General features: G+C 57.9%; 42 protein-coding genes and 1 pseudogene. 19 read left to right on the forward strand and 24 right to left on the reverse strand.

Annotated features, from left to right (window positions below; translation table 11 throughout):
* Window positions 1–633 precede the first annotated feature (633 nt).
* From mraZ to ACY692_RS07040, 16 genes are all read left to right on the forward strand, one after another.
* Window positions 634–1,089 carry a division/cell wall cluster transcriptional repressor MraZ gene (gene mraZ / locus ACY692_RS06965; RefSeq protein ID WP_462324630.1) on the forward strand — a complete coding sequence of 152 codons (456 nt, stop codon included), beginning with the start codon at window positions 634–636 and terminating at the stop codon, window positions 1,087–1,089.
* Window positions 1,089–2,042 (forward strand): 16S rRNA (cytosine(1402)-N(4))-methyltransferase RsmH, encoded by a 954-nt coding sequence (gene rsmH, locus ACY692_RS06970; RefSeq protein WP_462324631.1) that lies wholly within the window; start codon window positions 1,089–1,091, stop codon window positions 2,040–2,042. The genes mraZ and rsmH overlap by 1 nt, the downstream gene beginning before the upstream one ends.
* Before the next feature lie 15 nt (window positions 2,043–2,057).
* Window positions 2,058–2,357, forward strand: coding sequence for a hypothetical protein (locus tag ACY692_RS06975; RefSeq protein WP_462324632.1), 300 nt, complete (start codon window positions 2,058–2,060; stop codon window positions 2,355–2,357).
* Window positions 2,357–4,318: a penicillin-binding transpeptidase domain-containing protein gene (locus ACY692_RS06980; protein WP_462324633.1), complete on the forward strand. Its 1,962-nt coding sequence runs from the start codon at window positions 2,357–2,359 to the stop codon at window positions 4,316–4,318. The genes ACY692_RS06975 and ACY692_RS06980 overlap by 1 nt, the downstream gene beginning before the upstream one ends.
* A gap of 26 nt (window positions 4,319–4,344) precedes the next feature.
* Window positions 4,345–5,769 (forward strand): UDP-N-acetylmuramoyl-L-alanyl-D-glutamate--2,6-diaminopimelate ligase, encoded by a 1,425-nt coding sequence (locus ACY692_RS06985; RefSeq protein ID WP_462324634.1) that lies wholly within the window; start codon window positions 4,345–4,347, stop codon window positions 5,767–5,769.
* Window positions 5,770–5,808: 39 nt separating this feature from the next.
* A complete protein-coding gene (locus ACY692_RS06990) occupies window positions 5,809–7,176 on the forward strand; it encodes a UDP-N-acetylmuramoyl-tripeptide--D-alanyl-D-alanine ligase (RefSeq protein WP_462324635.1) in 1,368 nt (455 codons plus the stop codon).
* Window positions 7,173–8,249, forward strand: a complete 1,077-nt coding sequence (gene mraY / locus ACY692_RS06995) for a phospho-N-acetylmuramoyl-pentapeptide-transferase (protein ID WP_462324636.1) — start codon at window positions 7,173–7,175, stop codon at window positions 8,247–8,249. Before ACY692_RS06990 ends, mraY begins: the two co-directional genes overlap by 4 nt.
* 9 nt (window positions 8,250–8,258) lie before the next feature.
* Entirely contained in the window at window positions 8,259–9,584 is a 1,326-nt protein-coding gene (murD, locus tag ACY692_RS07000) for a UDP-N-acetylmuramoyl-L-alanine--D-glutamate ligase (protein ID WP_462324637.1), read from the forward strand.
* Window positions 9,544–10,665 carry a putative lipid II flippase FtsW gene (gene ftsW, locus ACY692_RS07005; protein WP_462324638.1) on the forward strand — a complete coding sequence of 374 codons (1,122 nt, stop codon included), beginning with the start codon at window positions 9,544–9,546 and terminating at the stop codon, window positions 10,663–10,665. Before murD ends, ftsW begins: the two co-directional genes overlap by 41 nt.
* A gap of 45 nt (window positions 10,666–10,710) precedes the next feature.
* Window positions 10,711–11,832: an undecaprenyldiphospho-muramoylpentapeptide beta-N-acetylglucosaminyltransferase gene (gene murG / locus ACY692_RS07010; RefSeq protein WP_462324639.1), complete on the forward strand. Its 1,122-nt coding sequence runs from the start codon at window positions 10,711–10,713 to the stop codon at window positions 11,830–11,832.
* A 28-nt stretch (window positions 11,833–11,860) separates the two neighbouring features.
* Window positions 11,861–13,225 carry a UDP-N-acetylmuramate--L-alanine ligase gene (gene murC / locus ACY692_RS07015; protein ID WP_462324640.1) on the forward strand — a complete coding sequence of 455 codons (1,365 nt, stop codon included), beginning with the start codon at window positions 11,861–11,863 and terminating at the stop codon, window positions 13,223–13,225.
* The gene (gene murB / locus ACY692_RS07020) at window positions 13,222–14,106 is read left to right on the forward strand and encodes a UDP-N-acetylmuramate dehydrogenase (RefSeq protein ID WP_462324641.1); all 885 of its coding nucleotides are present in this window, start codon (window positions 13,222–13,224) and stop codon (window positions 14,104–14,106) included. Before murC ends, murB begins: the two co-directional genes overlap by 4 nt.
* Window positions 14,097–14,918 carry a cell division protein FtsQ/DivIB gene (locus ACY692_RS07025; protein ID WP_462324642.1) on the forward strand — a complete coding sequence of 274 codons (822 nt, stop codon included), beginning with the start codon at window positions 14,097–14,099 and terminating at the stop codon, window positions 14,916–14,918. Before murB ends, ACY692_RS07025 begins: the two co-directional genes overlap by 10 nt.
* A 123-nt stretch (window positions 14,919–15,041) precedes the next feature.
* The gene (gene ftsA, locus ACY692_RS07030; RefSeq protein WP_462324643.1) at window positions 15,042–16,268 is read left to right on the forward strand and encodes a cell division protein FtsA; all 1,227 of its coding nucleotides are present in this window, start codon (window positions 15,042–15,044) and stop codon (window positions 16,266–16,268) included.
* Window positions 16,269–16,378: 110 nt separating this feature from the next.
* Window positions 16,379–17,644: a cell division protein FtsZ gene (gene ftsZ, locus ACY692_RS07035; protein ID WP_462324644.1), complete on the forward strand. Its 1,266-nt coding sequence runs from the start codon at window positions 16,379–16,381 to the stop codon at window positions 17,642–17,644.
* Window positions 17,645–17,738: 94 nt separating this feature from the next.
* Window positions 17,739–19,406: a radical SAM protein gene (locus tag ACY692_RS07040; protein ID WP_462324645.1), complete on the forward strand. Its 1,668-nt coding sequence runs from the start codon at window positions 17,739–17,741 to the stop codon at window positions 19,404–19,406.
* Window positions 19,407–19,565: 159 nt separating this feature from the next.
* Here ACY692_RS07040 and ACY692_RS07045 read toward each other — a convergent pair whose 3' ends face one another.
* From ACY692_RS07045 to ACY692_RS07075, 7 genes are all read right to left on the reverse strand, one after another.
* Window positions 19,566–20,459 (reverse strand): amino acid ABC transporter permease, encoded by an 894-nt coding sequence (locus ACY692_RS07045; protein WP_462324646.1) that lies wholly within the window; start codon window positions 20,457–20,459, stop codon window positions 19,566–19,568.
* Between the two features lie 159 nt (window positions 20,460–20,618).
* A complete protein-coding gene (locus tag ACY692_RS07050; protein ID WP_462324647.1) occupies window positions 20,619–21,455 on the reverse strand; it encodes a transporter substrate-binding domain-containing protein in 837 nt (278 codons plus the stop codon).
* Window positions 21,456–21,549: 94 nt separating this feature from the next.
* Complete coding sequence (locus tag ACY692_RS07055; protein ID WP_462324648.1) at window positions 21,550–22,359, reverse strand: amino acid ABC transporter permease; 810 nt, start codon at window positions 22,357–22,359, stop codon at window positions 21,550–21,552.
* Between the two features lie 99 nt (window positions 22,360–22,458).
* Complete coding sequence (locus ACY692_RS07060) at window positions 22,459–22,890, reverse strand: DUF3783 domain-containing protein (RefSeq protein WP_462324649.1); 432 nt, start codon at window positions 22,888–22,890, stop codon at window positions 22,459–22,461.
* Complete coding sequence (locus ACY692_RS07065; RefSeq protein WP_462324650.1) at window positions 22,887–23,132, reverse strand: hypothetical protein; 246 nt, start codon at window positions 23,130–23,132, stop codon at window positions 22,887–22,889. Before ACY692_RS07065 ends, ACY692_RS07060 begins: the two co-directional genes overlap by 4 nt.
* 3 nt (window positions 23,133–23,135) lie before the next feature.
* Window positions 23,136–23,978: an MBL fold metallo-hydrolase gene (locus ACY692_RS07070; RefSeq protein WP_462324651.1), complete on the reverse strand. Its 843-nt coding sequence runs from the start codon at window positions 23,976–23,978 to the stop codon at window positions 23,136–23,138.
* A gap of 34 nt (window positions 23,979–24,012) precedes the next feature.
* A complete protein-coding gene (locus ACY692_RS07075) occupies window positions 24,013–25,371 on the reverse strand; it encodes an SH3 domain-containing protein (protein WP_462324652.1) in 1,359 nt (452 codons plus the stop codon).
* Between the two features lie 116 nt (window positions 25,372–25,487).
* On the opposite strand from ACY692_RS07075, the gene ACY692_RS07080 reads away from it, so the two are divergent.
* Both ACY692_RS07080 and ACY692_RS07085 read left to right on the forward strand, forming a co-directional pair.
* A complete protein-coding gene (locus tag ACY692_RS07080) occupies window positions 25,488–25,715 on the forward strand; it encodes a hypothetical protein (RefSeq protein ID WP_462324653.1) in 228 nt (75 codons plus the stop codon).
* A gap of 455 nt (window positions 25,716–26,170) precedes the next feature.
* A pseudogene (locus tag ACY692_RS07085) lies at window positions 26,171–27,556 on the forward strand (methyl-accepting chemotaxis protein); the annotation flags it as partial.
* A gap of 134 nt (window positions 27,557–27,690) precedes the next feature.
* On the opposite strand, the gene ACY692_RS07090 reads toward ACY692_RS07085, so the two are convergent.
* The 4 genes from ACY692_RS07090 to ACY692_RS07105 all read right to left on the reverse strand — a co-directional run bounded on the left by ACY692_RS07090 (window position 27,691) and on the right by ACY692_RS07105 (window position 32,480).
* Window positions 27,691–29,292 (reverse strand): peptide chain release factor 3, encoded by a 1,602-nt coding sequence (locus ACY692_RS07090; RefSeq protein ID WP_462324654.1) that lies wholly within the window; start codon window positions 29,290–29,292, stop codon window positions 27,691–27,693.
* 505 nt (window positions 29,293–29,797) lie between these two features.
* Complete coding sequence (locus tag ACY692_RS07095) at window positions 29,798–30,580, reverse strand: sugar phosphate isomerase/epimerase family protein (RefSeq protein WP_462324655.1); 783 nt, start codon at window positions 30,578–30,580, stop codon at window positions 29,798–29,800.
* A 60-nt stretch (window positions 30,581–30,640) separates the two neighbouring features.
* Window positions 30,641–32,212: a sodium/solute symporter gene (locus tag ACY692_RS07100; protein WP_462324656.1), complete on the reverse strand. Its 1,572-nt coding sequence runs from the start codon at window positions 32,210–32,212 to the stop codon at window positions 30,641–30,643.
* Window positions 32,213–32,216: 4 nt separating this feature from the next.
* A complete protein-coding gene (locus ACY692_RS07105; RefSeq protein WP_462324657.1) occupies window positions 32,217–32,480 on the reverse strand; it encodes a DUF485 domain-containing protein in 264 nt (87 codons plus the stop codon).
* Window positions 32,481–32,769: 289 nt separating this feature from the next.
* Between ACY692_RS07105 and ACY692_RS07110 the strand changes: the two genes are divergently transcribed.
* A complete protein-coding gene (locus tag ACY692_RS07110; RefSeq protein WP_462324658.1) occupies window positions 32,770–33,810 on the forward strand; it encodes a putative nucleotidyltransferase substrate binding domain-containing protein in 1,041 nt (346 codons plus the stop codon).
* Here ACY692_RS07110 and ACY692_RS07115 read toward each other — a convergent pair.
* The 13 genes from ACY692_RS07115 to ACY692_RS07175 all read right to left on the reverse strand — a co-directional run bounded on the left by ACY692_RS07115 (window position 33,807) and on the right by ACY692_RS07175 (window position 49,202).
* Window positions 33,807–34,589, reverse strand: coding sequence for an RNA methyltransferase (locus ACY692_RS07115; protein WP_462324659.1), 783 nt, complete (start codon window positions 34,587–34,589; stop codon window positions 33,807–33,809). The two genes, ACY692_RS07110 and ACY692_RS07115, sit on opposite strands and share 4 nt — an antisense overlap.
* Before the next feature lie 136 nt (window positions 34,590–34,725).
* Window positions 34,726–35,430 carry a molybdopterin-guanine dinucleotide biosynthesis protein MobB gene (locus ACY692_RS07120; protein WP_462324660.1) on the reverse strand — a complete coding sequence of 235 codons (705 nt, stop codon included), beginning with the start codon at window positions 35,428–35,430 and terminating at the stop codon, window positions 34,726–34,728.
* Window positions 35,431–35,658: 228 nt separating this feature from the next.
* Entirely contained in the window at window positions 35,659–36,699 is a 1,041-nt protein-coding gene (locus tag ACY692_RS07125) for an ABC transporter ATP-binding protein (RefSeq protein ID WP_462324661.1), read from the reverse strand.
* Window positions 36,696–37,484 carry an ABC transporter permease gene (locus ACY692_RS07130; RefSeq protein ID WP_462324662.1) on the reverse strand — a complete coding sequence of 263 codons (789 nt, stop codon included), beginning with the start codon at window positions 37,482–37,484 and terminating at the stop codon, window positions 36,696–36,698. Before ACY692_RS07130 ends, ACY692_RS07125 begins: the two co-directional genes overlap by 4 nt.
* Before the next feature lie 113 nt (window positions 37,485–37,597).
* Window positions 37,598–38,569 (reverse strand): tungstate ABC transporter substrate-binding protein WtpA, encoded by a 972-nt coding sequence (gene wtpA / locus ACY692_RS07135; RefSeq protein ID WP_462324663.1) that lies wholly within the window; start codon window positions 38,567–38,569, stop codon window positions 37,598–37,600.
* Between the two features lie 515 nt (window positions 38,570–39,084).
* A complete protein-coding gene (locus ACY692_RS07140; RefSeq protein WP_462324664.1) occupies window positions 39,085–39,600 on the reverse strand; it encodes a MauE/DoxX family redox-associated membrane protein in 516 nt (171 codons plus the stop codon).
* Window positions 39,567–41,330, reverse strand: a complete 1,764-nt coding sequence (locus ACY692_RS07145; RefSeq protein WP_462324665.1) for a rhodanese-like domain-containing protein — start codon at window positions 41,328–41,330, stop codon at window positions 39,567–39,569. The genes ACY692_RS07140 and ACY692_RS07145 overlap by 34 nt, the downstream gene beginning before the upstream one ends.
* A gap of 10 nt (window positions 41,331–41,340) precedes the next feature.
* On the reverse strand, window positions 41,341–41,889 hold the full coding sequence (locus tag ACY692_RS07150) for a peroxiredoxin family protein (protein WP_462324666.1): 549 nt from the start codon (window positions 41,887–41,889) through the stop codon (window positions 41,341–41,343).
* Window positions 41,890–41,911: 22 nt separating this feature from the next.
* Window positions 41,912–42,625, reverse strand: coding sequence for an STAS domain-containing protein (locus ACY692_RS07155; RefSeq protein WP_462324667.1), 714 nt, complete (start codon window positions 42,623–42,625; stop codon window positions 41,912–41,914).
* Complete coding sequence (locus tag ACY692_RS07160; RefSeq protein WP_462324668.1) at window positions 42,622–44,676, reverse strand: ATP-binding protein; 2,055 nt, start codon at window positions 44,674–44,676, stop codon at window positions 42,622–42,624. The genes ACY692_RS07155 and ACY692_RS07160 overlap by 4 nt, the downstream gene beginning before the upstream one ends.
* Window positions 44,673–45,920 (reverse strand): ABC transporter substrate-binding protein, encoded by a 1,248-nt coding sequence (locus ACY692_RS07165; protein WP_462324669.1) that lies wholly within the window; start codon window positions 45,918–45,920, stop codon window positions 44,673–44,675. Before ACY692_RS07165 ends, ACY692_RS07160 begins: the two co-directional genes overlap by 4 nt.
* A gap of 18 nt (window positions 45,921–45,938) precedes the next feature.
* Complete coding sequence (locus tag ACY692_RS07170) at window positions 45,939–47,873, reverse strand: molybdopterin biosynthesis protein (protein WP_462324670.1); 1,935 nt, start codon at window positions 47,871–47,873, stop codon at window positions 45,939–45,941.
* 84 nt (window positions 47,874–47,957) lie between these two features.
* The gene (locus ACY692_RS07175; protein WP_462324671.1) at window positions 47,958–49,202 is read right to left on the reverse strand and encodes a molybdopterin molybdotransferase MoeA; all 1,245 of its coding nucleotides are present in this window, start codon (window positions 49,200–49,202) and stop codon (window positions 47,958–47,960) included.
* Between the last annotated feature and the right edge of the window lie 195 nt (window positions 49,203–49,397).

Raw genomic sequence — 49,397 nt, forward strand, 5'->3', positions numbered from 1 at the left:
CCGGGGATTGGATCCGTCGAGGCGTTGCTGGGTGGCCCCCCGTGCCAGGGGGGGGCGCCTGCAAGGCTTCCTTCCGGCTGGGTGACTATCCAGCTCCAGGATAGAATTGACAAGACGAATCGCCCTCCCGGGAACGCCGAGCCCCAGCTCGGCCTTCCGAGCAAGGTAAGAGGCCATACGCTCATGTCCCTTTTCAGGCGGTACCTGTCACTGTTGCCCGCCGTTCCGCAACCATGTTGCCCAGCTGGGGCTCGGCGTTCCCAGAAAATCACGGGTGTTCTTCCTGGATGATTGGCTGGATAGTTACCCGGCTGGTATGATAATGTACAATTGTACCGTCAAATCTGGGTGCTGACCAACAAATTTGGGAGATTTCCGGATTTAAGGAATGCGAGACCTACATGCTACCCACCTATAATCTCTCAAATTCCTAAAATTTTTAAAATCCGCAATTCTGATTCTTGGGAAATGTACCTGAGTTGTTACGATTTATTTTAAAATTTATCCAATAATAAAAAGGGGTTGAGAAAAGAAAAGACAGCAGGAAACAGGATATATTTTTTTGTTCTTGACATTTTACAGGGCGGCTGTGAAGGACTGTGGGAATAAGTGGTAAACAGTGGGGGATTTAGTTTGTTCCGTGGCCATGCCCATAGATCGCAGGACGCCAAAGGGCGGCTCATGCTTCCACCCGATTTTCGGGGGGAGGTGCTGCGTCAGTCGTCCGAAGGGGTCCTCATGTTGACCAATTTCGATGATTGTATCGCTGCCTATCCCTTGCCCGAGTGGGAGGAAATCGAAAAGAGTTTTTCGTCCTTGAACATGGCCGACCGACGGGTTCGCAATTTCCATCGTTTTTTTATCTCCGGTGCCATGGAGGTTGCGTTGGACAAACAGGGCAGGATTCTGATTCCTCCCCACCTCCGGAAGTATGCCCGACTCCAGAAAGAGATTGTTTTAGCAGGCGTTGGACGGAAGTTTGAGATCTGGGACCTGGAGCGGTTCGAGGCCCAGCGTCTGGAAGTGGAACAGGAGTTTGATCCGATGATGGATGCGTTGGCCGAAAGCGGTTTCGAGTTGAGGTTTTGATGGATGACTCTGTTCATATTCCGGTCATGGCCGACGAGGTGTGTGCATGGCTGCACCCGGTTGCCGGTGGGCGTTATTTCGATGGAACACTGGGACTGGGGGGGCACACCCTTCAATTGATCAAGCGGGCCGAAGGGAAAATAGAGGTTCTGGCTACGGACAAGGATACACGGGCCATCGAGGTCGCTACTTCCCGTCTGGAAGGGCGTGCCGATCAGGTTGCTATTGCCCATTGTTCGTTCAAGGATTTCGAGACGCCCATGCGTGAGTTGGGGTGGGATTTGTTCGATGGGGTCATTTTGGATCTCGGGGTCTCCTCGATGCAGGTCGACACTGTTGAGCGGGGGTTCAGCTTCCATCGTGACGGTCCGTTGGACATGCGGATGGACAAGGACTCCGGACGGCCCAGTGCAAAACACCTTCTCGCCCGGCTCCCCGTGCATGCGCTCAAGAAGATCATCCAGGACTATGGTGAAGAGCCCATGGCCGGCCGTATTGCTCGGGCCATTGTCAATGCCCGGGAGCATGCCGTTATCGAAACCACCGGTCAGCTTGCGGAGATCGTGGCCAAGGCATATCCGCCCAAACGGAGGGCCCTTGCACGGAACCATCCGGCAACAAAAACATTCCAGGCCATCCGTATTGCAGTGAATCAGGAGCTCGAGGATCTCCGTTTTTTTCTTGAGCGTATCCCGGCTTATCTTGCCCCGGGCGGACGTATCGCGGTTATTTCCTTCCATTCTCTGGAGGACCGGATCGTCAAACGGGTTTTTCGGAATGAGGCCAAAGGGTGCATCTGTCCAAGATATCAGCCCATTTGCGTCTGTGGCCATGTCCAGCGGTTGGAGGTTCTGACAAAGAAACCCGTGGTTCCATCGGAACAGGAGATGGCTACCAATCCACGGAGCAGGAGTGCGAAGCTGCGCGTAGCAGAAGGGGTTTTGGCACCATGACAAGGGGATTGCCCTGTGCGTCGAAACCGTGAAATCGTGGCTTTTCTGCTGATTTTTTGCTTTGCCGTTCTTTTGGGGATGGCTCTTGTCTGGGTGAATATCGAGCGTGTCGATTTGTCCTACGGCCTACAGAAGATGCAGGCTACTCTGTCCCAAAAAGAGGAGCTGTCCTCAAAGCTTGAAGTGGAACGGAACAATCTGGTCGCTCCCGCGCGGTTACGCCACGCCGCACAGGAGGCGGGACTGTACGCTGCGGATTCTGGCCAGATGCGCAAGATTACAGGGGCGCAAACCACTCAACCCCCTCGGGACTGATGGCCCGCAAGAAATCGATTCCAGGTAAGGACTGGTCCGGTGTAAAAATCGTTGCCGTGGCCGTTGTGTGCACTCTTTGTTTAATGGGATTGTGGGCGCGGGCGTATTATGTCCAAATCGTCCGTGGCAAGGACTTGGGGGCAAAGGCCCAGCGGCAATACTGGGCCTTCCATAGCGTCCGGGGAGAACGGGGGGAGATCCTCGACACCAGAGGGCGGCTGCTCGCCAAGAGCGTTCCCTCGTACTCATTGTACCTGCGTCCCTCGGAAATCAACGACAGGGCAAGGACCGTCGCTCGGCTCCACCGGATACTTGGAAAGAAAAAAGGCCGGTTGGCACGTCTGGTCAGCAAAAACAAAAATTTTGTATGGGTAGCCCGTCACCTTGGTGACCGAGAAGTGGCGTTGATCCGGCGCGAGGCTCTGCCTGGAATCTATTTGAAGGACGACAGGACACGTATCTATCCGCAAGGACATATTGCCGGACAATTGCTCGGCTTTGTCGGCATAGACGGGGAAGGATTGGAGGGGTTGGAAAAATCTCTGGATACGCTCCTGGGTGGATCGGCAAAACGGGAAGCCGTCCAACGGGATGCGGCCGGGCACAGGATGTACAACGGAGGGAGAGAAACCTCGGTCGATGGTGCATCCGTGACCCTGACTCTGGACAGCGTGATCCAGAGTGCAGCGGAAGATGCCTTGGCTGAGGCGGTCGAGACCTTCCACGGTAGGAAAGGGGTATGCCTGGTCGTCGAGGTCCAAACCGGGGCCATCCTGGCCTGGGCCCAATATCCCTTTTTCGATCCCAACCAATATGCACAGTCCACCCCCGGGCTCTGGAAGAACCGGATGTGCCTTGACCTTGTCGAACCCGGGTCGACCTTCAAGCCCTTTGTGGCGGCAGCGGCGCTCCAGCAGGAGATTTGTACATCCGGGTCCCGATTTTATTGCGAACAAGGTAGATGGCGGGTCGATCGGCACACCATCCGCGATACGCACGAATACGGAGAACTCAGCGTCGAAGAAATCGTTCGATATTCCAGCAATATCGGTATGTCTAAAATCGGGCTGGCCCTGGGGGCACCGCGGCTTTTCTCCCAGCTGGAACGTTTTGGATTCTGTACACGGACGGGAATAAGGGTGCCTGCCGAATCCAAGGGGATGATCCGCCCCCCCCACCAGTGGACGGATGTCGATCTGGCCGCCGCCTCTTTTGGGCAGGGAGTGGCCATAACCCCCTTGCAAATGGCTCGGGCATATGTCGCCATTGGGAACCGGGGCAGAATGATCCCCCTGCATCTTATCAAGGACCGTAGTGGGGATGGTCCACGGGTCTTGGACGAAGAGGTCGCCGACCGCATCCTTGCCATGCTCAAGGGGGTGGTCGAGGCTGATGGAACCGGAACACGGGCCCGGATTCCCGGGATCCAGGTCGGCGGAAAAACCGGTACGGCTCAGAAGTCAGATCCCTCCGGCGGATACGGGGATAAATTTCTGGCATCCTTTGTTGGGTTCATACCGGCGATGCATCCCAAATATTTTATTCTCGCCATGGTGGATGAACCCCATCCACAACATTACGGGGGCGTTGTCAGTGCCCCGGTAGTCAAGAAGGTGGCCATGAAACTTTTGGCCTATCGGGGTGAAACCCCCCCAAAGGAAAAGGCGGCCCAAAAAGTTTCCTCCTTGGTATATTTCACCGGGAACAGGGCGGCTATCCAGTCGCGGATCACCAAGGAAGATGCCGGAAAGAGTGGTGACACGGTCCCTGATCTATGTGGAAAAAGTCTGAAAAGGGCGGTGGAGGTCATGGTTGGCCGGGGCGTCGTGCCCAAGATAACCGGGCGGGGGAGCATCGTGGTCCGTCAGTCCCCCCGGCCAGGGGCCCGGTGGCCTGAATCCGAAAGCGGTACATGGCGACTCTGGGTGACAACAACGAGGTCAAAAACCCTATGCCGATAATTTTCGATCGAGAAAGATGGGAGGACTTGAAACAAAAAGTCCGTCAGGGTCTCGGGGTCAAGACCCATTCGGCGTTTGTCGAGCCGGGTGATGTTTTTGTCGCCCTGCCCGGAACACGTCATGATGGAACCATGTATATCGATCAGGCCCTGGAACGTGGGGCCGGGTGTATCGTCGCCAGCAACGTCAACCGGTGGGCCCATGATGTTTCGGCCGAATTTTTGGTCCACCCCTCGCCCAGGCAGGGGGTCGGCGAACTGGCCGCCGCCTTTTTCGGGACGGAAAAACTGGCGCTGAAAGTGGTTGGAATAACGGGAACCAACGGAAAGACAACCACGAGCTATATGGCCGAACATCTCCTGTCTGCAGCGGGAAAAAGGGTTGGGGTCATTGGTACGGTGGATGTCCATTGGCCGGGGCACCATCAGGAAATCGGCATGACCACTCCAGATTGCTGGACGGTCCATGGTCTCCTGGCCCGGATGATGGACGAGGGGATCGATGTCGTCTGCATGGAGGTCTCCTCCCACGCCCTCGATCAGGACCGCGTGGCTGGAATCTCTTTTGATGTGGCGGTGTTCACCAATCTCACGCAGGACCACCTGGACTATCATCGCGACATGGAATCCTATTTCCAGGCCAAGGCCAGACTCTTTCAGCCGACTGACACCGCGGTCCCTTACGGGATCATAAATAGTGACGACACGTATGGGCGACGGCTCATGGAGAAGGGGTCGTACCACATGGGATATGGGCTGGGGAAAAATTTACCCGCCGATCAGCTTGCGGGCAGGATCGAAAGATCCACAAGAAAGGGGATCGAACTCTCGGTTTCCCTCAAGGAACGGTCTTGGTCCATCTCCTCCCCGCTTGTTGGAAGACATAACGGGATGAATCTCTTGGCCGCCCAGGGGATCGGTTTGGCCCTGGGGTTGTCCGTCAAGGACATGCAGGGGCTCAAAGATTTTCAGGGCGTGCCGGGACGGTTGGAACGGGTCCCCAATGGTCAGGGGATGGATATTTTTGTGGATTATGCACACACACCGGATGCCTTGGAAAAGGTCTGCTCCGCCCTACAGGCGGTGGGGGGCAAACGGTTGTTGGTTCTTTTCGGCTGCGGTGGTGACCGTGATGCGTCCAAACGGCCCCTCATGGGCACTGCGGTGGCCAGGGTCGCGGATGTCGCCATCGTGACGTCGGATAATCCCCGGCACGAAAATCCCGGGGCGATCATCGAGGATATTCTGCCCGGTATGCAGGGGTATCCCGTGGAGATCATCCAGGAACCGGACCGGAGGAAGGGGATCGCCACGGCTATCGATCGCATGGAGAGCGGGGATGTCCTGCTCATTGCCGGTAAGGGACACGAAACATACCAGCAGGTCGGCGACCGTAAGCTCCCCTTTGCCGACGCCCGGATCGTCAGAGAGTATTTCAACGAGAACCCATGATATGATTGTTATTTTGGACCATTATTCCTTGGAAGGGCCATGCGACTGCAGTTGATGGACATAGCCGCGGCTCTCAATGCCATCGGCGATATCCCGGAGGATCGATTGGTGCGCCGTGTGCAGACGGACAGCCGTCTGGTGGAGCCGGGTGACCTCTTCGTGTGCATTGCCGGGAACAACATGGACGGGCACCAATTCGTAGCCGGGGCGATCCGCAAGGGGGCCTGCGGGATCGTGGCCCATAAGCCGGTGGACGGGGGCGATAATGTACCAGTTCTGCTGGTCCGGGACACTCTCCAGGCGCTTGGTCGGCTGGCCGCCTATTGGCGGACCAAAACCGGTGCCACGGTGATCGGGGTCACCGGATCAGCCGGAAAGACAACGCTCAAGGAGATGCTGGCCACTATCCTGGGGCTTGCCGGAAAGACGTCCAAAAATTTCAAGAATTGGAACAACCAACTCGGTCTTCCCCTTTCCATGCTCATGTGTTCGGGCGACGAACGCTTTTGGGTCATGGAGGTGGGGATAAGCCGTCCTGGAGACATGGACGAACTGGCTGCCATTCTGCAACCTGACTGTGTACTGATCAACAATATCGGCCCGTGCCATCTGGACGGACTGGGGGACATCAGCGGGGTCGCCCGTGCCAAGGCCACGCTGGTGGATTTTGTGACGGGAGATGGCACGGTTGCCGTGAGCCGGGACTACCCGGAACTCGAATGTGAAGTCACCAAGCGGGCCGATAGCCCGGTATTCTTTTCTACCCGGAATCCCCATGCCCGTTTTTTTGGCCACTATCAGGGGCCCGACAAAAAGGGTGGGGGGCTTTTTAGACTGGTTCTGGACAATGAGGAGCATGTTCTTTCCCTGCCCATGCTCGGCATGGATATGGCAGAAGATTGTATTGGTGCGGCCTGCATGGCCCACTGCCTTGGCATAGACACGGCGACCATTTTCAAGGGGCTTGAGGGATTCGAACCCGTGGCCCAACGTTTTTGCGTCAGTGTACAGGGGGGATGGACAGTCATCGACGATACCTACAACGCCAATCCCATGTCCATGCAGCGGGCCATCGAGCGGGCCGCGGTGCTTGGGGCGGATCAGCCCCTGGCCATGGTTCTTGGGGAGATGATGGAGTTGGGTGATTTCGCTCCCAGGGCCCACCGTGGATTGGGAGAGTGGGTCCGTGCCACCGGATGCGATCTGTTCTTTTTCTCGGGACCCCACGCACAAGATGTACGCGAAGGGTTTGGCCCCCGTGGTGCAAGGATGGTTGAACTGGCATCACCTACGGATTTCAGGAGGCAGCTGGACCGGTTCCCCCCCAACGGGACGATCCTGTTCAAGGGGTCCCGGAGTTGTCGCATGGAAGAATATGTGCGTGTTTTTACGGAGGGCCGGGCGTGATCTACCATCTCCTCTATCCCCTGAGCAGTGACCTGAGCGCACTGAATGTCTTGAGGTATATCACCTTCAGGTCCATGCTGGCTATGCTCACGGCACTGGTCCTGAGTATCGTCTTTGGGCCTATGTTCATTGGTTGGCTCGAAAAAATCCGTTGTGGCCAGTATATCCAGGACGATGGCCCCAACCACCAGGGGAAGGCAGGGACACCGACCATGGGCGGGCTGTTCATGGGTATATGCCTCTTGGCCAGTGTGTGCATGTGGGGGAATCTGGAAAATCCGTATTTGTGGTTGACCATCTTTGTCTTTATCGGCTTCGGGCTGGTCGGGTTTGTGGATGACTATACCAAGGAAGTCCGGCGGAAGAACCAGGGGATCTCGGCCCGGGTCAAATTTGTGGGCCAGGTGGTTGTTGCCTGCGGCGCGCTCACCGTCCTGATCACCATGCCGGGCTATAGCAGTGAACTCATGGTCCCGTTTTTCAAATCGATCCGCCCGGATCTCGGTTTTTGGTACATCCCCTTTGCCCTTTTTGTGCTGGTCGGGTCTTCCAACGGGGTCAATCTCACGGACGGACTTGATGGCTTGGCCATAGGCCCTTCCGTGGTCAGCACCGCCTGCCTCGGTATCTTCTTGTATGTGGCCGGGCATGTCGAACTGGCCCGCTATCTCCAGGTCGCATATGTCCCCGGTGTCGGAGAGGTGGCGGTTTTTTGCGGGGGATTGGTCGGTGCGGGCCTCGGCTTTCTCTGGTTCAACGCCTATCCGGCCCAGATCTTTATGGGCGATGTCGGGAGTTTGAGTATCGGGGGCACCCTTGGCTTCATGGCGGTTCTTTGCAAACAGGAGCTCCTTCTGGTCATCATTGGCGGTCTTTTTGTCATCGAGACCCTTTCAGTCGTCCTGCAGGTCGGATATTTCAAGATGAGCGGGGGGAAGCGCATCTTCCGCATGGCCCCGCTCCATCACCATTTCGAGCTCAAGGGGATCCCGGAATCCAAGATCATTATCCGTTTTTGGATCCTGTCCATCCTATTGTGCTTCATGGCACTGGCAACCCTCAAATTGCGCTAGGAAAGAACAATGCATGAACTCATCCACCCAGGACAACTGCACGGTCATCAAGGCGTCGTGGTCGGTGCCGGCCGCTCGGGGGTTGCAGCGGCACGGCTTTTATCGGCCCTGGGGGCAAAGACCCGGCTGGTCGAGCGCGATGCGGAGAAGTTGGGGGCAAAGGTCCGTGACCTGGCAAGGGAGCTGGGATGGGATCTGCGGAGTGGAGAACACGGAGACGAAGATTTCAAAGACGCCAACCTGGTCGTTCTCAGTCCGGGTGTGCCCTCCCATACCCTGCAAGAATTCATCCCCGCTGGATGCCAGGTCGTTTCGGAGCTGGAACTGGCATCGTGGTTCGTTTCCGAGCCCATCGTCGCTGTGACGGGAACAACGGGAAAGACAACCACGACCGCCCTCATCGGTCATGCAATGACGCGGTGTGGCAAAAACGTTTTTGTGGGCGGCAACATCGGTGTCCCCCTGTCCGAGTATCTTCTTGGCGGCAAGCCGGCAGATATCCTTGTCCTGGAGGTGAGCTCCTTCCAGCTGCAGCATACGCAATCCTTCCATCCCATGGTCGGTGTCTTTGTCAATTTTGCGGCCAACCATCTGGATGTGCATGCCAGTGAACAGGAATACTTCATGGCCAAGGTATCCATGTTTTCCCGCATGGGGGAGAACGATCTGGCTGTGATCCACCTGGGCTTGAAGGACGAACTCGAGGCCCGGTCGTTCACCAGGGCCAAGCGGGTCTACTACGTGGGGAGCGACCGGTTTGTGTGCCCCGCACTCAAGGGGCCCCACAACCAGGAGAACCTGGAGGCCACGTGGTTGGTGTGCAGATATTTCGGCATCGATGAACAGCAGGTGGCCCAAGCGGTCCGTGATTTTCATCCACACCCCCATCGTCTCGAGGTTGTAGGGGAATTCGAAAACGTGTGTGTCGTGGACGATTCCAAGGCCACGACGGTCACAGCCCTTGGGGCGGCCCTTGAGAGTTTTGACGGCGGGATCATCCTCCTGGCCGGTGGCATATTCAAGGGAGGGGATCCTGCAGACCTCGTTCCGCTGGTCCGAGAGCGGGTCAGAAAAATCTGTTTGTTTGGTGCAAGCAGGGAGATATTCGAGCAGGCCTGGAAGGATGCCGCTCCCATCTCCTGGAGTCCGACCATCGAGGAGGCCGTTGCCGAGGGATGTGCAGCCGCCCGATCGGGTGACGTTGTTCTCTTGTCACCGGCAACCTCGAGCTTCGATCTCTTTGATGATTACAAGGCCCGTGGAAGGGCCTTCCAAAACGCGGTCAGAACCTATTATGGCGAACAGGGCAAAGCAGACGGCCAGTGCCGGAATTGATTGGTGGCTTCTGGTCCCGGTGGTCATCCTGACCGGACTGGGGCTGGTCATGGTCATGAGTGCCAGCGGGGTCATGGCCGAAAAGTACTGGTCCAACAGCTACCATTTCATCTCCCGACAGATCGTCTTTGCCGGCGCCGGCATGGTCCTGATGTCCGTCATGGTTTGGATCCCGACACAGGTACTCCGTTCGGTCCACTATCCGTTGCTCGCAGGGGCGATGGTCTTGCTCGGACTGACCATGGTTCCGCAGGTTGCCGTCAAGGCCGGCGGGGCGAGCCGGTGGATTGGATGCGGATTTTTCAGCCTCCAGCCGCTCGAGTTGGCCAAGTTGTCTCTGGTCTTTTATTTGGCTTACTTTTTTTCCCGTAAGCAGGACAAGGTCAAGACGTTCCGGATCGGGGTCGTACCACCGTTCATGGTGACCGGGATCATGTGTGCCTTTCTGCTCCTTCAGCCGGATTTCGGCGGGGCCATGTTCATGGTTATGGTCCTTTTCCTGATTTGTCTGGTGGGCGGGACCCGGTTCATCTACCTGGCGGTTTCCTCTGTCATGGCCTCCGGACTCGCTGCTGTGCTGGTACTGACCTCCCCGTACCGCTTCAGGAGGTGGTTCGCATTTTTGGACCCGTTCAAGGATGCCCAGGACAGCGGATACCAACTGGTCCAGTCCCTGTACGGTTTTGGTGCCGGGGGGTGGTTCGGGGTCGGCCTGGGGGCGGGCAAGCAAAAACTGTTTTTTCTTCCTGAGGCACACAATGATTTTATCCTGGCCGTCCTCGGCGAGGAGTTGGGCTTTTTGGGGGTCTCGCTGGTCATCCTGCTCATGGGGCTTATGCTCTGGCGCTGTGTGGCTATAGCCCTGGGACAGGAAGAGATGCAGGACCGGTTGCTGGCATTTGGTGCCGGCTTGCTGGTTATACTGGGCGGATTGCTCAATACGGCTGTCGTGCTTGCCGTGGCACCCCCCAAGGGGGTCGCCCTCCCCTTTTTGAGCTATGGGGGCAGCAATATGCTGACTAGTTTCGCATGCTTGGGTGTGCTGCTCAATCTTTCGCGCAACAGGCTCGTTCGGTCGTAAGAACCCGAATCCAATACGTAGGTACACCAAAACACCGGGAGAGATGTGGAACGGGTAATCCTGACGACAGGGGGCACTGGAGGCCATATATTTCCCGCGTTGGCCGTAGCCGAAACTATTGGGCAACGGTTCCCCGGATGCAGGATACTTTTTGTCGGTGGGACGCACGGGCCGGAAGCCCGGCTGGCCGATGAAGCCGGGCTCGAATTCCGCTCCCTCCCATCCCAGGGCCTTCTGGGTAAGGGAATCAAGTCCATTCCGGGGCTGGTACGCATGGCCCGGGGGGTGTGCAAGGGACTGGTCCTCGCCCGGTCCTTCCGGCCCGATGTGATTGTCGGATTCGGGGGATATGCCGGTTTTCCCATGGCCATGGCCGGAACATTGCTCCGTGTGCCCACGGCCATCCACGAGCAGAACAGCGTCCCGGGGATGAGCAACCGTGTCCTGGCTAAACGGGTCGAGCGTATTTTTCTCTCCTTTGCCGACAGTGCGGGGCTCTTTCCGAGAAACGGGAGCGTGGTGACGGGAAACCCGGTCCGGCAGGAGATTGTCCGTCTTGGGCGGAGCGTGTCCTCCACTGGGGCGGGCCGCGGCAAAAACCTGCTCATTCTTGGTGGGAGCCAGGGGGCCACCGCGATCAACGAGGCGGTTATGGAGGTGCTTCCCGTCCTGTGCGCCGAACATGTCAATATCTGGCACCAGACCGGAGAGCGCGATTCCAAACGGGTCCGGGAACACTACAAAAAGCTTTGTCCACAGGCTCGGGTCGAACCCTTTATCCGGGATATGGCCGCTGCATATAACTTTGCCGATCTGGTGGTCTGCCGGGCCGGGGCAACGACCCTCGCCGAGTTGACCATTGCCGGGAAGGCCGCTGTTTTGATTCCATTCCCCTATGCCGTGCACGACCACCAGACGAAAAACGCCAAACACCTCGAGGCGCAAGGAGCCGCGTTGGTCATTGCCCAGGGATATTTGGGGGACGTCAATCTGGGGCGGACCGTGACCGATCTTTTGGACATGCCTGAAAAATTGCGCTCAATGTGCCAAGAGGCGCGCAATCTGGGAAGGCCCAAGGCGGCGGATGATATTGTCACCGGGTTGGAAGCTCTGGTCCGGGGGCGCACGGTAGGTCCACAGAAAGCGCAAAAAGGGCGTGTCCGCTAGGGCCGCCAGTCAAAGGAATTCGGGTGTTATGCGCAACAAGATAAGAAAAATCCACATGGTCGGGATAGGCGGAACCGGAATGAGCGGTATCGCCGAGGTGCTTTTGAACCACGGCTATGGAGTCACAGGGTCCGATCTCCACAACACCCCGGTTGTCAAACGTTTGGTCCAGCTCGGGGCGACGGTCGCTTGTGGCCATGGTGCGGACAATCTGGACGGTGCCCAGGTCCTCGTCCGTTCATCGGCCATATCCGATGATAATCCGGAGGTTCTTCGGGCGCGGGAGTTGTCCATTCCCATCATTCCCCGGGCAGAGATGCTTGCCGAACTCATGCGTCTGAAGACCGGGATCGCTGTTGCCGGAACCCATGGAAAGACGACGACCACCTCTTTTTTGGCGACCATGTTCAAGGAGGCCGGGGTCGATCCCACGGTGATCATAGGTGGAATACTGAACGCTTATGGGAGCAACGCCATGCTTGGACAGGGCGAATATCTCATCGCCGAGGCCGACGAGTCAGACGGGTCTTTTCTTTGTCTGCTCCCCATACTCAACGTTGTCACCAATATCGACGCCGATCATCTGGATTTTTATTCCGGCCTGGAAGATGTGCAGGACACCTTTGTCCGGTTCATGAATTCCATCCCATTCTATGGCCTGAACGTGGTCTGCGGTGACGATCCGAATGTCCGGGCGGTTTTGCCCAGGATAAAGCGGCCGGTGATGACCTATGGGATTGGTCCTGACAACGATATCCGGGCCGAGGTGGACTCATGCGAACATGGTTCCCGGTTCAAGGTATTCCTGCACGGTACCCCTTGGGGGGAGATTTCTCTGGCACAGCCGGGACGGCACAATATTCTGAACGCCCTGGGGGGCATTGGTGTGGCCCTGGAGGCGGGGATTCCCAAAGAGTCCATCACCAAGGGACTGTCCATGTTCGGGGGAGTGGGACGCCGGTTCGAACGTAAGGGGGAGCGCAACGGGGTCCTGGTCATCGACGACTACGGTCACCATCCAACGGAAATCCGGGCCACGTTGCAAACGGCACGGGAGTGTTTTCCCGACAGGCGGATAGTGGCCGCTTTCCAACCACACAGGTTCTCGCGGACGCAGGCACTTTTCGGGGAGTTCTGCAAATGTTTCGCCCTTGCCGATGTCTTGTTCCTGACCGAGATCTATCCTGCCTCGGAGACCCCCATACCCGGGGTCAATGGATTGAATCTGGCCAGGGCCATCAAGCAGGTCTCTGATATCTCGGTACAATTCTACGAGGATTTCCAGGCCCTGGGGAGTGCTTTGCCGGGGTTTCTCAGGCCGGGGGATGTTTTTTTGACCATTGGAGCCGGCAATATCTGGACCGTGGGAACCGGGTACCTGGAAGGGAAATGATACTATCGAGCCGACCACGATTGGGGCAATTGACCTCGCTGCGTCTGGGCGGCCGGGCCCAAGGCCTGCTTGTGCCCGAATCCGACGGAGACTATGAGGATATTCCACGGCTGTCTGAAAAATATGCAGGACGACCCTACGTCATGGGACGGGGAACCAACATCCTTGCCGAAGATGGCGACCATGACCTGACCTTGGTCAAGCGTCCCTGTCTCAACGGTCCCGAGGTCCTTCGGGAAGTCGGGAACAATGCCGTGATCAGTGTGGATGGGGGGATGACCCTGGCAGGATTCATGTCCTGGTGCATCAAACACGGTTATTCGGGGCTGGAGTCCCTGTCCGGGATTCCGGGAAGCTTTGGTGGGTGTGTGGCCATGAATGCGGGATCGCACGGACGGGAGTGTTTCGAGCTTCTCCAGGCGGTCAGGGTCTGGACGCCGGGAAAGGGGTGTTTTTGGGCCGAGCGGTCCGAATGCACGGCCGGCTACCGGCATTTTTCCCTGACGGACCAGGATGGGCTCTTTGCCGTCCTTGGAGTACTTGTGGTTCTGGAAAAAAAATCTTCCGAGGAGGTCAGGCAGGGGGTCCGGTCATGGTTCCTGCGCAAGAAGAGTGTCCAACCCCTGACCGCGGCCACTGCCGGGTGTGTTTTCAAGAATCCTCTCAATGGTTCTGCTGGAAGATTTCTCGATGCCGCGGGATTGCGGGGATATGCCCTGGGGGGGATGCGTTTTTCACCGGTCCATGCCAATTTTTTGGAAAACACGGGCAAGGGTACTGCCGACCAGGCCTTAGAGCTCATCAGTCTGGGCCGCAAAGAGGTCAGTGAACGTTCCGGTGTACATTTAGAGCTTGAAGTCGAGGTCCTTGAATGTCGGTGACGGCCCGCACCGGGAAAACGAGGAGGACCGCCCCACGAAAGAGCAACGCGTACCGTTCCGGGACAAAGCTCCCTTTTTTCAAGCGGTTGGTCAGTGCCGTGGGGCAGGGGTTCTACTGGGGGTGTGCATTGGTTCTGGTCGCCTGCGCGAGTCTGATCATCCTCTACGGGTACAGGTACGTAACGGTGCAGCCTTTTTTTGCCCTGGACGGGGTGACCATCTCCGGGAATTCCCATCGTAAAGATGCGGCCCTGATGGACCGTTCGCAGGTCCGGCTCGGAGAGAATATATTTGAAGTACCCATCGCCGATATACAGCGGCGTCTCCAGGAGGATCCCTGGGTAGCCGGGGTTTCCGTGCGCAGGATTCTACCTGACCGTTTGGAGATCCAGGTTACTGAACGGCAGGCCTGCTTCTGGGTCGTGCACCAAGGAACACTCTACTATGCCGACAAGGCGGGCCGGACTATCGCCCCGGTTGGGCCGGAGTCGTTTATTTCACTCCCGGTGCTGGACCGGTCGAACGCCAACCAAGAAAATGCCGGTGTTCTTGAAAGGGCGGTGGCGGTTCTGGATACAAAGAGTCTGCCCTTTGGGTTTTCCTCTATAGACACACTGGATGTGTCCACGGCAGGTGTTCTGGATTTCTACCTGGATTCTCCCCGCCTCAAGGTACGCATTGGTGTGGATGATCTGGAGAACAACTGCAAAAGATTGACCCTGGCCTGGGAAGACCTGCGCAAGCGCGAGGAGGCCGAGAGAATCCGGGGGATCGAGGCCTATGCGGGAAAGGTGTGGGCTCGGCTCGGATGATCGAGGACCGGGCGCACGTGCCTTTTGGGACCGGATGATGACCGCAGTGTCCGGACCGTGCCCTTGGCTGGGCATGGAAAAGGCGGGACAGGGACACGGAGATTTTCAACCAAGGAAGACGTGATGGCTAAATCGGAACTTGTCGTAGGACTGGATATCGGAACCACGAAGATCTGTGCCGTGGTCGGTGAGGTTACCCCGGACGGGGTGGATGTGGTTGGTATTGGCACGAGTCCTTCAACGGGGCTGCGCAAGGGCGTGGTCGTGAATATCGAGCAGACCGTCCAATCCATCAAAAAGGCCCTGGAAGAGGCAGAGCTCATGGCCGGATGCGAGATCCGCTCGGTCTATGCGGGTATTGCCGGGAGCCATATTGCCGGATTCAACAGCCATGGGGTCATCGCCGTCAAGGGAGGCGAGGTCACGGCCAGGGACATCGAACGGGTTCTGGACGCGGCCAAGGCGGTGGCTATTCCCCTGGACCGGGAGGTCATCCACATCCTGCCCCAGGAGTACATTGTCGATGACCAGCGGGGCATTACTGCACCTCTGGGAATGGCCGGTGTCCGTCTCGAGGTCAAGGTGCACATCGTCACAGGAGCGGTGACCAGTGCACAGAACATTGTCCGTTCCTGCCACCGGTCCGGGCTCGATGTCGAGGATATCGTCCTGGAATCCCTTGCCTCTGCCAAATCGATTCTCACGGATGAGGAACGCGAGATCGGGGTGGCGCTGGTCGATCTCGGGGGGGGGACCACTGACTTGGCGGTTTTCAGTAACGACTCCATCAAGCATACTTCTGTCCTCGCCCTTGGCGGGACCAACCTTACCAATGACATCGCCTTTGGGCTACGGACACCCATGCAGGCGGCTGAAAGGATCAAGGTCAAATATGGATGCGCTATGGGCGACCTCGTATCCGGTGAGGAGGTGATCGAGGTGCCCAGTGTGGGCGGGAGGGATCCCAGACGCCTTTCACGCCATGTGCTCGCCGAGATCTGTGAGCCCCGAATGGAGGAAATTTTTGCTCTGGCCGATCAGGAGCTGGTACGGTCGGGGTACAAGAAACTCATCGGTGCGGGAGTGGTCCTGACCGGGGGTGGTGCGCTGATCCAGGGTGCCCAGGATCTGGCCGAACAGGTTTTCAACGTCCCCACAAGGGTCGGGTTCCCCAATGGTGTGGGCGGGTTGACCGACGTGGTCAAGAGCTCCATGTACGCCACTGCCGTGGGGCTTTTGCTCTATGGTGCGGAAAAGGCGGACATGAAACGCGGGATCCGGATCAGGGACAAAAACATGTTCAACCGTATCCTGACGTCCATGAAGAAATGGTTCGTCGATATTTCGTAGAATGAAAACAGGCCGTTGGGCCGTGTGTTAGCATATGTAGAGAAGGGCTGCCCCGAGGGACGGTCCTCAGGAAAACGGTGTGAGTATCCTGAAACCAGGGAGGAAATGGCATGGAATTTTTAGAACTTGAAACCGAGGACAACGCGAAAATACGTGTTGTCGGCGTTGGTGGCGGCGGCGGAAATGCGGTCAACAACATGATTTCTTCGGCCATGAAAGGGGTCACCTTCATCACGGCCAACACGGACATCCAGGCACTGAAGCACTCAAAGGCCGAGTACAAGCTCCAGCTCGGGGAAAAGCTGACCAAGGGACTCGGGGCCGGGGCCAACCCCGAGGTCGGCCGTGAGGCCGCTATGGAAAGCATCGGTCAGATCAAGGAGACCCTGGGCGAGTGCGACATGGTCTTTGTCACTGCGGGTATGGGCGGGGGTACCGGTACCGGTGCCGCTCCGGTCATTGCCCAGGCGGCCAAGGAAATCGGTGCCCTGACCGTGGCCGTGGTCACCAAACCCTTCCAGTTCGAGGGCAAGCGGCGAAAGATGCAGGCCGAACGGGGGATCAAGGAATTGCGCGAGGTCGTGGACAGCATCATCACCATCCCCAACGACCGCCTCCTGACCCTGGCCTCCAAAAAGGCCACATTTTTGGACATGCTGGCCAAGGCCGACGAGGTACTCTTCTATGCGGTGAAGGGCATCTCCGATCTGATCATGGTCCCCGGGCTGATCAACCTGGACTTTGCCGACGTCAAGGCGGTCATGTCCGAGATGGGATTGGCCATGATGGGTACGGGCATTGCCTCTGGCGAAGGCCGGGCACGGGAAGCGGCCATGAAGGCCATCACCAGCCCCTTGCTCGAGGATGTCTCCATCGATGGAGCCGGCGGCGTACTCATGAACATCACCTGCGGTCCCGACCTGACCATTGATGAGGCCAGTGAGGCGGCCAGTCTGATCCATGAAGTGGCCTCGGACGATGCCAATATCTATTTTGGTACGGTATTCGATCAGAATATCGGCGACGAGATGCGTATTACGGTCATTGCCACCGGTATCGAAGAGGAAACCAAGCAGTCGGGCAGTGACCCCGGAGGGTCCAACGTAACCAAGATTCCGCCCCGGCCGAACCGGCAGGACGATCGCGATGTCCTGCGTACCAAGGCGAGCAATGTGGACCAGGATGACCTGAACATACCGGCCTACCTGCGTATGAAAAAGAAGGGGGGGAGCGGCCCTACCTCTTTCGATGCGGCCAGGCAGACAGCGCAGCCAAACCCGTCGGTGAAGCCCGGTCCTGCACATAGTGGGGAAGACTTCATTTTTGACGAGGAAGAGTCGGAGATCCCCGCATTCATAAGGATGCAGGCGGATTGATCGCGCAAGGGCGTGGCTGGGCCGGGATCGTTGACCGGCCGGCGGTCTTCCTGCAGATTATCTTGTGAAAAAATCCATGCCTGAGGGCAATCCTGTGAAAGGACCGGAAAACGAGTTCCTGTTCTGGGGATCGACCCCGCCCCGGATCAGGGAATGGGGGGGGCGGCTGCCCGTGGCCCTGGTTTTTCCGGAAAAGGAAAAATTCGCCCTGTCCACCCTGGGGTGGCAGGTCGTGTACCGTCTCCTTGCCGGGTCCGCTGATTTTGCCGTTGAACGGTTCTATGCCGACCACGGTGACACTCCTCCCGTTTCAGCGGACTCCGGCAGGGAGCTCTCTTCGTTCCCCCTGATCTGTTTCAGCCTCAATTTCGAGGGGGATTTCGTCACCGCCCTGTCGTTGCTCAAACGTGCCAACCTTCCCCTTGCCGCCGCCGACCGTCATGACTGGCCTCTGGTCATGGCCGGTGGCCCCATTGCATTTCTCAATCCCTTCCCCGTCTTTCCCTCCCTGGATTTCCTCTTTGTGGGCGAGGCCGAGCACGGATTCCTGGATATGGCCCGCGGGATCAAGGATCTCTGGTTTTCCGGGGGGTCTCGTGAGGAAGCCATCTCCGGTCTTGCCCTCCGTCCCGGTGTCCTGGCCCATGGTCAGGAGGCGGGGAGGGTCGTGCGCCGTGTCTTTCTCCGTGGCTCGGACCGACTCCTACCCGTCCCGGCAGCCTCCTGTTTCGTGAGTTCCCACTCGGAATTCAGGGACATGCTTCTGCTGGAGATCAACAGGGGGTGTCCCTATGGGTGCCGGTTCTGCGCCGCCGGGAATATCTATCGCCCCCCCAGACAATCCAGGCTCGAGGATCTCGAGGCCATTGTTCGCAAGACCTCTCCCTTCAAGGTCGGTCTCGTAGGTACTGCCCTGACCGACTGGCCGGACCTCTTCCCGTTTCTCAAATGGCTCCACGGACAAAAGATCAAGTTCTCCCTGGGATCCCTCCGGGCAGACGGGGCGAACCGTGGATTTTTGACCTTTTTACGCAAGACCGGAACCAGGAGTCTGACCTTTGCCCTGGAAGGGGCCAGTAGAAGACTGCGCCTGGCCATGAACAAGAATCTGAATGAAGATGCCCTGCTCGAGGCGGTCTCCCTGGCCAGCGAGCTGCAGTTCAACACCTTGAAGCTCTATCTGATTGTTGGCTGGCCCGGTGAAGGGGAGGAGGATTTCGATGAACTGGATGGGTTTCTGGACCGGATCCTGGAGGCCGCAAAGGTGGGCCAGGGAAAGAAGTCCAAGGGAATCGGTTTGATCCAGGTCAGTGCCAGTTGTCTGGTCCCCAAACCATGGACCCCGCTCCAATGGGCCCCCATGGACAGCGAGTCCGTGCTCAAATCCAAGATGAAGCGGCTCAAGGCGGTCATCAAATCCAAGCGCGGCATGCGTTTTTCCGGTGAAAACCCCCGGCAGGCCAGAATCCAGGGACTCCTGTCCAAGGGGGACGAGGGGCTGTTCGATCTGTTGTGTCTGGTGGAGAAAACCGGCAACTGGAAACAGGGGCTTGCACGCTGGGACGGCGATCCGGGCTGGTATGTGGACCGTACCCGGGACGAGGACGAGGTCTTTCCCTGGGACAGACTGGATATAGGTGTGGATAAGGCCTATCTGTGGAAGGAATGGCTACGGTTCCACAAGGGCGTTCAGACCCCGCCCTGTCCGGCCTCGGGATGTGAACGGTGCGGGCGATGCGGGCTGGATATGGAAAAGTTCTGAGAAAAGCATACACGCAATATCCACAACAATATCAACCAAGACTCCGTAACATTTTTTTTTCGCGGGGAATGACTGATCCCGGGGCAACTATTAAGAAATACTTAATAGTTCAAGTTGAGGGCAGCGGTCAGGTATAGCGGAACATTGATCACTCCAATTTCACCCCTGTTCGCGCCTGCGCAGGGCCAGTTCCAGCCTCCTGGCCAGAAGGGAGCAGCCGAAGGTCAGGGCGAAGTACATCAGGGTGATGGTGATCCAGACCTCGAAGGTCAGGTAGGTGGCGGCCATGAGCTCCATGCCCTGGAAGGTCAGTTCCTGGATGGAGATGACCGAGACGATGGCCGAATCCTTGATCGTGGAGATGAATTGTCCGGCCAGGGGCGGAAGGACCATGCGCACCGCCTGGGGCAGGATGATGGACCGCATGGTTCCCCACCAGCCAAATCCCAGGGCACTGCCGGCCTCCCATTGTCCCCGTTCAACTGAATTGATACCACTGCGCACGATCTCCGTGATGTAGGCACCCTCGTAAATGCCCAGGGTGATCACCGCTGTGAGGAAGGATGCAAGCTGTGCTGTGGGGCCGAAGAACCACTCCAGTATGGAGGTGATCATGGGCGGACAGTTGTCCACGCAGTTTCCAATGCCCAGCAGGGGCATGATCTGTTCGCCGATGAAGAAATAGAAGATGAACACCAGGACCAGGGGGGGCAGGTTCCGGCTCAGGGAGACATAGGTGCCGCCGAGCCATCGTCTGACCCGGTGCTGGCTGATGCGCATGAACCCCATGCATGTGCCGATGAGGGTCGCCAGAATGGTTGACCAGATGCTCAGCCTCATGGTCGTCACCAGTCCCTGGATGAGGATGTTGGACACCCATCGGCCCTGTTCCTCGTCATACCGGAAGAGATACTGGGGGATGACCGACCAGTCCCAGGTGTAGTCGAGATTGGTCCCGGCCTGATGGTAGAGCCATACGGCCCCTCCAATGAGGAGGACCAGGATGATCAGGTCGAGAATGGTCAGTCTGCGCGGCGAGTCTGGTCGGTGCATAAGAAAAGGATACCTGTGGGGAAACCCCTACAGGTTTTTTTTGTTGCTCTTTAAAGGACAGCCGGGGGCCGTGGTCTATCTCCTCAACGGTCGGGCAGATAAAGAGGGGCGGACACGCCGGTCCGCCCCTATAGGACAGGGGTCCTTCATGCGGTGGAACTACTTGATCCGCGTTTCCCAATCCAGGGTCTTGAACCAATAGTCGTGGCGGGCTTCGAGCCAGCCCTCGGCCGAGGTGACGATGATCCAGTTGTTCAGGAAGTTGAGAAAATCGGGGTCACCTTTCTTGATGGCGAATCCGATGGGTTCCCTGGTAAAGGTGCCATTGCCCAGGGGGAGGAAGAGTTTTTTGCCGTGCCTGACGGTCTGGTGGGCAGGGAACGGGGCCGAGGCCACCATGGCGTGGGCCTTGCCGATGAGCACTTCCTGCAGGGCCTGGGCCTCGTCGTCGAACAGACGCAGGGTCGCCTCGGGCATGAACCGTTTGGCCGCCTGCACGGGGGTGGCTCCGGTCCGTGCGGATAGGGTCACCGACGGTTTGTTGAAGTCTTCAAGGCTGTCGAAGCCTCCGGCCAGTTTCTTGTTCGCCACCATGGACATGCCGGAAAACTCGTAGGGGATGGTGAAGTTGACCTTGAGATTGCGTTGGGGGGTGATGCCCATCCCGCCGATGATGATGTCGAATTTACCGGTCAGCAGGGCCGGGATGATGCCGGACCATTTGGTGGGGATGAATTCGGGTTTGACGCCCATGTCCTGGGCCAGGCGGGTGGCCACATCGATTTCATAGCCGGTAAAGGTGCCTGTCTTGTCCTTCATGGCCCAGGGGACAAAAGTGGAAAACCCGATGCGCAGTGTGCCCCTGCGCACGACCTTTTCTAGAGTGCTTGCATCGCGGAGCTGCTCGGTGACTGGAGCGGCCAGGGTCAATGCTGATGTTGCCAGCAGCATGATGGCGCAGGCAAGAAGGTGGATGAGGGACAATCGAATGCGCATAGCAGGGCCTCCTTTAACGGTGGTTGGCAGAATCAAAAAAGGATGAAGAGAGGGTACACAAAAAAAGAAGGCAAGAAAACGGAAAATTCTGGATTCACCAGGTCTTGCGCTGCATTAAAATGACAAGGAGGGACAGAAAACCGGTCAGTGCCAGGTAGATCGCCGCCACTGTGAACCAGATTTCAAAGGTCAGAAATGATTCCGCAATGATCGCCTGGCCCTGCATGGTCAGGTCATAAACCGCGATGGTGCTCACCAGGGCCGAGTCCTTGATCAGCGAGATACCCTGACTGGTCAGCGGCGGGATGATCCGGCGCAATGCCTGGGGCAGGACCACCAGCCGGTACAGGTCAAAGGTGGACATGCCCAGACTGTATCCGGCCTCCCATTGTCCCCTGGGGATGGACCGGATACCGGCCCGGAAGATCTCGGATGCGTATGCCCCTTCAAAGAGGCTCAGTGCCAGGACTGCGATGGCGAACCGATCCAGACCGATGATCGGTGAGATGACGAAATAGAGGAAAAAAATCTGTATGAGCAGCGGGGTGTTCCGGATGAATTCCAGATACACCCGAGCGACGCTCCGGGCCATGATCGAAGGGGAGAGACGCATCATGGCCGTGGTCAGGGCGACGGCAAAGGCGAGGGCAAGACTCCAGCCGGTGATTTCCAATGTTACCATCAGACCGGTAAGGAGCGGTCCGGGAACAAATCCGGTATCCTGCCACGTATAGAGATACTTGGGGATCTGGTACCATTGCCAGTTGTATCCAAGATCCGCCGATCCATGGACGATGAGCCAGGTCAAAAGGGCGAGCGCCCCCAGGAATTTGGCAAGGTCGGTGGACCAGGCCAGCAGTGTCCGAGCTGGGGAGAAAGAAGGGGGCACGGCTATCGGGGACATGGCTTCCAAGGGATGGATTGTCTGGTATACCGGTTTGTTGGCTATTTCTGCAAAGAAATATCTTTAGGCAAATCCCTTTACCGTTGTCAAATCAGCACCTTATGAGGGAACGCTGTTTTGCATGGCCTGATGTTCCCGGGTGAGCTCCGCCAACAGATCTTCCAATGTCCATGTTGCAGAGGTCGGCGTCAGGGTCGCCCAGATGGGACGGGGCAGGGAGAGCGCCCGGTACATGTCCATGAAGGCATGGAGCTCGTGTTCGAGAAGGCCGGCCATGATCATGAAAGGAGACACAAGGGAGGATCCGTCGGGCGTGGCCTGATCTTCCAGGGTGAAAAGTTCCTCGAGGGTGAGCCCCGTGTCGCTTTTTTGCGGGCACACCATGGGCACGTCCCTGAAGGCCTCGGAGCCGGCCAGGGCGGATGCAAGGGTCTGGCGCGTATCCGGGGAAAGGCCATAGGCAAGAATTTTTCTCGGGCCGTACAGGCGGTTGTCGGATTTGCCAACGGGCTTAAAGGTATTTTCTGTCACGATCGCTGCTCCGGATGTTCGGATTGTGCGGGGTGTGATGCGGCCTGCCGGACCTGCTGGAGGACATCGTCAACATCGAGCCCGTACCTGGCGGCCATTGTCTCGAGGGTTTCGAACAATGCATTGCACAGGACGCATTCCCCGGCCAGTTGGTCGTACTTGCGGAAAACGGGTTCGGTGGTTTTATGGGCGGCCACGATTTCCAGAATCTGGGTGGAGAGGGTGATCTCTTGGGGGTTCACGGTTCAGTCCTTCCCATAGGAGAGTTGCAGACCCGATCCCACCTCATGGACTGGAAGGGCAGAGGCCAGGGCGATTTTGCTCATGAGATCCGTGCAGTGGCAGGGATGCAGCGCCTGGATTCCCTGGGCTGCCAGATACCCGGTCGTTTGCTCCATGCGGGATTGGGGGGGGGATTGCAAATGGAATCCCCCGATGATGTCGACGATTTTTCTGGTGTGGCAGATCTCTTTGGCATATTCTACGGTGTTGCAGATCCCCGCGTGGGCACACCCCGTGATGATGACCAATCCTTCAGCCCCGATATAGGCCAGGGAAGAATCATCCAAAAGATCGTCCGGGACCATTGCTCCGTCTTTTTCAGTCTCCCCGAGTCGGGACTCTTCAAAGGAGAATATCCGAGGGATTTCTCCCAGAAAGACCAGCTTGTCGGTGATCCACAAGGGTTCACGGGTCAACCGGGTGTCCATGTGCCGTCTGAGTTTTTCCAGGCAGATCATGGAACCGATTTCCGGAAGCCCCATGACCGTTTTGCTGGCAAAGACCTCCGTATGGCCGACCAGGGTGGGACGGTGGACGTGGCGGCCTTCGATCATGGTTTCGGTCATGGTTCGGACCAGCGGGTCCAGTCCCCATGTGTGGTCCAGATGGCCGTGAGAAAGAACGATCCAATCCAGGTTCATCAGATCGATACCCAGCTTGGTCGCATTGGTCATGAAGGCGTCGCTGTACCCGAGATCGAAGAGCACTCTGCTGCCCTCGTCTTCAATGAGCAGGGAAATCCCGGGCTCACCCAGGAGATAGCGGTCGATGAGGGTATTGTTATCCACAAGTACGGTCAGTTGCATGGCGGTTCCTTGTTGCTTGGAAGAAGGATGTGCGTCAGGGAAAAATGCTCATTCCGGTAATCTTGTTGATGAGAAGTCCCGAGGGGGTGTCCAGCTCGCTCAGTTCCGCTCCGGGGTACAGGGAGGTGATCACTGTTTTGCCGATAACGTGCCGTCCTTCTTTGCCTGTCAGGGATTTGGTTTTGAGTCCCCACGTATTGTGCATGATGACGGGTTTGCCCTGATAGGTACCCAGATACAGGGCGACGTGCCCAGGCATCCAGACAATCGTCCTCATGGGAATGCCTTGATCGAGGATGGCTTGCTCCTTGTTCCCGGGGGACAATCCGGCAAGGTTGAACCGTTTGCCCTGTTCTGCCTGCCGGGAGGAATTTCTGGTCAGCCAGATGCCGAAAGGGGTCATGAAATCCCGTGTCATGGCCGAGCAATCCCGGTTGGCGTACATGTTTCCCCATCCGTAAGCCTGGCCCATGAATCCCTCGGCCACAAATGTTCTATTGGCAGGGGTCATGGGAAGGGGGAAGGGGGCCATGTCCAGCCCTTGCATGTCGACCGTGACCAGGACGGCCCGCCGGGATTGGTCCGCAACCGGGAGGAGCAGGTGCGGATCGTCCGGGTTGCCGGTCTCCACAGGGTAGATACCACCGATATGGGTCTGGAATCTGAAGACGCCTTCGGTATCCACGAGGGACAGATCGTCCCGCAGGGGGACCGCGAAATGGTCGGATTCAAACCTGGCCATGAAGGTTTCGTCCACCCTGGCCAGGTCGTTGATCGGAACCCAGCCGTACACGAACCCCGCTTCGACAAGGGCCCATGCCTTGTCTTTTGATATGTGGCAGATATGCACCGGTGTTCCGGCCCACATGATGGAATACTGCATGTAGTCGAAGGGATAGCCTTCGCCGGGTCGGTCAAAGGGATAGAATCCGGGATGGTTGGTCGGCAGGGCTCGGACATTGCTGTCCCTGACGGTTACGGCCCGCTGGTCCATGTTGGGAAAACCGTTCAGTCCGCATTTTGTGACGAGTTCTTCCAGCCGTCCTGCTGGCCAGGGCTGCAGGTTTTCGCCGACCAGGTTCTTGCCCGCAAAGCCGGTGGTGGACCACAGGAGTTTGTCGGCCGGATAGAGCGTGGCTGCGTGCAGATGCCAGGGCGCGAAGAGATGGTCCAGATAGTTGTGGCTGGGCTGTCCACTGTCGACGATAGGGGGGTGGTCCGGGGCGGATATCCCCATGTTCGATGTGATCTCCGCAACGTGCTGGGGGATGGTTTGCAGGTCCCGTATCATTCCGGGGGAGGGAGGGGGGGAGCATGCCGAACAGAACAGGACGAGAAGGCAAAGAGCCGCCAGGGCTGGGGGGGTCGGGATACATCGGAGCTTGTGGCGCATGGCGATGGAGAACTCCCAAACGGATTGTTGGATAAGGCGATTGACTCCGCCTTGAAATGTTTTTACAAATATCCTTTCTTGTAATCCAATAATGCACAAAAGGGAAGGTAATGGGTATGGATGCTAGCTTGCAGGAAATGATCAAAATGTTGACGGTCAAGGAAGTTCTGTTTGCGGACGAAAAACGGGCGGCCATTGATTTCGGTCATTGCGTGTGTGTGTTTGAAAACCATGGGGGAAAATGGCATACAGTGGGGACCTCTGAAAACGGCGAAAGCGGTCTTTTTTACGAGGACGCCCAAAAAGTCTTTGCCGACCGGGCCGAGGTTGCCCAGCGGTTGTAGATTTTTTTATTTTTATAAAAAAACGGAAAGGCGGGACATTTGTCCCGCCTTTCCGTTTTTTTTTTGATATATGCATTGCACTTGCGTTACAAAAGGGCTACGGGGCTGAGAGTTATTGAACCCTTTGTCGTACAACCACGTAAATATCCTTCAGTATTTTTTACACGTATTGCAACGAGGTGGCTATGAGAATCCAAAACACGCGGACCTGGTTTTTGTTGGCTTGCACAGGGTTTGTATCCATCCTTGTCCTTGGTCTGGTCATGCTCGCTTCCGTCAAGATCCACGCGCTCGGTTCGGAATATTCCCAGGCGGTGGTGGAACGATCAATGGAGACCTTGTCGGTGGAAGAGACCGCGGTCCGTACTCAAAAGGCGGGGCTGGCCCTGTTTTTTTTAGGGGGACTCTCTGCGGTTGTCATCCTTCTCCTTCTCTACATGCTATACTCCCGTCTCGTTTCCCGGCCTCTGGATGCGATTGTTGGGTTTGCCCGGCGGATAGCATCCGGAAATTTCGAGACTGAATTGGAGGGAAATTTCAAAAACGAGTTCAAGGTGCTGGCTGGAGATATTACAGCGATGACCGACAATCTCAAGGAACGGTTGGGATTTGCCAAGAGCGTCCTGGAGGGGTTGACCGTTCCGGCACTCGTTGTCGGGACGGATCGGACCATTCAGTTTGTCAACGACCAGCTTCTCGCCATTTTTCACAAAGAGGGAGATGGTTCCGACTATTCGGGTCAGGAATTGGCTGCGTTCCTGCCTGATGGTCAGGAAGCAGGGGCGAAGCTTAAAACTGTTTTGGAGAGCGGGGAGCCGTTGACTTCTCGCCTCCGTCTGAAGACGGATCAGGGTACGACCGTCCATCTCCAGTTTTCGGGTAGCCCGTTGCGGGATCTTGACGGGGAACTCATCGGGGTCTTGGGAACCTGGTTCGATGTGACCAAGATTACCGAACAGGGACAATTTATCACGGAACAGAACAAGCGCATGCAGATAAGCGCGGAAGAGGCTGCGGAGATCGCCGATCATCTGGCCACGGCTGCCGAGGAACTCACCGCCCAGGGCAACCAGATCAGCAGTGGCGCCCAGACCCAGGGGCAACGGATCAGCGAGATGGTCACCGCATTGGAAGAGATGAACGCCACGGTCATCGAGGTGGCCAAGAATGCCTCCGGGGCCGCCGAGGTAGCGGACACGGCCAAAAAGGAAACCCTGGATGGCGCGGGCGAGGTGGACAAGGTGGTTGTTTCCACGGCCAAGGTACAGAAGTCTGTTCTGGCCCTCAATCGTTCCCTCAAGGTGCTGGGCGAAAATGCCGGTGATATCCGGAGCGTGATCGAATTCATCAACGATATCGCGGACCAGACCAATCTGCTGGCCTTGAACGCGGCCATCGAGGCAGCACGTGCCGGTGATGCTGGGCGTGGATTCGCCGTGGTTGCCGACGAGGTGCGCAAACTGGCCGAAAAGACCATGGAAGCGGTCAAGAAGGTCGGACCCATCATCGGGACGATTCTGAGCGGAGTTGATGATAATCTGGAATCCTCCGCAGATGTGGTCGAAAAAATCAAGGCCGATGTGCAGCGGGCCAGAGAGGCTAGAAACAAGATCCGGAGCATTGTCGGGTTCATCGAGGAGAGTGCGGCCCAGGTTCAGAGCATTGCCACAGCTGCTGAAGAACAGTCGGCCGCCTCCGAAGAAATCGCCCAGTCGGCCGAAGAAGTGAACGTTATCGCCACGGAAACCTCCAGCGCCATGGATGAATCGTCCGAAGCAACTGCCGAACTGGCCCAGTATGCCAACGAGTTGAACGGGATCATCCAGACCATGCAGCAATGACCGGGGCGGCAGGAAGGGGTATGGTCAATTAAAGGAGACCGCTTTTGTATCCATGGAAAAACGCCATCAGACGCGATGTCTGATGGCGTTTTTCCGTGCAATCGTATCTGCAGATTAGCAGAGCACGGAAGGTCTCATATCTTTTCCCGCGTGGTATGAAAGACAATATCCGGCCATTGTTCGATGGTATAGTCCAGTCGCCATTTGCTCGGTGCAAGATAGGTCAGGGCACCTTCGGCATCCAGGGCCATGCTGGATTGGAAATCCCGGGTGAACCGGTCCAGTGTTTTTTGCTGATCGCTGGTCACCCAGCGGGCGGTTTCCGTCTGGACCGGCTCGTAGATGGCCTCGACCCCATACTCGTCCCGCAGGCGGGCGATGATCACGTCGAATTGGAGCACCCCAACCGCTCCGAGGATGTAGTCGTTGCTGACCATGGGCCTAAAGAGCTGCACCGCTCCTTCCTCGGAGAGCTGGGTCAATCCCTTGTTCAACTGTTTGGATTTGAGGGGATTTTTCAAAATGACCCTGCGGAAGTGTTCGGGCGCGAAATTGGGGATGCCCGTGAATTTGAGGGACTCCTTGTCCGTGAACGTGTCCCCGATACGGATGGTTCCGTGGTTGTGCACTCCGATAATGTCCCCCGGCCAGGCCACTTCCACCCCTGTCCGGTCCTGGGCCATAAAGATGGTTGCGTTGGAGATCTGAATCTCCTTGCCCAGCCGGTGATGGCGGACCTTCATCCCACGGGTGAACGTGCCCGAACAGATCCGTACAAAGGCGAGACGGTCCCGGTGGGCCGGGTCCATGTTTGCCTGGATCTTGAAGGCCACGGCTGAAAAATCCTCTTCGTAGGGGGAAACCTCCCGGGTGGTCGTTTGACGCGGCCTGGGGGGGGGAGCGAGTTCCACAAAGGTATCCAAGAGTTCCTGGACACCGAAGTTGTTGATGGCACTGCCAAAGAAGACCGGAGTCTGGAGTCCCTTGAGATAGCGTTCCCGGTCAAAGGGATAGCCGGCCCCCTCGATGAGTTCGAGATTCATGCGCAGTTCGTCGGCACGGTGGCCCAGGATTTCGTCCAGTTTGGGATCGTTCAGATCGTTGATGACGATGCCTTCCTGGATTTTTCCGCCGTGGGTGGCGGAGAACAGGTGGAGCTGCTTTTTGTGGATGTTGTAGGTCCCCTGGAACTGTTTCCCCATGCCGATGGGCCAGGAAAGGGGGACGCATTCGATGTGCAGGGTTTTTTCGATGTCCTCGAGGATGTCCAGGGGGTCCAACCCGTCCCGATCGAGTTTGTTCACAAAGGTCATGATCGGGGTGTCGCGCATGCGGCAGACGTCCATGAGTTTGCGCGTCTGGACCTCGACACCCTTGGCGCTGTCAATGACCATGAGGGCCGAGTCCACGGCGGTGAGCACCCTATAGGTGTCTTCGGAAAAGTCCTGATGGCCGGGAGTGTCCAGGAGGTTGATCTCATGGTCCTGGTAATTGAATTTCATGACCGAGGTGGTCACGGAGATGCCGCGTTCCTGTTCCATGGCCATCCAATCGGAGGTGGCGTACCGGTTGGCCTTGCGGGATTTGATGGTTCCGGCCATCTGGATCGCCCCCCCGTAGAGCAGGAGTTTTTCGGTCAGGGTGGTCTTGCCGGCGTCAGGATGGCTGATGATCCCGAAGGTCCGGCGTCTGTCCACCTCTTTGGTGAGTTGTTTGATGGAAATATCTGGTGCCATGTGGGGTACCTCGAAAATAAAAAGGGGTTGCCCTGCCGGATGGCGGGAAAGATGGAAAGGGTGTGGTCGGGGGATGGTTGCGCGGGACGTCAACGTACGCCTGAATTCCACAAATTGAGAGATAATCGGGGAAAGGTCAAGGGGAAAGAAGTGCGCAGTTCGCAGTTCGCAGGGCGCAGGGGGGGGGGTGGATAGTGGGGGGACAGGGACTCGGGCGATTTATGAATCGCCCGTTTTTGCAGGCCCCCGGGAGGGGCTGCAAAAACAATCTTTCGGCATCCTGTATTGCACCGGGTGTTTTGACGACCGAGATTACACCAGAACGAATGAGAAAGACGTTGTTTTCAGGAGGCCCAGACGATTCCCGTCATATGTGCGACTTGCTGTTTTTCTGCACCTCCCGGGGCGCAGAAAAACGGGTAATTCATGAATGCCCCCTACAACTCCACTCGCTGTGCAGGGGACAATGAAACTCAATATCTCGCAATGGTTTGGGTTGGAGGGGTTACATGAAAAAGGAAACCATCTCTTCCCGAAGGTCGCGTAACCGGGCAACGGGATCCTGACCTCGAAAGGCGGCCGGGGTGACTTCCACGGTCAGATTGTTCGTGTAGCCGTCCCGTGCGATCAGGGCCAGGAATTCGAACAGGGGAAGATCACCGGTACCGGGCCAGAGGTGTTCCTTGATGCCGGATGCGTCCGAGAAGTGGATGTTGCTGACCAGGCAGCGGGGGATGCGCTCCCAGGCTTGCAGAATATCGTAGCCGCTCACTCCGAGATGGCAGGTGTCCAGGGTCATGTGTGTCCGCTTCTTGGCACACAGGGTGGCCAGTCCCGTGAGCGGGTCCCTGGCAAAGGGGGATTGCTGGCTCCATGGAAGGTTTTCAATGCCCAGACGCAGCTTGGGGCCGGCTTCCATGTCCACGGGCAAGTCATAGGAAGACCGGAACCACCAGAACAAAGAGAGCTCACCCTGCCTGAAATGGGGCGGATGCAGGGTGATATGACGGCCATGTTCCAGATGATTTCCGAGAGCGATGGTCTTCTTCCATGCGTGCAGATGTCCTCCCCACAGTGCCCACTTTCTGAACGGGGCGTGCAGGGAGATGATTTTACAGTCCCCGGTCTGGCCCCGGAGCTTTTCTGCAACGAGCATGTCCGGGTGTGAAAGGATGAGCTCCAGCCCGTCGAACCCGGCATCCGTGCAGATCCGGGCGATCTCTTTTAGGGGGCGGTCGAAGAGACAGCCGGAGGAGAGGAGAAATGTCGGTCGGTCGGGGTGGGGCATGGTTGCCTCCGATTGGATGCCCTCGGTAGGGGCACGGCGCGCCGTGCCCCTATGTTCGGATTATTGTTCCGGGCCGTGGAGGACGGTCATGACTTCATCCACATCATGGGGGATGGCCGACGCCCCCTTTGATCCGAGCTCCATGCGTGAGAAACCGTAGATGGCGGCAAAGGAGAGGAGCATGACGAATCCGCCGGGATTCTGGAACCGGAGCATTTCCGGCATCCAGGATTTGCCGAGGATCATGACGAAGGAGCCGACAATGCCCGTGGCCAGACCGGCGATGGCACCGTTCTTGGTCATCCGTGGCCACCAGATGCCCATGACCAGGACCGGGAAGAAGGTGGAAGCGGCAATGGCAAAGGCCAGTCCCACAAGGACGGCGATCTGCATGGATTCCGCGGCAAATCCCAGGGGAATGCCCAGGAGTCCCACGCCCAGTGATGCGATGCGGGCGGTCTTGACCCTGGTCCGTTCCGGCAGGTTCGGGTTGATCAGATTGACCACGAGATCATGGCCGATGGCCCCGGCGCAGGTGATGATCAACCCGGCAACCGTGGACAGAATGGCGGCAAAGGCCCCGGCAACGACCAACCCCATGAGGATCTGTCCGCCGAAATATGATCCTGCCACGGGGACGGCCAAATTTTTGCCGTTTTCAGCCAGCCAGGTTGCCAGATGGGAGGGCATGCCGAGTTCGCCGGACCGCAGAAAGACATACCGGACAACATGGCCCACGTATGGGGAGAGGATATAGAAACAGCCGATGAGCAGCAGGACATAGATGACGGTCTTCCGGGCCGCCTTGCCGTCGGGCGCTGTGTAGAACCGGACCAGGATGTGCGGCAGCCCTGCCGTGCCGAACATGAGCGCCAGGAGCAGGGACATGGTGTCCTTGATGTTCGTCAGCCAGTATCCCGGAGCCATGTAGGCACTTCCGTCAAAGATCTTTCCGGACACGGGTTCCGGTCCGTTGAAACTCTGCAGAAATCCGGTGATCTCGGTATACGTGAATCCCTTGAGCATGAACGGGATGAACGCGAGCAGGAACATGGACCCGAACATGATCCAGAACTGGACGAGCTGGTTGATGGTCGTACCCTTCATGCCGCCCACGGTCACATAGACGGTGATGATCAGGGAGATGACCACGATGGCGGTCTTGTAATCCAGTCCCAGAAGCAATCCCATGACCTTGCCCGCGCCGAGCATCTGCGGGGCCATGTAGAACATGGATACAAACAGCACGCCGACAATGCCCCAGATCCGGGCGTGGCGTGAGTGGAAGCGTTCGGACACGAAGTCCGGAACCGTATATTTACCGAATTTGCGCAGGGGGGAGGCCAGAAACAGGAGCAGGGCGATGTACCCGACAAAGAACCCGAATGCGTAGATGATGCCGTCGAACCCCTTGAGAAAGGCGATCCCGGCAACCCCGAGAAACGAGGCCGCGCTCAGATAATCACTGGAAATGGCCGAGGCGTTGATGAAGGAATTGACCTTGCGGCCGGCCAGATAATAGTCGGCCGCGGTTTTCTGGACCCTGAAGAGCCAGGTGGTGACAACGGTGAAGGTGAGCATGGCCCCGATGAGGATCAGGGCGGTGGTGGGAACCTGGTAAACTGTATCCATGGGGCTACTCCCGCGAGTGTTTGGTTTGGAGGGTGTCTTCCATGGCATTGGCCGCTCTGGTGTAGATGATGAAAATGATCCAGGTTACCGGATAGATGACCAGTCCTACGAGTACGTAATGCAGGGGCATGCCGAAAAGGGATTGCGTGGAGATCCAGTCCCTTCCGATGTATACAAGAAGGTACAGGCCGATAATGGATGCGAAGTAGGGAATGCCGAATGCCAGGGCAAAGGCGAGTTGTTTCTTCCGCAGTGCGTTTACGTCCATGGTGTGCCTCCAGGGAAATGGTTGGTGGTGTCCATCCTGTTGTACACGATCCCGGTTGCGGGGCCACTCCTTTTAGGTGAACGGTCGGCCCCTGGATCCGATTGTTGTGACGGACCTTCCATGTTCCGGCCTCAACCGATCGAACCCGGGGATGGGCCGTTCGTTGTCATGGTCTGGTCAGGTCCCCGTGGGGTGTGATAGAGGGATGGGAACGACGATTTTAGGGGTTCGATCGGGGTGAACGGAGGCAGAGAGGCTCTCAACTACGCATATCCACCAGGAAAGGGCGATGAGCGAAAGACCATGGTACGGCGATGCGGCCGCAAGGGGCAAAACGATGCTGCGTCTGGTCGAGCGGGGTGATCTTGAAGGGATACGGTCCGGGCGGATCGCATTGGTCCGGGATGGGTTGGCGAACATGGGTGATGCAGCAGGCGTCTCCCGAGACGTCTCGTTATTTAATAAGGACCTTGTGGGGGCGATCATCGCCACCCATACCCGGGACCATGCATGGCTCGGGGGGTGCACCTGGCTGGAATTCGGGTCCGGGGGACGGCAGGAGCAGGTTCTGTCTTCGGACCAGGACAACGGGCTCATCTATCCGGTCCATCCGGACGGTCATGATCTGGATGAGGTGACCCAGGACATGGTCATGACCCTGGATGGGGCAGGAATGCGGTTGTGTCCGGGCGGCGTCATGGCCACATCGGAGAATTGGCGGGGTACGGGTGAGGAATGGAGCGAACGTTTGCGCGGATGGCTGGCCAATCCCGTGGAAAAGGGACCGTGGCAATACGGACTCATTCTCGATTTCAGACCGCTTGCCGGACCCAAAGGTGCTGCCCTTTGTCTGCGGGAGGAGTTATGGGAGTATGTCCGGACCCGCCCGCTCGTCCTGCGGCTTTTGGCCGCTGAATTGGAAGGGTACCGGATCCCCTTGACCATGTGGGGCAATTTCGTGCTCATCAAGAAGGGGCCCTTCCAGGGGGGGCTGGATATCAAGAAATCCGGACTGGTCCGTATGGCAACGGCCGCTCGCATTCTGGCCCTGAAATACGGTCTGACCATGCACCATACCCTGGACCGGGTCCATGAACTGGCGAGACAGGGACATATCGGGGAAAGGCTTGCCAAGCGGATGGCCCGTTTCTGGTCATGGACGCAGGGCAAACGATTGTCCATCGGGCTCGAGGAACTGGGGGCGGGGAGAACGCCGCATAACGTCATCTATCCCTATCGGTTGGACCGGGGGGAGATGCTCCTTCTCAAGGACGGATTGCACGCGGTGGAGAAGTTGAGCCGGCTGGTTCTGGAAGGGGCGGGGTTTTAGGGTGAAGGAGGCGGCCTGTGCCCTGCGTCCTGTGCGCTTTCCCCCTTTTTCGCCTTGTTGACGATCCATTCAATCTGCCGACAAATCCCCATGAGCAGATTGAATTCGTGGCGTTTCATTATGAACCGCTGCAGAAAGCGGCGCATGGGGAGCATAAAATACTCCGGATTGTCATCGTGCAGGAAGTCGATATCCATGAGTGAGGTCTTGATCCGTTCGATCAGGACCTCTTGTTCCCTGTGGGTAATGGAACGGATGGGAGCCTGGTCGTTCGTTGCGGGGGGGGGCGAGGATTGTTTGAAAATCTCGTAGAGGATGATCAGGGCTGCCTGGGCCAGGTTCAGGGAGGTCATGTCCCGGTGGGTCGGGATGCAGACGAGTTGGCCGCAGATTTCGATTTCCCGATTGTCCAGCCCGCTATCTTCCGGGCCGAAGACTACGGCCACGTTTTCGCCGCTTGCAAGCTGCCCGGCAATGGCCGTGCCCGCCTTTTCCGGAGTGGTGAGGGACTTGCGCCATCCCCCGGTGCGGGCCGTGGTCCCGTAGACAACGGAAAACGGGGCCAAGGCCTCGGCCAGATCGTCGACAATGGTGACCCCGTCCAGGAGCTGTCCACTGTGCGGGGTTGCCAGACGTTTGGCCCGGTCTACGTCCCAGTTGCGGGGGCTGACCAGGATGATCCGACGGCATCCCATGTTCATGCATGCCCGGGCGACAGAACCCACGTTCTCGGGGTATTTGGGGCGGACCAGGACGACGGCGGTGTTCATTTCATTCATGATTTTGGATAGATAGAGGATATAAGATGAAAGATATAGGATAAGGACAGGGGAGACGGGAGACAGGAGACGGGAGACGGGATAAAAAATAGTGGATTTTGACGGTATCCTGTCGCCTGCAGCCTCTACCCCTTTTTTATTTTAACGTAATCTTGATCGTTGCCCCCGGCACATAGCCTTTGAGTGTTGCCAGCTGGGCCTTGAGGGATCCTTCGATCATGTCTTCCACAAAGGATTTCATGGGCAGGGGATGGCCGTTTATAGTGATTTTCATGCCTGTATGGAAGGCCTTGCACTCGGCCGGGACGGCCTCTCCCCGGACGATTTCCCGGGCCAGGGTCAGGCAATCCGGGCGGCCACAGGTCTTGCAGTCCAGGCCGGCCAGGATGAATCCACGGGCCAGAACCACCTTGGCCAGGTGTTCCATGGAGGTGAAGGATGTCAACCCCTCGGCCCGCACATCCCCCCAGGTTCCAAGGGCCAACCCTTTGTCCAGGGCTGCGGCCTCCTCGGGTGATTTAAGGACCAGCACACGGGGCAACCAGGTCAGGGATTTGCCCCCCTCCACCAAAACAATATCCGCCTTGATCAGGGGGAGCAGGTCTGGGAGGTAACTTTTTTTCGGCCAGAACATGGCGGTCTCGTCGGGACCGATGCCGGTGACCTGTTCGCAGACCTGTCCCAGGGCATGGGTGTCGGTTGCGGGTTTATCGAATCCCTCGTGGGAAAATTTGACCCCGGCAACGGTGTGGCCCATTTGGGTGAGTTGTTTTGCCAGGCCGGTGGTCAGGGTGGTCTTGCCGGCATTCTTGTAACCGATGACGCTTATGGCGATGGGCATGGGTCGGTTCCTTGTTGTAATTGGGGGCGGAATGGGGACCAAAGCCAGACTCCGGGATCGGAGGTCTTTGTCATCCACGGGATTGGTCCGGGACCTCCGTGGATTTGGCGCTGTGTTGACGTTTGTCCCGCGTTTGTGGCGCTCTAGATCCCGGCCCTTCGCCGTGGATGACGATGACGGCCGGGGTGCGGTCATGGCGGGAAGACACGGTCATAAAAAACGGGACCCTCATCCCGGCAAAACGTGGACCTTGTGGGCGTGGAAGCCGATGTCGATAGTCTGGCCCGGCCTGATTTTTTGGTCCAGAACGAAATGCTTGTCCCAGACCGCTTGCAGTCTGAGCCCGGCCACATCGATCCAGACGTCGAAATAGAACCCCTGGTGGGCGATGTTGGTGACGGTCCCGGAAAAGGTGTTCTCGAATCCGTTGTGGCCTACGCGCAGGGGGCAGATGTCCTCTGGACGGATGGCCAGGAAACGGGCGTTGGTGTCGCTATTGGGGGGCAGGGTCACGGTTGGGCCCAGGGTCCGGGCCCGGTTGGTCGTTATCGTTGCCTCCAGAATGTTGCGTATGCCCACGAATCCGGCGGTGAACCGTGAATTGGGCCGATCGAATACCTGCCCGACGTCTCCCTGCTGGACGATGCGTCCTTCTTTCAGGATGGCAACCTTGTTGGCCAGATAGAAGACGTCGGAAAAACTGTGCGAGACCATGATCATGGTCGTTCCCAGCTCCTGATGGATGGAGCGTAGCAGATCCTTGATCTCTTCGCGCAGGACCGGGTCCAGGGCTGACAGGGGTTCGTCCAGGAGCAGGGCCGCGGGTTCAAGAATGAGGGACCTGGCCAGGGCGACACGCTGCTTTTCTCCCCCGCTCAGGGAGGTCGGTTTGCGGTGAAGAATGTGGGCTATCCCCAGTTTTTCGACCAGGAATTCCAGGTGGTCATCGATGCTGTTCTGGGGAAGGTCATGAAAGGACGTCCCGTAGAGGATGTTCTTGCGTACGCTCAAGTGGGGGAAAAGGGCAAAATCCTGGTAGACGATGCCAAGGCCCCTTTTTTCAGGTGGCAGGTTCGTGATATCCGTGCCGCTGAGCCGAATGGTCCCCTGGTCGGCCGGGAGCATGCCCAGCATGGTCTCCAGGACGAGGGACTTGCCCGCCCCGGTCGGACCGATCAGGGCGAAGAAATCCCCCTGGCCGATGACCAGATCGATCGCTTCCAGGGAAAAACCGGGCAGGGCCAGGTGCAGATTGGAAATTTCGATCATCCCATCTCCGGTTTTGGCCTGGAAACAAGGCGCATGGCCACAAAAAGGAGCAGGGACACGCCGATGAGCCATACGGAAACCGGTTGGGAGTACCTGAGCCCGTAGGCGGTGAACCGCTCGTAGATAAGGACCGGCGCGGTCATGGGATGGTAGGCCACGATGACCACGGCCCCGAATTCGCTGATGGCCCGGGCCGTGCACATAATCATCCCCAGGACCATGCTCCGCCAGGCCAGGGGAAAGGTGATCCGAAAGAATGTCGCCCCCATGGAGGCCCCCAGGCTGCGGGAGACGTTCTCCAGCCGTGTGGGAATGGCCTCGAATCCGGCCTTCACCGTGTTGATGTAAAAGGGCATGCCCACAAAGGTCAAGACCACGATGATCCCGGTCAGGGTGCCCATGACCCCGATACCCATGTCGGCCAGAAACCGTCCCAGGGGATGGTTCCGTCCCGCCAGGCTGAGGATGGCGATGCCGATGACAGGGTGGGGGATCATGATGGGCAGGTCGACGATGGCCTCTACCAGGCTTTTGCCCGGAAAATCCCGTCTTGCCATGAGATAGGCCAGGGGCGTGCCGAAAACAAAGCAGATCAGGGCCGCTGCCAAAGACGTGCTCAGACTGCGGCCAATGGCCGTAAGGACCACCGGGTCGTTCAAGCTCTCCCATAGGGCGTCCCCGGTGGGAGCCAGGACCATCTTGGACAGGGGGAGGACAATGAGCGCGATGAGCGGCAGGCTGAAAAGGATCAGCAGCCAGGAAAAGGAGTTTACTTTGATGGTCATGGGCACCGATGTATATGGTTCGGGGCGTACCGTAGGGGCGGACCTCGTACGGGGTCCGCCCCTACACGTGATGGGTCCTCATGTGCGGGGGGGGCAGATACGGGACCGCCGTTCTAATTCTTGACCCCCACCAGGGGCTTCAAGGCTGCGGGCAGCTTGTCGTACCCGGCCTGGTCGGCGATGCGGCAGGGAATGAACGGGGGCTGGCCCATCTCCTTGAGGACCTTGAGGCCGCCATCGGGGTCGAGCATGTACTGCAGGAAGGCGATGGTCGCTTCCTTGTTCGTGCTCTCCTCGATCATGGTGATCCCGTAGGTGCAGGATTTGCCCTTCTTGACCTTCCAGGTGCCGGGCTTCTTGCCGGTCACCTTGACCTCGGCCATCTTGTAGAAACTGTCGTATTTGTAGTTGCCCAGGTTGATGTGGTCGTTCAGGGTGACGTACTTGAGCCCGTGCTGCACGGCAACGGACAGGTATTCCCATGCGTAGTCCATGTTCCCGGTCTTGAGCAGGTTGACCAGTTCCACGGATTTGGGCCGGACATTTTTCATGGGCCGGTTGTCCAGGAGTTTTTCGTACAACCCCTTGATGCCGTAGAATTTCTCAGCCAGCTGGAGGACCATCAGGCTCCTATACCCGCAGGGGTCCAGGTTGGGATCGGAATGTCCCCAGACGACGCCCTGCTTCTGGAGGATTTCGTACCAGTTGTCCGCACTGATTTCTTTGGCGTAGCGGCTTCTGTCCGTATAGCAGAGCACCAGCTGGTTGGTGGCGAAGCGGACGTTCCAGGCGGCATTGTTCGGGATGAGGTTGTTGTCGATAACCTTGTAATCGGCCGAGGCCATGATGTCGGCATATTTTCCCACTTCCGAGATGAGCCGGGCCATTTTGGTCGACCCGCCACCTTCGCGGAGGATGTCCACTCCGGGATATTTGGCTTCAAAATCCTTTTCGATCTTGGCCAGGGGTACGGTCAGGCTCCCTGCATGGAAGATGACGACCTTGCCCGACGGAGCGGACAGGGCTGGGGATGCGGACAAAACGATGCCCAGGACAAGGGCCAGGGTGGATACCAATGTTTTCATGCGGGTTCTCCTTGTTTTGAAGATGGTATGTGTGCGGTTATGGCTCTATTGACAGTGACGGGATGCCCGACAGGGCCGTTTATCATGGATTCCATACGGCCCGTCCCGGTTGGTCCTAGAAGGCCGGGTGTATGGATGGATTGCGTATATTATCAATCGTACAAGGTGGTTAATAAATCCAAGGGACGCAGGACAGCGGGGACTCCGTCCCGATCCATGGGAGAAATATGGATTAGGTAAAAACTGACACAACTTACAATAATGGATTGTTGATGTCTATAGGATGGGCTGCGCTGTATAGGGGGGGGGCGCATTGCCAAAAGCATGGGGGGGGGGAAGAGGTCTGAGCAACCCATTCCAATATGTCGGATTGTCCCGCGAACGTTCTCGCGTGTGCTCAACCCGGGCGGTATTGTCGGGGTGGATCTCCGGATAATGCACCTGGATAGGTACTCTTCCAGAGTGGTTGGGTGTCGCGTGGGATGGTGAGATAAAGCGGTGGGAAGGGGCAAGACTCAGGCCCCGGCCTGACGGAGTCGGTTCATCAGGGTCCGGTCGAGCTGAAGCCAGGAGTCAAAGAAATAGATGTACCCGCACATGGCCAGCCACACGAGATCGCGGAGCAGGGTGGTCACGGTCATGGGATCTTCCACCGCATGGAAGCATCCGCAGCTGATGGCGGTGCCCCGCCACAGATTGATCCCGATGGCCAGGGTGAACACGAGCATGAGGGAACCGATGATCATGATGGCGGCGCGGGCCCGGACCCCGGCGATGAGCAGAATGCCGCAGATAAGTTCCAGCCAGGGCATGACCACGGCCAACAGATTGACCGCCCAATAGGGCACGAGCATGTAATTGGCGATATTGGTCGCGAAATCGGCCGGATAGCTGATTTTGCTTAAGCTGGCATAGATGAAGATCCCTCCGATATACAGCCTGAGAATAAAGGCGATATACCGGTTGAAGGCCAGGGCGAGGAGTCGCTCGCACCAGGTCATGGGGAGACCGGGTATCCGCGGCGTTGCCATTCTTTGAATCCTCCGATGAAAATGTTGACCTGTTCATGGTCCCGGGAACCCAGCTTGTAGGCGATGTCCCGATCGTAATGACGGCTTACTGTCCGTCCGTACACGATAATCGGTCGCTCCAGGTCCGCGTTGCCCAGAAACATGGGGTACATGGCCTCGAAGAGCGCGGGAGAGAGATTGATGGCTCCGGGAATGTGGCCCTGGCGAAAGAATTCCTGGGGACGGGCGTCGATGAGCAGGGCCCTTCCGGTTTCCCCATTGGTGACCACCTCCTCCAGGCCGACCTCGGCCATTTGGGCCTGGGTCCATTCCTGGGGGATGATCGAAATGCCGCGGGGACTCTTGAGGTTGAACAGCAGCCCCAGCAGGGCGGCCACGATCAGGATGAGCACGAAATCAAGTCCCGTGGCCCGCTGAATACGATGGGATTCCCTGTCCAGGGTCTGCCTGATGCGTTCCCGGGTTTTTTCCATCACGTCGATGGTCTGATGGGCCCGGGTCAGTTCGTCGATGGTGGTTTGGAGTTCGAGGTTTCTGTGTTCGAGATTTTGGTTCAGCCGGGTGATGGTCTCAAAGGCAAGGACGTTTTTTATGTGGACCATGAAACTGGTCATCTGCGCATGAAAGGTTTCGGCATCATCACCGGTCTGGGTGGCGTCATGGTGGAAGCGCGAGAAGCCGATAAGCCCCATGGTTTTTTGGTCCAGGATGAACAGATGGGCCTGTTCGGGGCACGGGAACGGAAAGGCGAGTTGTCTGAAACAGGCCGTGTCCTTGATCTGTCCACAGGTCAGGGGTTCCAGGGTCTTGGTGGTCAGATTGGACAGGGCGCAGAACAGGAGGTTTTCAGCCTGGTCGCTCGTGAGATCGGTCCAGGAGAATCCCCGTTGGGTCTGGAGAACCGATCCGTCGTCCCGCTTGACCAGGACTATGAATCCCTGCCTGGCCCAACGGGTGCCGAGGACGTGCAGGAGGAACGAGCGCAGAATGGTTTGCGGATCATCCAGGAACCTGAGTTCCGTGTTCACCCCATTGAGGGACGAGAGTTTCAGGACTTCGCGGTCGAGCTCTTTTTCCTTGTTCTCCAAACGGGTCACGGTGGCTGAGAGCCGTTCGTTCTTTTGCGCGAGTTCGTTGTTCAGCTGCTGGACGTGGCTGGTGAGGATGGCCGATCCCAGTGAGGCTGTCAGGGTCGGGACCAGGGAGGTCAGGATGTATCGCTCGTCAGGGGTGAAGTCTTCATGGGTGATCTTTTCCCCAAAGGCCAGAAATCCCTGATACCGGTCGTCGATGGTCCAGGGGATGACCAGGATGACCTTGAAGGGAAAGAGCTCCGAGCCCAGGGTGGTTTTGTGGAGTCCGAAAAAGGGGACCGACGGGCTCTCGGGCTTGTCCTCCGAACTCAAGGTGTCGAGGTGATCCTGGAGGTGGATGAGGTTTTCCTGCAGCCTACTGATTTCCTGATCCGGGATGTTCCGTCCGACAATTTTGCCGGTGCGTCCTTGCCGGTCCACCAGGCCGATCACGCCCCGGGACACGCCCATGGGACCCATGGCCATGAGCAGGAATTTTTCCATGATCTTGGCTGGTTGGCGGAGACCTACCAGTTCCCGTGAGGTGTGGAAGAACGACGTGAGGTAGAAAAGCTGCCTGTCCACCCCGTCCTGTATGGGTTCGGCAGGGTGCGGAGCCTGGATCACATCGTGAGGATCATTGCCGTTTCGGGTCATGTCGGGCGTGTCAGGGGACCAGTTTTTTGATGGTCCGGTAAAAGGAGTCGATGTCCTCGATGACCCCCAGGTGGGTGTACAGCACGGTGCCATCGGGGCGCAGGAGCATGGTGAAGGGCGTCAGGGGCTCGGACAGTGCCTTGTGCACGGTGTAGTCAGGGTCCTGGAGGACCGGAAAGGGGTATTTCTGGGTCGTGACGAGCAGGTCCACCTCGGAACTGTTGCCCCCGGCGGCCACGGCGAGCATCTTGACGCGATTCTTGAGTTTGCCCCGCTGGATGCGGGCGTGCAGCTCTTTGAACAGCGGGAGCTGTCTGTAGCATTGGGGACAATAGACGCCGATGATTTCCAGAAGGATCAGATCCGCCCGAACATCGGCGGGGCCGAAGTCTTGGGATGCGTCGACGCCGAGATAGCGTATGTCGTCGGGATTGTCGGGACAGGCAAGGGAAATGGGCGGCAGACACGTTCCGGGCTCTGGGGGGGACTGGGCCGGTGTCGGTGCGGCCAGGCTCATGAGGACGGCCAGGCCAATGGTCACGATTCGTACGGTCGCCATGAACATGAAAAACTCCTGTGGATTATGCGCGTGCGGCTTCTTCGATGGTATCGTAGATGGTTACCAGATTGGTCATGCCCACAAGGGAAAAGACCTTGCGGAAATTTTCCGACAATCCCGAAATGCTCACGGGGATGGATTGCTTTTCGCTGTCAAGCAGCAATTGGGTCAGGATGGCGATGCCCGCACCGTTGATGGAGGCGTTTTCACTAAAGTGGAGAATGAGCTTGTCCCTCTTGAGCGCTGTGGCCTGTTTATAGGTTTCCAGCAGAAACGGTTCGGACTGGGAAGTGATGTTGCCCTGGAATACGATGGCTGCGTATGTTCCATGGTCCTCCAGAGTGATTTCGTCCTTTTTGGACCGATTGATGTCGACGCGTTCCTTGGCCCTCTGCAGGGCCTGTTCCAGTGCATGGCGCTGGATGGGCTTGTTCAGAAAGTCCGTGGCATCCAGATTCAGGGCCTCGATGGCCAGGTCCATGTCCCCATGACCGGTGATGACGATGACTTCGGTGGCAGGGTCGATTTTTTTGATACGGCGGAGCACTTCTATGCCGTCCATGCCCGGCATTTTGATGTCCGTCAAAACGATGGGCGGTCTTTTGGCCCTGAAGATCTCTATGCCTTCCTCCCCGTTTTCCGCGGTCAGCATGTCGTAGCCGTAGACGCTCAGAAAAAGGCCGAACATCTTGAGCGTGGGTCGTTCGTCATCGATGACGAGAATTGTTTTGTTCATGTATTCGTCTCCAACTCTTCGGCCACGGGAAAGGATATGGTGAAGTCGGTTCCCCGGCCGGGCGTGCTCTGGATCTGGATGTCACCGTTGTAATCCTTGATGATTCCGTAGGTGATGGCCAGGCCGAGCCCCATGCCCTGTCCTGTTGCCTTGGTGGTGAAGAAGGGTTCGAAAATACTGGTGATGACCTCATCTGGGATACCGATGCCGTTATCGCCGATCCGAACGACCACCCGATTCGTTTCCCGATCGGTGGTCACCGTGATCCTGCCGGAAAGATCCTCGCCTGTCTTCTGTTTCTTTTCAACGATGGCATCCCTGGCATTGGTTATAAGGTTGAAGAAGACCTGTTGTAAACGGTTGTCGTGGGCCACGATGAGCGGAAGATCCGTTCCCAGGTGCAGATCGAAATTGATTTTTTCCAGAAGAAACTGACGCCGGACAATGGAGAGGACGCCCTCGATGGGTTTATTGATGTCGATACGCTCCCGAAAGAGGGTTGATTTGCGACCGAATGCCCTGAGGTTGTTGATGATATCTGTGGCACGGTCCACTTGCCGGCTGATGTCCTGGGCGACCTGGTTGAACAGGTCCTTGGGAATATCCCGGTCGTCTTCCAGAGACATTTCCAAAAATTCACTGCCCATCTTGATGGCGTTCAGGGGTTGGTTCAACTCGTGGGCGATCCCTGCGGACATTTCGCCCAGGGTTTTCATTTTACTCGCCTGGATGAGCTGGGCGTCTTTTTCGATGATCTCGGTGATGTCCGTTGCCGAAACGATGATCGCCTGTTTGCCCTTGTAGCTGATGGGGCAGGCATGGGCGTTGACATAGAAGGGCGATTTGTCTTTCTTGTACTGGATCATCTTGGCAAATTGGACATAGTCGGAAGCCTGGTCGTTCTGTTCAAAGAGGTTGATGAACTCCTCGGTCTGTTCGGGACCCAGATCCAGAAACGAGGTGCCGATGAGTTCCTTCTTGCCGAAACCATAGATCTCTTCGGTCCTGCGGTTGGCGTCGAGAATGGAATAGGTGCCGCTTTCCAGGACAAAAATGGGGTCAGGGCCGCTGTCGAACAGCGAACGGTACTTGCCTTCGGATTCCTGGAGTCGCTTGCGGTACAGCCGAATGCTCCAGACCATGTTCATGAAGGAGTCGGCCAGCTGGAGAACCTCGTCCCCTTCACGTTTGTGGTAGAAGACACAATTTTTGCAATTGTGCAGGACTTCGTCGCAGTGGTCATGGTCGCCCAGTCTGGACTGTTCGTCGAAATGCCAGCAGGGAACATTGCTGTCCCGATAGGCGGGGCATTGCGAGGCGTCCCACCCCTCTTCCCGCTCTCCGATGTCCAGCTTGATGTCCGTGTCGAAATTGCCCTTGCTGATTTCGTCGGAGATGCTGGTCAGCTTGGTCAGGGGGCGGGTGATATTCTGGGCCAGTTTGTGGCTGATGAGAAAGATGATCACAATGACTGCGGAGATGAATCCTAGAAAGGTGATCCTGAGTTTGGAGACCAGGTTGTCCATGTGTTGTTTGCTGAGTCCTACATGGACCGTGCCGATCCGATAGATTCCCTCCTTGATGGGCACGGCGATGTCATACGTCGGGTGGCGGTCGAAATCCATGAGTACGACGTTATTGTCCTGGCCCGGACCAACCTGGTTGGCCCGGGCCATCTTGTCCGGAAAGGGCTTTGACAGCGTATGGCTGAGGACCTTGTTGTCCCGGTCGGTCACATAGATGTAATTGATCATGTGCTGACGTTCGAGCAGGGTGGCTTCGTCAAAGATCAGGGCCAGGAGTTTTGGGTAGTTCTTGTCCAGGACATAGCCGCCGCCCCGTTCGGCAATGCTGTGGGCAATGGCGATACCGCGGAGCTGGAGCTCCGAGGATAGGCTGGAGACCAGAATCCAGCGGGCAAGCAGCGCGATGGTCGCACTGATGATCAGGATGACGACCAGGATAGAGAAAAAGATCTTGTTCTTCAGACTCTTGTGAGAAAATTCCTTGATCTGGCGGGAGATGCGCATGGCAAGAGAGGGATGGGTCATGGTTGTTCTCCCGGGGGGTAGTCGAGCAGCTCGGGCCAGGTGTCAAAGAGTTCAAAGGTGCCGTTGACCAGTCTGGTGAAATAGACCCGCTCCATGCCCTGGTGGTCGGAGGGGCTGAAGTTGATGACCGTGTCACCGCCCAGATGGAAACCCTGCAGGGATTCGATGGCCGCGATGAATTTTTCTCTGGTCAGGTCGGGACCGGCTTTTTCAAGGGCCTCCACCAAGACCTTGGCGTTGATGTACCCCTCAAGGGCCACAAAATCCGGCTTGCTGTCCGGAAAATACCGGGCCATGAGTTCCGTGAATTCCGTGGCGTCCCCCAGCAGACGTTTGGTTGCCGGACCGGCCACGGGCGGGACCACTTGGGACATGATGATCCTTTCCCGGCTCTTGGGGCTGAAATGCCGGGCGAACTCCTCGGCGCCCACAAAGGATACCGTGTAGAAAATGGGATTGAAGTTCCGGGCCGAGGCCAGACGGATGAATTTGGCACAGGGATCATAGGTCCCGATCATGACCACGGCCTCGGCACCTGATGACGCGATGTGGTCGAGACCCTCCTCCACATCCATGGTCCCTCGGATGTAGGACCCCCTGGCGACCGGAGCCAGATCGAATTTTTTCAGGGCCAGTTCCGTCCCGGTCAGCCCGTCGAACCCATAGGCGTCGTATTGGTAGAAGACCCCGATTTTCGTGAGCCCCAGGTCCTTGACCATGTGCTGCACGGCCGCTTCGGTTTCCTGGTAGTAGGAGGCCCTGATGTTGACGATATATTTGTTGAAGGGCACGCGCAGGGCGTTGGCGCCGGTGAACATGCCGACCAGGGGAATCCGGGCGTCCTTGACCAGGGGGATGATTTTGACCGTGGTCGGGGTGCCCACATAGCAGAACAGACTGAAGACCTGGTCCTCGATGATCAGTTTTTGCGTGTTGGCCAAACATTTGGGAGGATCGTAACTGTCGTCGTACGTGATGATCCGGATCTGTCTGCCATGGACCCCGCCCTGCTCGTTGATGTGCTTGATGTACGCCTGGGAACCGACGCAGATCTGGCGCCCCAGATAGCTTGCGTGGCCGGTCCGGGGGAGCGAAGACCCAAGGACAACCTCGGTGTCCGTCACCCCGGGAGGGTGGTCGTCCGGATCGGTGGCGTGCTGGTTCGTATTGCAGCCGGCCAGGCCCATGGCTATGATGGTCAGGGCGACCCAGAGGGTCGGCAGGGATGGGCGGAATGTTCGCATAAGATTCTCCTTCCTCCTTTACGCTAAACCTTGTCCCGGCTCCATGATCCTGCCCGTGAGCGTGGTTTCGTAGCCGCCAAGGGTTTCGATCCGTTCTTGGGTGGCGTTCTCGCGGATCAGGGCCAGCAGGGTTCGGATCTTGGGATCATCGAAATGGGTTTTGGGAATGAGCAGGTCGTACCGCTCCCTGGCCAGGGGGACGAAGTCGAGGTGCAGGGCCTTGGCCGCGGCAAAGATGCCCAGTCCGCAGTCGGCCGCGCCCGTGAGGACGTTGGCGGCCAGGGCCATATGGGTGAACTCTTCACTGGCATAGCCCACGATGTCGGTCGGGGACTTGCCCGCCTGCTTGAGGGCGTGGTCGAAAAGAATGCGCGTCCCTGCTCCTCGCTGGCGGTTCACAAAACGGGCCTGCTTGGCGATGAGGTCTTCCATGCTCAAGATGCCCAGAGGGTTGCCCGGCGCGACGATGAATCCCTGATGCCGGATGGCCAGATTGACCACGACCAGGTCCATGTCTGGAAGATATTTGCGGATAAAGGGAAAATTGTAGTCCTCGGTTGCCGGGTCGAAGAGATGGGCACCCGCCACCATGGTCGATCCGGATTTGAGGGCCGTGAGCCCGCCCATGGAGCCCACATGGCTGGAAGCCAGATAGAGGGGGTCTTCCAACCCCATGAGCCCATTGGCCAGAAGGTCCACGGTATTGTCGTGGCTGCCGATGACCAGAAGGGTCCGGTCGAGTTCGTTCTCGGGCACGAGCAGCTTGGCCCTGACCGGTGCTCCCTGCTCGACGCCCTCGCTGGTGGCCGGAATGGAGGCCATGCCGTGGGCCTTGGTCAATGTGGTGATCATACCCGCTCCCCGGGCCAGGGGAATGGCCACGTTTTTCTCCCCGACCTTGCCGATGGCCAGCCGGACCCGCTCCTCAAGTCCTAGTTTGGACGGGACCTTGCGGGCCATTTCCACGGTGATCTCGGGAGGTTCCCAGACACGGGCCCGCGAGAGCCATGCCACGATGGTCCCCAATAACTCTTCGATACACACCACCGCGCTGACCGGATATCCCGGAGCTCCCACCACCAGCCGTCCCTGCACCGTGCCCAGGATGGACGGCTTGCCCGGCATGACCGCGATGCCGTGGACCAGCACCTCTCCTAACCCGTTGATCACCGATTTTGTATAATCCCTGCTCCCGGCCGAGGAACCCGCTCCCACGATGACCACGTGGGCCCCCTGTCCAATGGCCTGCTCGATGGCCTCCTTCAGGGCATCGGGATTGTCCGGGACCGGGGCAACGCTCTGGGAGGTACAATTCCAGGCCTTGGCGATGGACAAAAAGACCTGGGAGTTGCTTTCGATGACCTGGCCCGGCCCGGGGACGGGCCGCGAGGTGAAATCCAGGACTTCGTTACCTGTGGGGATGATGGTCATGCGTACGGGTTCCCACACCGCGACCTCCCAGATTCCCGCGCTGAGCAACGCCCCTATGTCATAGGGGGAAAGGGTGTGATTCTGGGGAAGGAGCAGTTCCGTGGCCACGATGTCCTCGCCGATACGCCGGACATGCTGCATGGGAAAGGCCCCTTTTTCGATGGCTACGCCCTCGTCCGTGTCTTCGAGAACATCCTCGATCATGATCACCGCATCCATGCCTTCGGGCAGGGGATTGCCCGTGTTCACGGGGATGAAATCCCTGCCTCTCTTGAGACGGAGGGGACTCCCTTCCCGGGCTGCAAAGGTGGAGTTCGCCTTGACCGCGATCCCGTCCATGGCTGCGGAGTGGAAGGTTGGTGAAGACGTTTTGGCGTATACGGGGCCGGCAAGAACCCGGCCGGCCGCTCTGTGGGAGGGAATGGTCTCTTGGCGGATCAGTCCGTCCCGGTCCAGGGCCGCTGTGACTCTGGCTATGGCCTCGGGAATGGTCATGAGGTCGAGGTAGATGTTTCGTTCCATGGAGAAATCCTCGGAGTGGGTAGGAATGCAGAATGGGATGAGTGGGCCGTCTTACGAGTGCGCAGGACTCCGTGCGCTGTTGTATCAAATCATCCAGACCATGATCTCGGATCCGGCGAGCAATCCTTCGCTCTGGGCCGGAATGCGCACGAGGCCGTCGCAATGGACCAGGGTCTTGAGCAGGCCGGATTTACCGGTTCTGGGGATAGCCTGGATGGTTCCTTCCGCATCGGCCGGTGTCAGCTCGACCCGGATATAGTCCTCCCGTCCCTGTTTGGAGGCCACGTTGGTGGCCAGGCGGGCAGGGATGCGCGGGCGGCGGGAGGTGTCCAGGGCATGCCTGTTGCCGCCCAGATGGTCGAGCAGGGGGCGGCCGAAGACGAGCATGATCACCTGGGCCGAGGTGACCTGTCCGGGCAGTCCCATGATGGGTTTGCCGCCCACGGTGGCCAGGATGGTCGGTTTGCCGGGGCTCACGGAGACCCCATGGGCCAGGATTTTCGAGTCGGGCAGGGAAAGGATGGCCTCGATGGTCAGATCCCGTGTGCCGACGGAGGACCCCCCGGAGATGAATAACGCGTCGTTCTCCGCCAGGCCTTGTTCAAGAATGGCCACGATGCTCTCGAGGTCGTCCTTGACCAGGCCGTACGGCCTGGGCTGGGCGCCCACGTTGTCCAGGAGGCAGGCCAGGGTGGAGGTGTTCACGTCCCTGACCTGGCCCGGCCTGGGGGTCTCGTGGACCCCGACGAGCTCATCGCCTGTGGAGATGATCCCTGCCCGGACCTGTTTGAAGGCGTGGATTTTTGTGATGCCCAGTGCGGCCAGCATCCCGATTTCCTGGGCACGCAGCCGTTTCCCTCTGAGGAGGACGGTCGATCCCTTGGCCACGTCCTCGCCCGCGAGCATGACATTGTCGCCCGGGGCCACGGTCTTGCGGATCTCGATGGTGCCCGCCCCGAGTTCCTGGGTGTGTTCGACCATGACCACGGCATCGCTCTCCGCGGGCAGGGTGCCTCCCGTGGTGATGCCCATGCATTCGCCGCGGGCAAGGGGCGCAGCGGCGAGTTCGTCGATCCTGAGGTCGAGACTCTTTTCGAGATAGGCGGGGTTGGATTCGGCGGCTCCAAAGGTGTCCTGGGCGTGCACGGCGAAACCGTCCATGGAGGAACGGTTCACCAATGGAAGATTCTCCGGTGATTCGATGTCGCCGGAGAGAATCCGTCCCAGGCCGTTTAGGGAATCAATGCGTTCCCCGTCCACCTGGGGCAAGGCTTGTATGTGGTCGAAAAAGGCTCTGGTCGAGATGACGGTAAAGAAATCGTGTTTCATGTGGGGCATGCCTTGGCTGATGTATGGTTGGTAGAGGAGGAACTATGTAGGTACATTTTTTGGGAATCAGGATTGTAAGAGATGGTGGCCTGGATAGGTACTGAGCGGATATGTTTTTCGGTGTATGATAGGAAAAAAATTTGTAACTATTCAGCCTGCCTTCCCCAAGAATCAGAATTACAAATTTAAGAAATT

Source organism: Desulfoplanes sp., assembly GCF_054921335.1.

Excerpts from the sequence above, each read along its gene's own strand:
- ACY692_RS07115 (WP_462324659.1), bottom strand. The coding sequence starts at position 34,589 with ATGAATGAAATGAACACCGCCGTCGTCCTGGTCCGCCCCAAATACCCC.
- ACY692_RS07105 (WP_462324657.1), bottom strand. The coding sequence starts at position 32,480 with ATGGACGTAAACGCACTGCGGAAGAAACAACTCGCCTTTGCCCTGGCA.
- ACY692_RS07140 (WP_462324664.1), bottom strand. The coding sequence starts at position 39,600 with ATGGCAACGCCGCGGATACCCGGTCTCCCCATGACCTGGTGCGAGCGA.
- ACY692_RS07110 (WP_462324658.1), top strand. The coding sequence starts at position 32,770 with ATGAGCGAAAGACCATGGTACGGCGATGCGGCCGCAAGGGGCAAAACG.
- ftsA (WP_462324643.1), top strand. The coding sequence starts at position 15,042 with ATGGCTAAATCGGAACTTGTCGTAGGACTGGATATCGGAACCACGAAG.
- ACY692_RS06980 (WP_462324633.1), top strand. The coding sequence starts at position 2,357 with ATGGCCCGCAAGAAATCGATTCCAGGTAAGGACTGGTCCGGTGTAAAA.
- ACY692_RS07165 (WP_462324669.1), bottom strand. The coding sequence starts at position 45,920 with ATGCGAACATTCCGCCCATCCCTGCCGACCCTCTGGGTCGCCCTGACC.
- wtpA (WP_462324663.1), bottom strand. The coding sequence starts at position 38,569 with ATGAAAACATTGGTATCCACCCTGGCCCTTGTCCTGGGCATCGTTTTG.
- ACY692_RS07125 (WP_462324661.1), bottom strand. The coding sequence starts at position 36,699 with ATGATCGAAATTTCCAATCTGCACCTGGCCCTGCCCGGTTTTTCCCTG.
- ACY692_RS07175 (WP_462324671.1), bottom strand. The coding sequence starts at position 49,202 with ATGAAACACGATTTCTTTACCGTCATCTCGACCAGAGCCTTTTTCGAC.
- ACY692_RS07150 (WP_462324666.1), bottom strand. The coding sequence starts at position 41,889 with ATGGCGACCGTACGAATCGTGACCATTGGCCTGGCCGTCCTCATGAGC.
- ACY692_RS07160 (WP_462324668.1), bottom strand. The coding sequence starts at position 44,676 with ATGACCCATCCCTCTCTTGCCATGCGCATCTCCCGCCAGATCAAGGAA.
- ACY692_RS07095 (WP_462324655.1), bottom strand. The coding sequence starts at position 30,580 with ATGCCCCACCCCGACCGACCGACATTTCTCCTCTCCTCCGGCTGTCTC.
- ACY692_RS07145 (WP_462324665.1), bottom strand. The coding sequence starts at position 41,330 with ATGACCCGAAACGGCAATGATCCTCACGATGTGATCCAGGCTCCGCAC.
- murD (WP_462324637.1), top strand. The coding sequence starts at position 8,259 with ATGCATGAACTCATCCACCCAGGACAACTGCACGGTCATCAAGGCGTC.
- ACY692_RS07120 (WP_462324660.1), bottom strand. The coding sequence starts at position 35,430 with ATGCCCATCGCCATAAGCGTCATCGGTTACAAGAATGCCGGCAAGACC.
- ACY692_RS07050 (WP_462324647.1), bottom strand. The coding sequence starts at position 21,455 with ATGCGCATTCGATTGTCCCTCATCCACCTTCTTGCCTGCGCCATCATG.
- ACY692_RS07155 (WP_462324667.1), bottom strand. The coding sequence starts at position 42,625 with ATGAACAAAACAATTCTCGTCATCGATGACGAACGACCCACGCTCAAG.
- ACY692_RS07045 (WP_462324646.1), bottom strand. The coding sequence starts at position 20,459 with ATGCACCGACCAGACTCGCCGCGCAGACTGACCATTCTCGACCTGATC.
- murB (WP_462324641.1), top strand. The coding sequence starts at position 13,222 with ATGATACTATCGAGCCGACCACGATTGGGGCAATTGACCTCGCTGCGT.
- rsmH (WP_462324631.1), top strand. The coding sequence starts at position 1,089 with ATGGATGACTCTGTTCATATTCCGGTCATGGCCGACGAGGTGTGTGCA.
- ACY692_RS07070 (WP_462324651.1), bottom strand. The coding sequence starts at position 23,978 with ATGCAACTGACCGTACTTGTGGATAACAATACCCTCATCGACCGCTAT.
- ACY692_RS06990 (WP_462324635.1), top strand. The coding sequence starts at position 5,809 with ATGCGACTGCAGTTGATGGACATAGCCGCGGCTCTCAATGCCATCGGC.
- murC (WP_462324640.1), top strand. The coding sequence starts at position 11,861 with ATGCGCAACAAGATAAGAAAAATCCACATGGTCGGGATAGGCGGAACC.
- ACY692_RS07130 (WP_462324662.1), bottom strand. The coding sequence starts at position 37,484 with ATGACCATCAAAGTAAACTCCTTTTCCTGGCTGCTGATCCTTTTCAGC.
- ACY692_RS07170 (WP_462324670.1), bottom strand. The coding sequence starts at position 47,873 with ATGGAACGAAACATCTACCTCGACCTCATGACCATTCCCGAGGCCATA.
- ACY692_RS07090 (WP_462324654.1), bottom strand. The coding sequence starts at position 29,292 with ATGGCACCAGATATTTCCATCAAACAACTCACCAAAGAGGTGGACAGA.
- ACY692_RS07025 (WP_462324642.1), top strand. The coding sequence starts at position 14,097 with ATGTCGGTGACGGCCCGCACCGGGAAAACGAGGAGGACCGCCCCACGA.
- ftsZ (WP_462324644.1), top strand. The coding sequence starts at position 16,379 with ATGGAATTTTTAGAACTTGAAACCGAGGACAACGCGAAAATACGTGTT.
- ftsW (WP_462324638.1), top strand. The coding sequence starts at position 9,544 with ATGGCGAACAGGGCAAAGCAGACGGCCAGTGCCGGAATTGATTGGTGG.
- ACY692_RS07080 (WP_462324653.1), top strand. The coding sequence starts at position 25,488 with ATGGATGCTAGCTTGCAGGAAATGATCAAAATGTTGACGGTCAAGGAA.
- ACY692_RS07100 (WP_462324656.1), bottom strand. The coding sequence starts at position 32,212 with ATGGATACAGTTTACCAGGTTCCCACCACCGCCCTGATCCTCATCGGG.
- ACY692_RS07075 (WP_462324652.1), bottom strand. The coding sequence starts at position 25,371 with ATGCGCCACAAGCTCCGATGTATCCCGACCCCCCCAGCCCTGGCGGCT.
- ACY692_RS07055 (WP_462324648.1), bottom strand. The coding sequence starts at position 22,359 with ATGTCCCCGATAGCCGTGCCCCCTTCTTTCTCCCCAGCTCGGACACTG.